The organism is Adlercreutzia shanghongiae (genome assembly GCF_035830635.1).
GTDB lineage: Bacteria > Actinomycetota > Coriobacteriia > Coriobacteriales > Eggerthellaceae > Adlercreutzia > Adlercreutzia shanghongiae.
Genome location: NZ_JAYMFI010000011.1, coordinates 1 through 57,671 on the forward strand (window position 1 = coordinate 1; position 57,671 = coordinate 57,671).

Genomic DNA, 57,671 nt, shown 5'->3' on the forward strand with positions numbered 1-57,671 from the left:
CGGCGGCGGCCTGCACTGCTCCACCGCCGACGTCTACCGCGAGGGCGAGTGCCTCGACTACTTCCCGAACCGCGTCGAGGATCCGACCCTCGTGCGCCCCGAGATGTGGAAGTAAATCCCGCACGCATCCCGCGCATAAGCGTTTGCATGGAACCCGCTTCGGCGGGTTCCTTTTTTTGCGCCTGCATCGGTCGTGGCGCGCGTGAGGAGGGCGGGTGGCCCGGCGTGTCTTTCACTGAGCAAATCGCTCATATTTTTGTGCACCCGACTAATTGCGTATTCTCAGCTGCACAAAAGACCTGATGTGGTAAGGTGTAAAGCTAAGTCAGGGCATTATTGAAAGGAGAAGCCATGACCGCTATCTTTCTGACACCCGTAGGGGCGGGTGGTTTCCATGAGTAGCAGTACCGCTCCCGTGAAGAGCGCTACCTACGCTGAGGCAACCGAAGCAGAGAAGCATGCTGTCCTGCGCAAGGTGACGGGGTCTTCCTTCCTCGGTAACTTCATCGAATGGTTCGACTATGCGAGCTATTCCTATCTGGCCACGGTTATCGCGCTGGTGTTCTTCCCGGACACCGACCACACCGTGGCGGTTATGAGCACCTTCGGTGTGTTCGCGCTCTCGTTCCTCGTGCGCCCCATCGGCGCCATCTTCTGGGGCAACATGGGCGACAAGAAGGGCCGCAAGTGGGCGCTGTCGGTGTCCATTCTCATGATGAGCGGCGCCACCTTCCTTATCGGTTGCTTGCCGGGATACGCGGTTCTCGGCGTGGGTGCTCCGCTGCTGCTTCTGCTGCTGCGCATGGTGCAGTCCTTCTCCGCTGCGGGCGAGTACGCCGGCGCGGCCACGTTCATTGCCGAGTACGCGCCGCACAACCACCGCGGCTTCTACTGCTCCATGGTGCCCGCCTCTACGGCCACGGGCCTGCTCGTGGGCTCGCTGTTGGCCACCTTCATGTTCACCGTGTGGGGCGCCGACTCCTCCTTCGTGGTGGACTGGGGCTGGCGCATTCCGTTCTTGCTGGCGCTGCCCTTAGGCTACATCACCCACTACATCCGTACCCATCTCGAGGACTCGCCGGTGTATGAGCAGATGCAGGAGCGCATGAAGGAAATGGGCGAGAAGGTGGAGCACCCCATTCGCACCCTGTTTACCAAGCACCTGCGCGTGCTTCTCATTTCGTTCGGCGCCTGCGTGCTGAACGCCGTGGGCTTCTACGCGGTGCTCACCTACCTGCCGAACTACCTTGAGACGACGCTGAACTACGATCCGAGCGCAGCCTCCACGATTACCACCATTGTGCTGGTGGTCTACATTGGGTTCATCTTCCTGTCCGGTCGCATTTCCGACAAGGTGGGCCGCAAGAAGATGCTCATCGGCGCCTGCGTGGGCTTCATCGTGCTGACCGTGCCGGCTTTCATGCTACTGAGCACGCTGAACTTCGCGGTCATTCTCTGTGTGGAGCTGGTCATGTGTCTGCTGCTCACCATCAACGACGGCACGCTGGCGAGCTACCTGACCGAGACGTTCCCCACCGATGTGCGCTACTCCGGCTTCGCCCTGTCCTTCAACCTGGCCAACGCCATCTTCGGCGGGTCGGCGTCGTTCATCTCGTTCTGGTTGATCGATATTACCGGCAACGCCATCGCGCCGGCCTGGTACATGGTGGCCATCGCCGTCATCGCCCTTATCGCCATGTGCATGACCCACGACCACTCCGGCAAGAAGCTGGACGACGTGAAGTAGGCGAATCGCCCAAGGCACGCGCAGGCAGGAGATGCGTCGTCTGGTGCGTTCGTTTGCATGAGGCGAAGCGCTCGATTGCCTCGTATGGCACCATCGCAACATATGAGAAAAGCCCCGGTATCGGGGCTTTTCTCGTGGAAGGAGAGGGTTTCCGGACGGAGGAGGAGCCGTCTGGCGAAAGCTGTCCTGGTTCGAAGGGTTACTCGGCGGCCTTCACGCCGGCGAGGTTGTTGGACTCGCCCATGGTGAGCCACCCCTCGGGCACCTCGGCGGTGGCGTGGCACTGGGTGCAGTACATGACCGAGGCACGGTGGGCCTTGTGGCATGTGGTGCATTCCAGCTCCTCGTGGTGGGCCCAGTGCGGGTTGTAGGTGCCCATGTCGGCGGTCTTCTCGTACAGATCGTCGCGGGTGAGGTTGTGGCAGGCCTCGTTCAGGCACAGCTCGTCGGCGTCGCGCCCTGATGCCTCGGTGAGCTCGCTGGCAGTGCGCTCGACCAAGGGGAACTCGTAGTTGCCTGTAAGCCACGCGCCGCCCTCGCTTATCTGCTCGCCCAAGGTGGGGGTATGGCAGTCGAGGCAGGTGCTGCCGAGCTTGCTATGGTAGGCGGCCAGCATGGTGTGGGGGTCTTCCACCTCGTTGCCCCACTTGTCGGTGGCGGGCTCGTTCAGATCGGCCTCGTAGGTGGCCAGGTAGTTGTCCATGGGGGTATGGCAGATAGCCCCGCAGAAGCTCGGCTGCTCGTGCCAGACCCAGAAGCCGGCGCCGGCTACGACGATGATGGCGACTACCACGCCTGCGACGATGGCGGCGCGGGCTCCCTTGCGCTTGGGGGCGGGGGAGTCCGAGCTCGGGGTGCTTTCGATGACCGGGTCGTGCTCGGTCGCCGGGGCGGGATGGTTCTCGGCGCTCATAGGGCGCTCCTTTCTCTATGGTAGCGGGGGTTAGTCCAAATCTCCGGCCAGCAGGCGTGCCACGTGGCGCCCCTCGGTGCAGGTGCGGCCGCAGGCGCAGGCCACGATGTACTCGGGGTAGTTGTCGGAGAAGAAGCAGCCGGAGACGTCTCCTGCGGCGTACAGGCCCTCGATCACCTGGTTGTCGGCGGTGAGCACCTGCATGTCCTCGTTGATGCGCAGGCCGTCGGTGGTCGTGAGCAGCGAGCCGCCGAACCAGCAGCCGTAGAAGGGCGGCTCGACGATCTTCGAGAGGCGGTGCGGCTCCTTGCCGAAGTCGGTGTCGGTGCCCGATTCCACGAGCTCGTTGTAGTGCGCGATGGTATCCATGAGCTGCTGCTTGCTTTCGCCTTCGAAGCCGAGCACGTCGGCCAGCTCGTCGAGGGAGTCGGCCTTCTGCATGAGGCCCGTGCCGCCATCCATGGCGATGAAGTCGTCCAGCGGCATGCCCATCTGCATGAAGGCGGTGGTGTAGGCCGCGCAGCCCGTGGTGCCGAAGCGCAGGATGTCGTCTGCGGCGTTGCCGTCGAAGATCTGGCACCACACGCCGCCGGGCTGGTAGCTGGCGGCGTTGCACAGGGTGTCGTAGGGCAGTGACTCGTTGACGAAGCGCTCTCCCTTGCGGTTCACCTTCAGGAAGGGCTGACTGCCGATGTTCAGCTGGTAGTGCGTGCCGGGGAAGTGCTCGGTGCCGTCGGCATCCACCACATACCCGCAGTCGACGCCCGCCGGCACCGCGCCGCGGTCGAAGATCATCGGCGCGCCGTTCACGTCCTTCACACCGCCGGCCCACAGGCCCGCGCGCAGGCCGTAGCCGTCGCAGCGCAGCGAGTAGCTGGCCGCCGTGCAGCACGCCGGCACGAGCGGCAGGTTCGCGCGAATCATCTCGGGGTTCGCGGCATAACCACCCGTGGCAAGCAGGGTGCCCTTGGCGGCGTTCACGCGTACGAGACCCTCCGGCGTGCTGAACACGGCACCGGTGACGCGATTGCCCTCGTGGTCGAGCTTCACGAGGTCGTAGTTGTAGTCGATCTTATGCCCCGCCTCCTGAATATGCCATTCCAGGATGTCGTTGCGCATGGGGTACTCGTAGGTGGGGTTGAAGAAATGCTCGAGGGTGGCGGTAAAGTATGCGGTTCCACCTGCGGGGTGGTCGGCTTCCATGGGAGTGACGCTGAGCGTCTTGCCGTTGGCCTCCATGATGGGGGCGATCCATTCGATCATCTCGCGGCCCTCGTTGAGCCACATCTTGATGACCCGCTGGTCCACGCGGCCCGACGCGTAGCGCGTCAGCTCGTTCAGCAGCTTCATCGCATCGACCGGATCGGCTACCTCCAGGCTGTACTTCGTGTTGATGGCGCCCAGGTACTCGCGGGTGTCTCCGACGCTTTCGCCCTTCTCGGCCACGATGAAATCGAGGCCCAAGTCGCTGGCCGTGCCGGCGGCCATCATGCCCGCGTTGCCCGCGCCGATGATGAGGAAGTCGGTATCGCGGGTGGCGACGATGTCGGCGTCGGCCACTGCGGGTTCCTCGCCGAGCCAGTAGGTGTGCGCCTCGCGCGACGCGGCCTCGGGATGCGGGGCCTCCTGAGGCCGCGGCGCGCAGCCGGCCAGCGCGCTGGCCGCAAGCGCTCCGGCGCCGGCCAGCATGCCAGCCTGCAGAAAGCCGCGGCGGGAAAGTCCGGATGAGTCGATCATGGTCGGATCCTCCTTCTCGGGGATCGCCCGCATGGGACGAGCGATTCTGGGGTGGTTCTCTCTGCCGCCAACTCTAGAACGGCGTGGCTGAGACCGCCCCACATCGGCAGGGCGGTTTTTCTCAAAGCAGCTAAAAGCCCCAGGAAGAGGGCATCCCACATCCAGAATGTGGGGCGGCGACGCGGCGCGCCGTGGTAGGATTTTCCAGATAGCGAGGACGAGGAAGGGGACCCATGGAGGACGGAGTGCTGCAGCAAGGGTCGCAGCGGCGCGCGGGCACGGCGGGCGCTTCGGTGCGCGCGGGCGTGGCGCTCGCCGGCGCGCTGTTCAGCTTCCTCGCCACCAACGGGAGCGTTTACCCGGCCGTGGCCATGGTTGACCCTTGGGTGCGCGAAGGGGCAACGCTGTTCGGCGTGCTGGTGTTAGTCGCGCTCGTGGGGATAGTGCGCTATCGGCCGCGCTGGCTGCACGTGCGACTCTTCAGCGGGGTTGCCCTAGCATCGGTGGCGGGCTACCTGCTTCTGGCTGGCGCAGGGCTGGCTCTGCGCAGCCCCGGGCTCCTTCTGGCGGGGTCGTTGCTGGACTCTCTGGCCGAGGCCTGGTTGTTCGTGCTGGCCTACCTTGCCTTCGCCCAGCTGGAGGCGGCCCGGCGACCAGTGGTGGCTATGGGCGCGTGCCTGGCCGCGTACTTGCTGCAGCCGTGGGCGAACGTGCTTGCGCCGACGTACGCGGTCGCCGCGAACGCCCTGTGCTTCGTCGTTCTCTTCCTCTGTGTGCGTTCTTTGGTGGCGGCTCCCTTGCAGGAGGCCCAGCGTTCGGAGCCTCCCGCCGAGATGGCCGTGGCGAACCCCCAGTCGTTCCTTCCGTCTGGGCATCTGCTGTTCGTGACCATCTTCGTGTTCAGCATCGCCCAAGGTCTTGTGATTGCGCTGCCGGGCCCCTTCAACGAGGCACCGGCGCTTCCGGTGGCCTTTCTGCCGCTGGCGGTGATTCTCGTGGTGTATCTGGCGCGCCGTCGCATGCCCAACGCCGACGGGCTGTTCGCCCTGTGCGCACTGCTCATCATCGCGGGGATGTTCTTACAGTCAAGCGACCGCGTCGTGTCGGGCGGGGTGGTATCGGCGTCGAACACGCTCATCGAAGCGGGAGCTTCGTGTTTCAACTTGCTTCTGGTGCTGCTGGTGGGAAGCATCGCGGGGCGTAACCGGGCGACGGCGCTGCCCACGGCGGCGCTCGTGCTGGCGCTGTACTGGTCGGGGGTGCTGGTGGGCGCCATGCTCGGTAACGGCGCCATGGCCCTGTTCGGCTGGACCGAGCAGGCGCTGGTGTGGACGAGCTTCGCGAGCGCCATGGTATTCGTGACGTTTTGCTTCATCGTTTTGAAGAACGTGAGCTTCGCCGAGGCCATCGGGGCCATCCGGCCGCCGGAGCCTCTGCGGCCCCCGGCCGAGCTAGCGATGGCGACGCGCGGGGAAGAGCGTGCCGGCACCGACATCCGATGCGGTGAGGAGGGGTCTTTGGGGCGCGTCCCAAAGACGGCAGATCTGGCGGAAGGCATCGCGGTGGAGGGCATCTCGGCGGGAGGCACCGCGCTCGAAGACCGGTGCGCGGCCGTGGGCACCGACTACGGCCTCACCCCGCGCGAGGGGGAGGTGTTCGCGCTTCTGGCCCAGGGGCGCACGGTGGGCGTGATTCGCGAGAAGCTGGTCATTTCCCTGAACACGGCGCGCTTCCACACCAAGAACATCTACGCGAAGCTGGGCGTCCACTCCCAGCAGGAGCTTATCGATCTAGTGGAGAACTTTGAGGCCTGATAGCGGCGAGTGGAAATGCCGCCTGCCTTTCTTGTGGCGGCGATGCGGCGCCTTCAAGGAAGACCGGACCGATGAATGCAAGAAACCCCGCTGCGTTTCAAGGGCTTTCGCAGCGGGGTTCTCACCTCAGATTCCTTGTGGGAATGGCACAAGAGCAAATGTGATGGACGGTTGACGTCCAGATTCCTTAACGGATGATGATCGGCCAGTCCATGTCGGGCCTCCTTACCGGGGATTGCTTCGTTCGATGTCTATACTATACGGGCCTGTCTTGGAATTATCAATATCTAAAAAACTGATAATTAGAAAGACAAATATAGTTAATTAAATTGTCAGAAAGAGAAAATAGAATTCGCAGATAATGAGGTTATTAGTTGCAGATACTGATAATATAGAGCCCGACAGGTGAATCGTTCCAAAGGGGGGTCTTTGTGGACAAAAGACAGCGCAAGGGGTTTGTCGATGCAACGGTGGACTTCATGAGCCATCCGTGTTTTCGACAGCTACGCACAGCGGCTGATGTGGGCATTCTGCTGTTCGAGGACCTCTATCGGTTCGAAATGCCGAAGGGCTACACCAAAGAGGAGGTGTGGCGGGTGCTCACGGCGGTGCGCAAGCAGGCGGCGGTCATGATTCCCGACGACCCGGAGCGTGAGGCGGACATGTGGATGATCACGACGAGCGCCCTGTCCTTCGATTCCGAAACCGTGGAGCTGCGCACGCGGGTGGACTCTACGGTGCAGCGAGCACTGCGGGAGCTGCAGGGCTCACCCTATGTCACGCGCTTCATCGAGCGCACGCTCATTCACGGGCTGGAGGTGGAGGGCATCAGCGTTGACGAGGGGCGTATCCACGAGCTGTACACCGGCGCGGCGCCGACTGATTCCATCGACCGGCTGGTAACCAACTACTTCGAGCTTTCCAGCAATTGTGACCGCCTGGCCGCCCGCGAGGTAACCCACGGTATGATCGAGAACCTGTACTACGAGCTCATCGAGGGCGTGAACCTGGCCGATTTGCCGGCCCGCAAGCTGGTGCCGCTGGACCCGCGCCTGCCCCCGCCGGAGTCTCAGGTGCTCATGGACCTCGTCTGCCAGCGCGCCCGCGAAGCCGACGACGATATGCGCTTCGGGCCTGTGCTGCGTATCATCAATATCACCTGGTTCTTCCGCTACTTCGACGTGCTGCCCCACGTGAACGTGCTCGTGGGTCTGCTTCTGCGCAACATCATTGCCATCAAGTGGGGCTTTCCCGTGCTCTGCTGGTTGCCTGCGGCCTTCGATCCGAAAAGCGAGGACGCCGTGGCCACGCCGGCTCGCCAGCAGGCCATCTTCGAGCACTGGTCGCGCGACTTCGGTTTCGGGTTCGACTTCACGCCCTACTTCGAGCTGAACGTGAAGCTGTATCTGCAGGAGCTGGACAAGCTGTCGGTGTCCATCGATTACCTGGAGAAGCTCAACGAGAAGATCGGGCGCATTTTCGCCTCGCACATCAACCAGCGGCAGAAGTCCATCCTCTCGGCGCTCATCCGCGAGCCAGGCGCCATTCTGCGCATCGGGCCGCATCAGCGCGCCTTCCGCATCGCCTACGGTACGGCTCGGGCCGACTTTCTCAGCTTGGAGCGCGAGGGCTTTCTCGTGCGCGAGCAGGAGGGAAGGGCGTTCGTGTTTCGCGCCGACCCGCTTCTGCAGGAGAAGATCGTGCAGCTGGGCGCCGCTGCCGTAGAATCGGCCGAGGCGAGCCTGACCGGTGCAGGCGTTGTAGTATCCTAGCGGGAAAAGACCGATATGTCGGGCGCTTTGGTTTGGGCTGTAGGCCTTGAGCCGGGCGTCTTGCGAAGGGAAGGCGACAGAGCATGATCAACGAGACGATGTACGGGCTGGGCGACGAGCCGAGCGTTATTCGCGAGCTGTTCGCCTACGGGCTCGCGCGCAAGGCCGAGATTGGCGCGGAGAACGTGTACGACTACTCCATCGGCAATCCCTCGGTGCCGGCGCCGGCTCTGGTGAAAGAGACGCTACTGGAGATGCTGGAGACCGATCCGGTGGCGCTGCACGCCTATTCTCCCTCGGCGGGCCTTCCCGATGTGAGAGAGGCCATTGCCGCTTCCATCCGCGAGCGCTACGGCGTGCCGGCTACGGCGGGGCACGTGTACATGACTGCAGGCGCGGCGGCTGCCATCGCTATCTCTATCGCGGCGGTGAGCCATCGCGACGACGAGGTGGTTGTGGTGTCGCCCTATTTCCCGGAGTACCGCACCTGGATTGAGGCGGCAGGCTGCACCGTGGTGGAAGTGCCGGCGTGTCAGCCGAGCTTCCAGCCCGATGTGGAGGCTTTGGCTGCGGTCATCGGACCGAAGACGAGCGCGGTCATCATCAACTCGCCCAATAACCCGGTGGGCGCGGTGTATACCCGCGAGAGCCTTGAGGCGCTGGCGGCTATGCTGCGCGAGAAAGAGGTCGAGCTCGACCGTCCGCTGTATCTCATCAGCGACGAGCCCTATCGCGAGATCACCTACGGTGCCGAGGTGCCTTACGTGCCGTCCATCTACGGACGCACGATTGTGTGCTACTCCTATTCCAAGGCGCTGTCGCTTCCGGGCGAGCGCATCGGGTATGTGTACGTGTCCGATCTGGCCGATGATGGCGACGCGGTTTCCGTGGCCATTGCCGGTGCGGGCCGAGCGCTCGGCTATGTGTGCGCGCCGGTTATGCTGCAGCGCGTGGCGGCCCGCTGCGTGAACGAGCCGTCGGACGTGGCCGCCTATGCCGAGAACCGCCGCATTCTCACCGAGGGGCTGTCCGCTTTGGGCTATGAGTATGTGGAGCCCGACGGCGCCTTCTACCTGTGGGTGAAGGCTCTGGAAGACGACGCGAACGCGTTTTCCGAGCGTGCCAAACAGTTCGAGCTGCTCATCGTGCCCTCCGACAGCTTCGGCGTTGGCGGCTGGGTGCGTCTATCCTACTGCATCGCCCGCGACACCATCGAACGCTCCATGCCCGCGTTCGCGGCCTTGAAAGCGAGTTATGAGGGGTAGGGTAGCCGTTGAATCCGATTTGGTTCATGAGGCGTTCGGAGGCTTGAGCTCCGAACGCCTTTTTGCGTGGCTGCCCTTGTTGGCGTTAGCGCTTCCTTGGGTGCTTCGAGAGCCAGAGGCAGGCGGCGCTCGCGATGACGAGGGCGACGAGGGTGGCGACGCGGCCGAAGCTGGGGTCTTTGTAGCCGATGATGAAGACGCCCAGGCAGAAGGCGGCCATGACGGCGCAGAGGAGGGCGAGCCAGCGCAGGTAACGTTGTTTCTCTTCCACGGTTTGCCTACCTTCCGTAGCTGGCCAGGTATTCCAGGATCTCCTGGCGGGAGTGCATGCCGCATTTGCCGTAGATGCGCTTGATGTGGCTGTGGGCCGTGGCCGGGGTGATGGAGAGCTCCTTGGCCACCTTCTTTTGGGTGTAGCCGAGGGCGTAGTAGGTGAGCACGTCCACCTCGCGGTCGGAGAGCAGGAACTGCTCGCCCATGGCCCGTACGCGCCCGCGTAGCGAGTCGCTGATGATGCCCTCGGATCCGGTGGGGGCGTCGGGGGAGGCGGCGGGGGCGGACCGCGCCGTGCGGCCCGTCGGTCCCAGGGGCGAGGCCCCGATGGGGCGCGGCTCGGCTGCCGCGTCGGGAACGGTCCTCTGCGCGCCGCCGGTCTCGTTGTCGCCGGCGGGGGCGTCGGCTGCGCCGGCCGCACCGGTGCGGGCCGCGGCGCTGGTGGCGGGACGGGCGACGGGATGGTCGGGCGAGCAGCCCTCGGTGCAGCGCACGCAGCGCTGGGCCTGGGCTGCGGTCACGGCCTCGAAGGCGGCCTTCTGCACCGCGGCCACGGCTTCGGCCACCCGGGCCGCCTCGTGCTCGGCCGCATCGCGCGTGACGGCCTTGAGCGCGCTTTCCGCCTCGGCCAGGGCCTGCTGGGTGCGGGCCGTCTCGGACTCGGCGCGCTGCAGCTCGCCCTCCACCTGGGCTTCGCGCGCCTCGGCTTCCGTGGCCCCCTCCCTATGCTCGGCCAGGAGGAACTGCACGAGCACCACCTGGGCCGAGAGCAGCACCAGACCGCCCAGAAGGGAGGTAATGAGCAGGTCGTTTCCCGTGAGCGGATACACGAAGAGCAGCAGCATGCGCGCCACCGAGCGCGAGCCGAAGCAGATGACCCAGCCGCCCAGCGCGTAGAAGTAAGGGTCGCGCTGACCGAAGCTGGTGAAGGCGATGACGACGTACCAGCAGTAGGCGCAGATGACCACGTTCAACGTGTTCACGAGCACCGCCCCGATCTCCCAGTGGAAGGGGAAGGCACCGAACAGGATGAGGGAGCCGGCGGCCAGGGCCTCCATGGCGATGAAGATGCCCACGGTCATGACGCGCTCGCGTCGGCGCACGACGAGCGCGGCAAACAGGGCACACACGGCGATGGCGGCGAGGGTGTAGGCCGCCCGGGTCGCCGGGGTGAACGGAATGGGCAGGCCGTCGGGGTAGCCGCGCAGAAAGCCGTCCACGAAGCCGAGGAGCCCTATGCCGACGGTGCACGCCACAAGGAAGCGCCAGTCCTGCATGGAGCTGCGGGCGAAGGTGAAAAACGTGCGCGCTCGGCGGTGGAGCCGCTCGGCGGCCAGGCCGTCGCGCAGGGCGGCCGGCCCCAGCAACGCCAGCTGGGCCACGACGAGGACGGCCCCGATGATGTTCTGGGCCCGCGGCGGCAGGAACGACAGCAGGTAGACGATTGCCTCGCTGACGATGAAGACCCCAAAGACGAAGAGCGCGGCGGTCACCTCGTCGGTGCCGCGCAGGCAGCGCAGCCAGTAGAACATGCACAGCGAGAGGGCCAGCGTGCTGACGACGCTGAGGGCAAAGGCGGTACCTCCCAAGGCCGGGTCGGTGTCGTCGAGGACCGACAGCGCCATGGAGGAGGCGGCGGCCACGGTGACGCTGGCGATGAGGATCCACTGCACGGCCGTGTCGCTGAGCACGCGCCGCGATCGGGCGATGACAAGCAGGACCGCGGTGAACAGGGCGCAGGTGACGAGCATGGCGCCGTCGGTGAAGATGCCGTCGTCGGTGGCGGCGTAGCTGCCGTAGCAGGCCGCGATGAGGGCGACGCGGGCGCAGACCATGCCGGCGAGCATGGGCCAGAACGTCTTGAGACGCGCGGCCAGGCCGGCGATTACGGCTCCCATGTTCCCTCCCTCTCGTGGTGCGGCGCGCGCCGGCGCCGATTCCCCGTATCGTAACGCGCTTGGTATCCGCGCGGTGCAAAAGCATGACCTATTGACTCCATGATAACCCTTCCGCCCTTCTCGGGCGGGGCCGCAGCATCTTGTTACGTATCTGCAAAATGACATCGCCTGAAAGAGGGTAATCTGCGCGGGAGGGTCATGGTAGCCTAGGGGAAACTTCCAAAGAGGAGATGCGGGACGCCCCTGCGCAGGGCGACCTGCCGAAAACGAAGAGAGGTTCCCATGAGCGAACGCGATATCTACCACGAGCCGCCCACGCGCGTGCTGCTGCGGACGGCCGATGCATACCAGACCGAGTCGATGGACGAGGTGGAAGGGTATTCCGACAAGCTGCTGTCCATTGTGGCCGACTACCGCAACGGAGGGCGCCCCGAGGGGATGAACGCCCAGGCCATGGTGGGCAAGTCGAAGCGCGGGGAGGTGGCCTTCCGCCTGTTCGCCCGCGTGAACCCCGAGACGCGCGTGATAGAGGCGGCCGGCTTCAAGACGCGCGGCTGCCTGGCCATGACCGGCTGCGCGAGCGTCACCTGCTCGCTTATCGAGGGCCGCACATTGGAGGAGGCCCTGGCGCTCACGGCAGACGAGGTGCGCGCGGCCGTGGACGGCGTGCCCGCGGGCAAGGCGAACACGCTGACGTTTTCCGTGGAGGCCGTGCGCGCCCTGGTGGGCGACTTCCTCGTGCACGAGGGGGCCGACCTGGCCGCGCTCGACGAGGCGGTGCCGTGCAGCCCCTACGGGGTGGACTGCCTGATGTGCGAGCACTGCTCGCTGCGCGACACGCGCAACGACCTTCTGATGAAGTCGCTGGAAGACTAGAGGTTCAAATGCGGGGTGCCGCCCAAGGTGGGGCGCTTCGGCTGGAGGTGAGCGCTATGCGCGAGGAAGATGAGATTCGGGCGGCGGTGATCGCGCTCGCGGAGGCCCAGGAAGCCGGCGAGGACGTGTCGGGCGAGCTTCCCCATGGGGAGGTGGCGGTGGAGGCCGCCGCGCCCCTGTTCGATGCGGAGGCGTCTGAGGACGAGCAGCGCGATGCCGCTATCGCGTTGGTGATGGACGCCGTGCGCCAGGCCACGCGCGAGAGCCGCTTGGCGCGGCCGTGCGAGTGGGAGGATGCGGGCCTGGTGCCCCCGGCGATGACCGCCGAGGACCTGGAGATGGCGGTGTACGATGCCCTCATGGAGCACGGCGAGCCCGTGCCCGAGGGAGCCGCCGAAGCGGGGGAGGGCCCGGCGCAGACGGTCCGTCCTGCGAACAAGCACGTGCGCTCGGCCTTCTCGTCCTCCAACGGCCGCTGCGTCGGCGCCTCTCCCTTCAAGCACCAGGCTGCCCTCGCGAAAGAGGAACCAGCGAATGAGCTCGAATCCCTGGTTGATTTTTCAGCAACGGAAGAGCTCAGAGGGGGCACCGGGTGCCCTGACCGAGCGAGCTCCAGCAGCGAGCTCTCGAAAATGGAAGAGTCTAGCGGAGATGACGGGCGTTCCGACCGAGCGAGTTCCGCAGCGACTGGAACAGCCCAGTGGGCTGTTCCATCAAGCGAGGACTGTCTGAGCGAATCGGAATGCCCGTCACCTCCGCCCGAGGCGAGCGACGAGAGCGATTCCCTTCCCTACGACTGCAAGAACATCCGCCTGCTCATGGGCCGTGAGAGCTACTACCTCTACGACGCCTCCGCCATGACCGACGCCTATGCGCGCTGGTCGTTTCTGGCCGCCGAGGAGGATCCTGTGGCCACCTTCGTGGAGTGCGTGCGCGAGGAGTCGTCGGTGTACCCGCGGCCCATGGCCCGCACGAATTTGGCCAACGACCCCTTCCGCCTGAGCGCCGAGGCGGTGGAGGCCGCCTTCGCCGAGGCGCGCGCCCAGGGCCGCGCCGACGACATCGAGCGCACAGAGGCCTCCAACGGCGACGTGTACTTCTATTCCACCACGTACCTAAGCCCCGTGCGCGCTCGTTCCCTGGCCGAATGGGATGCCGTGGAGCGCCGCCGCAACGTGTAGGTGGAGATCCGTCGACTCGCGTTGCCCGCTCGAGATGGCACGGGCGGCGGAGGCGCTTTCGCTCGCGTGCCGTGATGTCCGAAACGAAGAAGGACCCCGCACCGGTTGGCGCGGGGTCCTTGCACGAAGGGGGAGCTCTTCGGAGCTCTCACGGGGAGGAGGGGCCCCGGGCGCGCGGTCCGGGGCCGGAGGGTGCTTCCTAGGCGTCGGGAAGCAGGCCGCGAGCAGCCAGGTCTTCCTTCACGTCGCCCATCTCGTAGTAGTCGAGGCACTCGGCGGTGGGGCATCCAAGCTCCGGATCCCAGCCGAAGCACTCGTACATCATGGTCAGGCCGGTCTGGAAGTCGTCCTTGTCCATCTTGATGGTTCCCTCGGTGAACACGGGGATGTCGGGGTCCTGGGTGAAGGGCCACTCAGTCACCACGTCGTGGATGCCGCGGAAGTCGTTGGTGCCCATGTTGCCGCTGGCGTCGGTCATGCCGCGGGCGGTGTTGGCACGCTGCAGGGTGGTGATCTTCGCGCCCATCTTGTACAGGTCCTCGGTGGTCACGTCCTCGCCGGTGACGGCCTTCATGAACTTGGCCTCCAAGTCCAGATCGCCGCGGTAGTCGCGGGCGGCCGTGGGGCTCATGGTCATGGGCCACACCCAGTTGCACAGCGTGAGCGAGTCGTGCAGCACGTCGGTGACCACCGACCACCAGGCGAAGTTGGCCTTGTACTCGTTCATGGGGGTGTAGTTCTTGTCCGGGTCGATGGCGCTCGCGTCGCCCCACACCTCGGCGGCGATCTGCTGCTTCAGCTCGAAGGGCAGACCGCACCCCTGGAAGTTCACGGCGGAGTGGATCATGTCGTCGCGGTTGAACACCATGTTGTATAGCAGGCCCACCTGCCCGAAGCACTCGTGGGCGTGGTGCACCGGCCAGCCGCGCGGGTTGATGATGCAGGAGGCCACGGTGTCGTTCCATACCTTGTCGTCCCAGCGGTCGGTCCACACCAAAGGACCGTAGCCCACGTAGGCCAGCTCCGAGTCGTTCTGGGCGATCTTGGTCAGCAGCTCGGCCATGATGGAGGGGTCGTTGTTCTGGAACTTGGTCCAGTCGAAGGCGGCGTACTCCTCGGCGGGCAGCACGCGCTCGAACACGCCGGCGGCGTAGCAGTGGGCGATGTCGCGGTAGATCTGGCCGTAGTTGCACCACAGGCCCAAGTCGTCCATCACCGAGCCGGTCACCTGGTCCCACACGAGGGCGTCCTCGCTAGCGGCCTTAACCGGGGTCTTGTCGCCCAGGATGCCGATCATGTAGTTGGTGAACGGGAAGTTCGGCACGCAGGTGTTGCCGGTGATCTCGTAGCCGCCGTTGGCCGCGCTTGCCGGCACGCGCATGTCGGAGTAGCAGTGGATGGGGCAGCTGTGGCAGCCGTCCATCTTAATGGTGTACTTCTCGGCCTCGGGGCCCTCGTCCTTGAAGGACTTCATGCAGCGGTAGCCCACGGTGTTGATCTCGCCGGGCTTCGGCTCGCCGGTCTCGATGGGACCGCCCTCGGCGAGCGCCCAGGTGAGGCCCTTCTGCGCGGTCCAACGGGAGCCCTTGTCGAAGTACTCGGCCCATTCCTGCTGGGTGGAGGGCACCACGTGGTTGTTGTTGGAGCCCACGATCTCGCGCAGCATGTAGTCGGACAGGTCGGCCACGGCCTGCGGGTCGGCCACGTAGATGGGCTGGGTGCCGCGCACCACGAGCGCCTTCAGCTTCTTGGAGCCGAAGACCGCGGCGGTGCCGGCGCCGGCGGAATGGTTGCGGGAGTTGATGATGCAGGCGTAGGGCAGCAGGTTCTCGCCGGCGGGTCCGATGGTGGCCACGCAAAAGTCGGTGCCCTCGCGGCGCGAGAGCGCCTCGGTGGTGGCGCGGGTGCCCAGGCCCCAGTACTTGTCGGCGGGCTTGATCTGCACGTCGTCATCGTCGATCATAAGATAGACGGGCGTATCGGAGGCGCCCTCGATGATGATGGCGTCCCAGCCGGCCTTCTTGATGGCGGCGCCGATCATGCCGCCGGTGTGCGCGTCCACCACCTGATGGTCTTTGGTGTAAGTGGAAAGCGACGCGATGGTGGTGCGTCCGGCCAGGGGCACGCCGGTGGCCGTCAGCGGGCCCACGGCGAAGACGACCTTGTTCTCGGGCGAGAGCGGATCGGTGCCCGGGGCAACCTCGTCGTACATGATTTTGTTGGCGATGCCCATGCCGCCCAGATACTCTTTATACGGGTCGGTCGGGGTTACCGAGACGGTTCCGTCGGTCAGGTTGACGCGGAGGATCTTGCCGGTCCAGCCGTAGGACTTGCCCCGATCCAGTTTTGAATCAGCCATGATGAAGCTCCAAATCTCTTCGTGTACTCGTGTTGCGCGGCACTTGTCGGCGATCTGGAGTAATCGTCGCTGACCAGTATATATATGAGTGGCAAGGTCCCCTTCCCCTCAATGAGGGGATATTTTTCAACAGGCGGGCAACGCGGCGGCCACAGGCGTTCAAACGGAAATCAAACATTCGGTAATTCCTCCGAAAGAGGGCACACAGACCCTCCATCCATGACTATGATGCCCCTTGTTGCGTGGCGTCGCGATCTTGAGTTCTCTCTGAGACAAGCATCAGTTACAAGGGGGAGTTCAAATGTCAGACACCCAGAAAAACGAAACTGTGGTCACCGAGCAGCCTCCCGCTGCGACCACCCCTGCTGCCGACGGCGCTGCGCCGTCCGATAAGAAGCAGCCCTTTTTCACCCGACGCACCGTGCTGGCCATGACTGGCTGCGGCGTTGCCGGCCTTGTGGTCGGCGGCGTGCTCGCCTCGTGGGGCGTGACGACCCAATCCATCGCCTCCGGCCGCATCGAGCTGCGCACCACTCCCGCGAAAATGATCGTCACCGACCGCGCCCGCTGCTCCGGCTGCCAGCGCTGCGAGATGATGTGCACCCTGAAGAACGACGGCGCGGCCCAGCAGTCCATTGCCCGCGTCCGCGTGTGGGACAACTACAACTTCGGATCCGGCGTGGACACCAACGACGGCATCTTCGGCAACTGCCAGTTCACTGTGCAGTCCTGCAAGCAGTGCGCCGATCCGCAGTGCGCGAAGTACTGCCCGGTGCACGCCATCTCCGCCGACGAGGAGACCGGCGCCCGCGTGGTGGACGAGGAGGTCTGCATCGGCTGCGGCATGTGCACGGCCGCCTGCCCGTGGGGCATGCCCCAGGTGAACGCCCAGACGGGCACCTCCACGAAGTGCATCTCCTGCGGCCGCTGCGCCGAGCAGTGCCCCAACGGCGCCATCAAGTTCATCGATTGGGAAGACATCGCGCAGAAGGCCATCGACGAGGGCGTTGTCTCCACGACCACCATCGTGGAGGCCTAAGGGCCTTGCTGCCCCGCTTTCTCGTTTTCGCCTTCGATTGAGAGGATAGAGCAATGACTCAGCCAATAACCAGGCGGACCTTCGTGGCCGCCAGTGCTGCGGGAGTCGCCTTGGCGGCATCCGGCGCGGCGCTGACGGGCTGCGCGGGAAGCCCTGCGGTTGACACAGCCCATGCGGCCGAAGTGGTCAACACGCAGTGCACCGCCTGTCCCAAACAGTGCAGCTATGCTGCCTACACGGTCGATGGCTCCATCGACAAGGTCGTGGGAAACGCGACCGACCCCCATGCAGCGGGAACGCTGTGCGCCCGCGGCTACGGCATGGCCACCGCGGCCACGTCCGCCGATCGCATCACGAGCCCGCTTCGCCGCACCGACAGCGGCACCTTCGAGGCTATCCCGTGGGATGAGGCCCTGAATGAAATCGGACGGGGGCTCGCCGACATTCGGGCGGACAAGGGCGGTACGGCCCTTGCGGCCATCACCGACGGCACGTCCACGGCCGATTGGTACATGCGCCGGCTTATGAGCGCTCTCGGCAGCCCCAACACCTACGTGAACGCCACCACCGCATCGGCGTCGGTGGCCTCGGGCCTGGCCCAGGCCACGGGTTTCACGGCCTTCGAAGTTGACTATGCCCGCACCAAGATGGTGGTCATTTTGGGCGCGAGCACCGTGGAGGTGCCCGATCCCGGCACCGTGGCCGCCCTGGAGGAGGCCCGCGCTGCCGGAGCCCGCATTGTCATGGTGGACTCCCGCATGCCCGCCGCCGCGAGCCTGGCCACCGAGTGGCTGCCCGTGCGCTCTGGCACCGATTTGGCCCTGGTGCTCGCTCTGGCCCGCGGCATCATCGAGCGCGGTGCGGCTGCAGGTGCCGAGGCCTCCATGGCCGGTCTGGACGAGTGGAAGACGGCCCTTGCCGACTACACCCCCGCCTGGGCGGCGGCGGTGACGGGCCTGGGCGCCGACGTCATAGAGACGCTGGCCGGCGATATGGCCCAGGCGGCGCCTCAAGCCTGCATCGACCTGTCGTGGATGGCGCTGTTCGGCGGCTCCTACGGCAACACCGGCGAGCTGGCCCGCGCCGTGGCGCTGACCAACACGCTGCTCGGCTGCTGGAATATTCCCGGCGGTGCCTACCTGGCCGCGCCTGTAAAGGAGTGGGCCGAGGTGTCCGTGGCCCCGCTGCCCGTGGAGGCGGCGGACGTGACGGCCGAGACCTACCCGCTCGCGCAGGGCGGCTCGCCGGCCTATGCGCTGCGGCTTGCCAGCGAGGGCGGCATCTCCGGCCTCATTCTGGTGGACGCCAACGTGGAGGCCGAGTATCCCGATCCGGACTACGTGCGTAAGGCCGTGGAGAGCTGTCCGCTCACGGTGGCCATCACGCCCGAGATGACGGAGACGGCCCGTAGCTGCCGGTACGTGCTGCCCGAGAAGGTATGGGCGGAAAGCGCCCAGCTTCCCACCGTGACCGGCGCCGTGAGCCCGGTGCTGAACGTGTCCTCGCAGGTGATCGAGCCTGCGGTGGAAGACGCCCGCTCCGTGGCCGAGATCGCCTGCGGGCTCGGCCAGGCGGCCGATGTGGCCGATGCCTTCGACTTCGACGTGGCCACAGCGGCCGCCGAGATGTGCGAGGCCTGCGGATGCTCCTACGAGGGAGCCGCGGCTGTGGGTACCACCTCCCTTGAGCCGATGGCCGCCGAGGCCATCGTGTGGCCCACGGCGTCGGGCCAGGTGGAATGCGCGAGCGCTGCCTGTGCCGCAGCCGGCTACACTCCCACCCCCACCTGGGTGGAGCCCACGGTGACCCCGGACGCCCTAGGATTCGGCTACTACCGCCTGACCACGGGCAACCAGGCTGTGCAGGCCGCGACCAGGACCGTAAACGCGGCGCCTCTGGCCGCTATTGCCGAGCAGTACGGCCTTGACAGCCTGTGGATGAACGCCGAGGCTGCCGAGGAGGCCGGCGTGGCCGAGGGCGACAAGGTGATTATCGAGAACGAGTACGCCTCCGCGCCGGTGCGGGTGCACGTGACCGAGCTCATCGAGCCCGCGACGCTGTACCTGGCCGCCCACTACGGCGTGGAAGACGGCGAGCAAACCCAAGCCGACGGCCTCGGCGTGCGCCAGGCGCGCTTCGTGGCCTTCGGACTTGAGCCGGGCTATGGCGCACCGCTTCTGCAGGAGACCATGGTGAAGGTCGGAAAGGCTGGTGCATGATGACACGCTACGGAATGCTCATCGACACGACCAAGTGCGTTGGCTGCTACGCTTGCCGCACGGCGTGCCAGAGGCAGAACAACCTGGAGCCCGACGAGGACTTCATCCGCTACGAGCGGGCTGAGACGGGAGCCTACCCGAACGTGCGCGTGGAGACCGTGCCGTTGCAGTGCATGCACTGCGAGGACGCCCCCTGCGCGAGCGTGTGCCCCACGGGTGCGGCTCATGTGGGCGCTGACGGCATCGTGGCGGTGGACCAGGGCCGCTGCATCGGCTGCTTGTACTGCATGAGCGCCTGCCCCTATCAGGTGCGCGTGCGCAACTCCAAGACCGGTGCCGTGGACAAGTGCCGCTTCTGCGCGGTGCAGACGGAAAACGGCGGCACCACGTGCACCTGCGTGGACGCCTGTCCCACCCATGCCCGCATCTTCGGTGACCTGGACGACCCCGACTCCGAGGTGTCGCGCGCCATCGTGGAGAAGCATGCCAAGCCCATCGCCGGCGATCTGACCCGCGCCAAAGTCTATTACGTGAGGTGATTGAGATGACCTACGAACCTATTTGGGGAGCCATCATCGCATGGTATCTCTTCCTCGCCGGCTTGGGCGGCGGCGCCTTCGTCACGGCGGTGTTCATCCGCTTCCGCCATCCCGGCTGCACGCGCCTCGTGCGCATCGGACGCATCATCGCGCCGGTCGTGGTGATCATCGGGCTCTGCCTGCTCATGTTCGACGCGGCCGCCGGCTTCGCGCACCCCTTGCGCTTCGCGCTTCTGCTGACCAACTTTGGGTCGGTCATGACCTGGGGCGTGGTGTTCTTGGCGGTGTTCGTGGTGGCGGCTCTCGTGGTGCTCGTGCTCGACCTCCTGAAGAAGGCCGTGCCCGAGTGGCTCGACATCGTCGGCATGGTCATGGGCCTGTGCGTGGCCGTGTACACCGGCTGCCTGCTTGGCGTGTGCCAGGGCTTTCCGCTGTGGAACACAGCACTTCTGCCCATCCTGTTTTTGGTGTCGGCGGTGTCCACCGGCATGGCGGCCGTGCTGCTGGTCGGTGCGTTTGCCGCTCCAGCGGAGTTCAACGAGGTGGTGGTGCTGAAGAAGTTCCACTTCTGGCTGCCCGTGGTGGAGCTGGTGCTGGTGGCGGCGCTGCTGTTCGTCACCTCGGCCAACCCGAGTCCGGCCGGTTGGGAGAGCGTGGCCGCCCTTATCATGGGCAACTGGGCTCCATGCTTCTGGCTGCTGTTCATCGCGATCGGCCTGGTGCTGCCCACGGTGCTGGAATGCTGGATGCTGTGGATTGCCAGCCACGAGCTGGAGTGCTCGCGCACCGGCCAGATGGTGAGCGCCCTGTCGGATGCGGGCGTGCTCATCGGCGGCTTCGTGCTGCGCCTCATGATCGTGAGCGCCGCTGTGCCCATCACCATCGTTCAGCCCTGGATGTTGTAGCGCTCAACGAGCCACTCCTCGAAGCAGAGGCCGCTTTCCGTAATGTCGGAGGCGGCCTCGCGGCCGACGTAGCGGTAGTGCCAGGGTTCGTAGCCGATGCCCGTGACGGCGCTCTTGTCGGTGGGGTAGCGCAGGATGAAGCCGTACTCGGCGCAGTGGGCGATGAGCCACTGCTGGGCGGCCGTGGTCTCTTGGCCCTCGTCGAGCTCGGAATAGTCGGCATCGACGATATCGACGGCAAGGCCGGCTTGATGCTCGCTGGCGCCGGGCGGGGCGACCCAGAACGCGGCGGCCTCTTCGGCGGCGGCGCCTTCTAGCCCCTCCTCCTCTTCGACGCGCTCTACGCGGCTGTCGAAGAGGCTTTGCTGGTAGTCGTTGGTGCGGTAGGACGAGCAGATGACGGGGTGGGCGCCATCTGCCTCGGCGGCGTCGAGCATGGCGGCGAGGTCGTCGACAATACGTGCGTCTACGGCTGCCCCTCGGCCCTCTTCGACCCAGCTGGCCTCGGGCGGCTCCGCGAGGCTTTCGGGGAGAAAGCCCTCCGGCAGGGGGTGCTCGCGGTTGATAAGGCGGAGGTTCCAGGGAAGGTCGTCAAGAGATTGGGGTGGTGTCGTAGGCTCGGCCCCGAGACTGCTCTGGATGTTGGCGGCCGATTCTGCCGGCTTCGACAGGGCATCGGCCCAGGATGCTTGGTTCGCCTGAGCATGGGCCTGGGGTTCAGATGCCGCGAGGGAGAGGCCGTCGCCGACGACGAGAACGGCCGCCGCGCCGCCGAGCAGCGCGATGAATTCGCGCCGAGCGAGCATGGGCGGGATGTTCGCCATCGGGTGCCTCCTTCCTTTTGGGCTGTTGTGCGGCGCCGCCGAGCGGTCGCATGGTTGCGCTCGGGCGGTCCGCGTGGCTTGCGGGGCTCTTATGGTAGCGCGGTTGCGGCGGACGCGTGACGCGGCGCGACAAAAGACGCACACCTTACGCTTTCTTAACCGGCGTCCTTAAGGTTTCGTAAGCCCGATTCGGCCGGACGGTATAATGGCGGCTATGGCGAAGAAAGACAAACAGGCAGAGAAGATCGCGAAGACCGAGAAGCTCGAGGAGCTCGAGGAGACGGCGGCGGCGCACGCCGCGAAAAGCGATGCGCCGGCCATTCGGCTTTCGGGCACTCACCGCTACGACTTCGGCGTGGTGTCGGCGGCTACTCACAAGTCGATGCAGGGAAACAAGCGGCGCGACACGAAGCCGGAGATGCTGGTGCGTCGTATGCTGCGCGAGATGGGCTATACGGGCTATCGATGCGATTGGAAGAAGGCTCCCGGCCGGCCGGACGTGGCCTTTGTGGGTCGCAAGAAGGCGATTTTCGTTATGGGCTGCTTTTGGCACCGGTGCCCTGCGTGCAACCTGTCGGTGCCCAAGAAAAACGTGGAATACTGGGAGAAGAAGTTCGCCCGCAACATCGAACGCGACGAGCGCAACAGGGCAGCTTTGGAAGAAGCCGGCTGGGACGTGCTCATGCTGTGGGAGCATCAGCTCAAGAAAAAAGAGCTTCCCGCCACCCGCCGTCTTCTCTACGATTTCGTTCGCCGTAATGGCGAGGCCGACTACGACGAAGCCTTTCCCGACCAGGGATAACGGAGTAAGCGGGGAGTAGCACGGAGTAAGAACGGAGTAAGAACGGAGTAAGAACGGAGTAAGAACGGAGTAACGACTTCTCCGAAGGGTGATGGGTTCTTGCTTGAGGGGAAGATTAAGCTCCTGCTACGAGGCGGCGTATGCCGGCCATGCTCGAGATTTCGTCGAGGATGGCAATCAGCTCAGGGGCTTGGTAGAAATCGCCGCGTCGCATGTTGCCAAGGGGCTTCAATATGCCGTACTCGCATGCTCTGTTGATGATGGACGTTGCCGCCCTGCGGGTTATCTCAAGCTCGTTTGCCACGTAGTCGGAATTAACGACGGGCTGCTCTACAAGCAGCGCAGGTAGGCCGAAGATGCGAGACCCCGTGCGCTCTTGCATGCGTGCCCTCCAGTCTCCCACAAGCTCTGCGATAGTTTGCGATGTTTTTTGTCCGACGACCATGGCCAAGTCGATTGCGTCGCAAACCTGCTCGACAATGAGCATCGGATCGCCCTGCTGATAGCTTGAGAGCGCGCTCATGTAGTCGTCGATATCGTGCAGCAAACCGGCCGAGATGGGCACGGTCGCATGGAGGAGGACGCCGTCGCTGCGCAGCATGCGGTGAAGAAGCGTTCGGCCCGTGCGTCCGTTCCCATCGAGAAAGGGATGTATAGTTTCGAACTGGGCATGGGCAAGGGCGGCTTTGGCGATGGGGTCTACCTCTTCTGTCTGCGCGAAGGCGCAAAGATCGTTCAGACAGGCATCGACACGGCCAGGCACGGGCGGCACAAACAGTGCGCCGTGGGGACTGTAGGGGGTACCGCCGACCCACACCTGTTCATCGCGCAGTTTTCCCGCGAAATCGAGAGCAGTCTTCTTGAGCAGCTGGCGGTGAATCTGCTGAATGCCGTCGGCTGTGAGGGCATCTTCGAGATTGAGCGCGCATCGCATGGCATCGATGTTCCCCGCAATGACGAGAGCGTTCGACGGTGCGGAGGGCGAGAGCTCCGCCAGCGCTATATTGCGCGCGCTGGAGGTAAGGTTTTCGATTTGGGAGCTTGCCGCCGATTCGCTGCGCAGCAAGAGACTGGGGAGATTGAAGGGCAGCGAATTTTGATGCTCGTCGAATCGGGCGAGGCGCATCCGGGCGTCGGCGAGGCGCTCGGTGAGTTCGGCCGAGAGTTGGGGGCGCGCATGGCGGATCTCGGCCGGGATGGCCGCCTGGTAAGTGGAAGTAATCTTCCTGCGCCGGGATTTCGGAATGAGATAGGCATCCTCGTCGCGTAGGTGCCATGGAACCTCTTCAGTGGTTATGGCCGGCCAGTCGCTCACGAGGCATCCTTTCATACGATTTCGCTTCTCCACTATACAATTAGCGGAAGCGAAATGCAATTCGCTTCCGCTAATTGGAATTCAAGGAAGTGAATTTGCTTTATCGGCGTGATTGAGCGGCTAAGCTGGCGCGTCTGCCGCTCAAGCAAAGGCGTTCTTTTCGGCGCCACCCCTTTCTATCTGCTATACTGCTAGCAAGAGAAAGGAGCAGTTGTGCCGAATGTTCAGATGAACTTTCGAATTGATGCCGAACTTAAGCGCCGCGGCGATGAGCGCTTCGCCCGCTTCGGGTGCACGCCGTCGGTGGCCCTGCGGCGACTTTACGAGTGCGCCGCTCGCTATGATGACGAGTCGGAGGAGCAACTTCGGCACCTCTTGGAAGCGGAAGAGGCCGCGGTTCAAGACGAGGGCGAGAAGCGTGTCCGGGCCGTCGAGGATTTCTTGGCATCACTTCAGGCCCAGCGGGAGGCGCTGGGGGTTCCTCCTGATCCTTCGCGGGTGCTCGCCGATGAGGATTTAGAAGAGCTTCTCTACGACGCGAAGATTGAGAAAATGGTCGAGAGGGGGCTTTGGTGATAACGGGCGAGAACGCTATTGTCGTGGATAAGAACATCTGGCTCGATTTCTATCTTAAAGAACGTCCCCTCCACGAAGAGGCGGCGCGTTTCGTTCGTGCTGCGGAGAAGTACAAAGCCAATCTGGGAACGCCGGCAGATGCCGTCAACGAGGTTTTCTACATAGTGGGGAAGTACCTGAAGCAAAAGGTGCGCGAAACCGGAGGCGCGGTTGACGTGTGCACGGCGCGCGGCATAAACGACTTCGCTTGGAGCTGCGTCGATCACATGACCGATTTGGCGGTTTCAATTCCCCTGGACGATCGCACGGCGTGGTTGGCCCGGCACTATCGCGACATCACCTCCGACTACGAGGATGGCTCGGTGCTCGCCGCCTGCGAGTTGTGCAAAGCGCGTTACTTGGTGACCCACGACAAGGAGCTCGCCAAGCGCGCCAACATCGCCACCAAGACTGCCGCTGAAATGGCCGACCTCATCTCCTGCGCTCACCGAGCTTGATGGTAACGTTGCTCACGCTAGATTGACGGCGGCTAGAGGTGTAAGCTGTCTTGATTGCGACAGGTCTTTAAGCCTCACAGGTAAGTCATAAACAGGCTTAGTGCGCTAGATATGCGACATTAAGGTCAATTGCCCATCGATTAGTTTTGAGCCAAAACAAGACGCAGCTGTCTCTCTGGGGAGGGAAAAGAGAGGCAGCTGCGTTTAAAAAAGAGGGGTGCGAGTCTACTCTGCCATACCGGCAATGCGACCGAAGATCATGACGTCGGCTACGGAGTTACCGCCCATGCGGTTGGTTCCCATGACGCCGCCCGAGCACTCGCCCGCGGCATAGAGTCCGGGGATGACATTGCCGCTCTTGTCCAGGACTTGGGCTTGCGGATTGATTTCGATGCCGCCGTTGGTGTAGTGGATGGCGATGGTAAGTTTGGAAGCGTAGAACGGGGGCTGGTCGATCTTTGAGCGTTCTTTCATATCGACGAGCTGGAAGGCGGTGTCTTCGCCGACTTCGATCATGGCGTTGTACTCTTCTATGGTCGCGGTGAGCCCCGCAGCGTCGCAGCCAACCAACTCTGCTAGCTCCTCAAGGGTGTCGGCCTTGAATCCCTTGCCGCGCTCGATGCACTCGCCGATGGTCACGCCAAAGCCCGTAACGGTGTCCATAGTCGGCCAGTCTTTCGAATCGCTAATCGTGAACATGAGGTGGTCGGTTTGCTGGGAGAGTCCGGCGACCGAGTCATCGCGGGGCATCTCCTCGTTCATAAAGCGCTTGCCCTCCTTGTTTACGAAGATGCTGTTGGGGCTTTCGAGGTCCCAGTCTACCTGGCCCGTCGCCGGATCCGCGAAGTGAACCGCTTGGATTGAATCCATGTTAATCAGATTCGCGCCTGCTGCCTCGGCGATGGCGAAACACTCACCCGTTGCATTCACGGGGTTGGTGGAAAGCGTGATGTCGTCATAGCGAGGGTCGAGCTCTTTAACCATCTCGAGGTTATGACCGAGGCCGCCCGTGGCCATGATGACGCCCTTAGATGCATTGACGGTGAGGATGCCACCGCCCTCTTTCTCAGCGATGATGCCGGCAGCGCGGTCGCCATCCATGATGATTTCAGTGAGGGTCGACTCCATGCAGCAGGGGATGCCGTATTCCTCAACCTTTTTGACAAAGGGATTGATGAATCCGAGGCCGTTGGGGAGTTCAGGCATGTGGCCCCAGCTCCCTTGGAGGTCCTTGTAGAAAATCACTCCAATTTCGTCGACGAGCCACTGGGTGGTAGGCCAGGACTGCTCAGCGAATACCTGGATGACGTCTTTCTTTCCGGCTTCGTTGCCGCCCTCCCAGGTCCAGTCGATGAAGTCCTGGACGGTAGCGTCCTCGTATTTCGTGCCCTTGGTGCGAATGGGGTCGTAGGAGTTCATAAGCGCTCCGCAAACAAGGGTGTTGCCGCCCAAGCGGGGCATCTTCTCCACGATTACGACTTGCTTGCCGCGCTCAGCCAGAGTGACTGCCGCGCTGAGACCGGCACCGCCAGAGCCCACAACTACGAATTCGGTGTCGATGGTCTCGTCTTCGGCGTCGTGCGAGCGGGTGATGGCTTGGCTGTATTCGCTCGTGTCTACTCCGGCCTGCTCCAGCGCGTCTTTGACGGCGTTCTTAAGCGCCATACTGCTCATGGTGGCACCCGATACTGTGTCAACCTCGTAGCTTTGGTTGACAATCATCTCCTGGGGCATGAGTCTGAACGTAAGATCGGTAAGGCCCGGGGTTTCGTTGTTGAACAGCGGACGCACGTCGGCGATCTGTCCGTTGGCCAGCGTCACTTCGACGCGGACTTCGCCGCCCATGCCGTCGGCTTTTCCTACAAAGGTGCCGCTGGCGGTAGATGTCTTTGCCAGTGCAGGCGTATCTTCTGTGCTGCCCTTGGTTGTTGGTGCGCAGCCAGCGAGGGCTCCGCCAGTCATGGCGGCGATGCCTGCCATGGCCGCGCCCTTCAAGAAAGATTTGCGCGATAAGGTGATGTCAATCTCATTGGTCATGGGTGTTCCTTTCGGTCCTCCTCCGCCACTCCTCGGCGGCTTCGAAACGGAGTTTCAAGGTTGCACCCAGTAACAGGTCAACAGTTATTTTCGATTATTTTTCTTTTTCGAGAACGGGCACGCGGACGGCGTGAATGATAGATGGAACCTGATCATAGTACCCAATTTCATCGGCCACAAGATAGGGGGCGCTAACAGGGCGTTGCGTGAGGTAGGCGCTCAGACTATCGGTTGGCTCTTCGGGACAGAATCCGTGATAGAGGAAATTTGCGTACGTACCCCGAGGCAAATGGAGGATTTCGTCAGACTCTTCGAGCATGGTGTCCAGTTCCACGAACTGCTTTCGAATTACGAGGTCTCCATGTTGTGCGGCATCTGTATCAAGAAGGAAGCCGTAATACTCTGTAAGGTAGTCCTGATATTTACGACGGCCTCTCCTCATGCGGATGCTTGTCTCCTCAAAAGGGACGTTGGGGTCATGGTCGACGACGTATATGCATCGGTCGGGCAATGTGTCGTAGTAGGGCCTGCCGTTGATAGCGCCCTTCTGCAGAACCGAGATGTTCTTCCTCATGCGGGCAATTTCGAGAAGTCGTCGATCAAGTTCTTCGCGGGCAATTACGGTGGTGCGTTCGAGGTCATTAAGGGTTTGCTCAAGATCGCTAAAGTCTTTTCGCCCAATTTGGTCATCGGTGAAATAAATTGTTCGATAGTCAGAAAGCGGCAAGCCAAGGCTTTTTGCCAGCTTGAACATCTCAATCTGGTAAAACTGGTTAATCGTGTAATAGCGGTATTGGTTGTCCGGATCGCGGTAAAAGGGCTCGATGAGGCCGACGCGATCGTAATAGCGCAAGCTCTGACTATTTATCCCTAAGATTTGCGCCGTCTCCTTTACCGAGTACTTTCGGCTGTCGTCATAGAGTGGCATCGTCGCTCCTTTCGCGGAACGGTCGCGGGGTGTAGAGGTAACTATACCTCTATTAGGAAGGTCGGTCTTTAGGTGGAAGTGTTGCAAGTATACAGGCGGCGGCAATGACTCCATAGCTCATTAAGGCAACGATGCCTGTTGTTTCTTGCAGAAGAGCTCCGCTGGCGAGTGGGGTGAAGATTACTTCGGTGTTGCTCAGTACTGAAGAGGCGATTGCGCCCGTTTTTCGTGTGCCGTAGACGAAGAGCGACATGGCGGCGGCAGTGCTGAGCAGAGCGGCCAACGAAGCCCAGATGAGGGCCTGGGGGCTCAAGTCGAGGGGAGTGTCGTGGTTAATGGCGCCGACGACGAGGCTCGTGCAGCAGGATGTGGCGCACACGTAGAACGTGAGAACGAGCGCATCGACGGTTCCGAGCTTAGGAGATGCGACGGCTAATGTGTACGCTGCCGAGAGGATGGCGGCTCCTAGAGCGAGCAAAACACCTGAAGTGGGCAGGCCGCCGCTAAATGAAGCCGAAAGAGCCAAACATCCGATAGCCGCAAGCGCTCCGGCGCATGTCGTGCACCTGTCTAGCGACTGCTTGTGTCCTGCCACCGCGCAAGTTAGCACAAAGATAGGCGAGAGATGGAACAGCGCATTAACAGGCCCCGCCTCCATCTCGCTGCAAGCTAAGTTGAAGCACAGCGACATTGCCGAGTACGCTGTGCATGCAAGAGCAACGGGGCCGAGTGCGGCGCGGTGTGGTAAGAGGCTTCTTCCAGTTAGGAGGCAGAGCGCCGCCATAGCGAGGCTCGCCATTGCCGTTCGGGCGGCCATCAAGCAATAGGGGTTGGCGCCGGCCGCATAAGCAAGCCTTAGGAAAACCGGTAAAAGCGCAAACAGGAAAGCTGATCCAAGAACAGCTGATGCCCCTTTTGCCATGCGATATCCTCCCTCTTCTTTCTTTATGCAATCCTAAACCTTGCACTTGCTGCAACGTCAAGAGTTCTGATAGAGCCTCAAGATCGCGCGATACGCTGCTTCTCCTTCACGGGTCTTAAAAGGGCAACGGGTTGGCTTCGGGCTGGTTTCTCTTTTGCGAGTGGTCGGTAGGGCTTGGTCGTTGTTGCGTATGCTGCTGCGTGCATTAAATTGGTTTCATTGACGGAAGAAGGTCGTTATGACGAAGTCCACGGAGTTGCTCGCCGAATTGAAGCGGGCCGCCAATTACAGCAAGCTGGCAATGCACAACGAGGGGCCGCGCTCCTTCAAGAAAGGGCAGGGCGCGCTGCTTAAGGTGGTGTACAAGTTCGGCGATGCGAAGAAGGGCCTTTCGGCTAAGAAGCTCGCCCATGCGCTGGGCTGGCATGGGCGCGAAACCATGATGGTGGCCAAGAAGGCCGCTGACAGCGGCTACGTGACCATTGCGCGCAAGCCGTCTGGCAAGCACGTGGTGAAGATTACCGATGAGGGCGCGCGCATCATGGAAAAGCGCATGGCCGCCGAGGATCGCGCTGCCGATGCTGTGTTCGATTACCTGACCGACGACGAGAAGGACCAGTTGGCCGCTTTGTGCGCCAAGGTTATCGATTGCTGCGAGGATATGGGCATCGATTACGCGGAGATTGAGAAGCGCCCCAAAAGTGGCTGCGGATGCGGTGGGCGCGGACATCATCGCGGACACCGTTTTGGACACCATCATCCGCGCGCTCAGGAGCAGCACATCCACGTGTACCATCACGGGATTTCAGGCGACGCGAGTGCTGTCTTGGAGGGCAAGGCCGATAAAGGAGAAGCCGAAGAGCCCGAGGTGTAGCCTAGTGCTCACTGCGGCGCGCTAGCCGATGACGTCGCCGGTGACGGAGAACGTGACGACTTCGAAGGGAATGTCTTTGCCGGAGCGGGCGTGGGCCTCGGCGGCGGCGCGCTCAAGGCCTCCGCAGCAGGGCACCTCCATGCGGGCTACCGTGACTGAGGTGATGTCGTTGGCCGCGATGATGGTGGCAAGCTTGTCGGCGTAAGAGCCCTCGTCCAGCTTGGGGCAGCCGATGATGGTCACGTTGCCGCGCATGAAGCGCTCGTGGAAGCTGGCGCAGGCGAAGGCGGTGCAGTCGGCGGCGATGAGCAGGCCGTGGCCGTTGTAGTAGGGCGCCTGCGTGGGAACGAGCTTGATTTGCGCCGGCCACTGCATAAGGCGGCTCGGCATGGCGGTGACGGAGGGCACAGCGTCGGTGGGGCCTGCGTCTGTGGCAAGGCTGCGAGCGCACGAGCCGGGACAACCTTGGAGGGCCACATCGGCGATGGTGCGGTCGAGGTCGTCTTCGGCAATCTGTTCCGCCGCTGCGCGTGCGGCCAGGTGCCGGGCGACGGCATGCTCGTCGTAGGGCGCGGCCTCGCGTTCAACGAACGTGATGGCGCCGGTGGGGCAAGCGGGCAGGCAATCGCCCAATCCGTCGCAGTAGTCGTCGCGCAGAAGGCGGGCTTTGCCGCCTACCATGCCGATGGCGCCCTCGTGGCAGGCATCGACGCACAGGCGGCAACCCGTGCACTTCTCCTCGTCAATGTGGATAACCGTACGCTTCATGGAAGCTCCTTCCGGCTCGTGTTCTCGCGATTCATAATAGCCGCAAGGCGTCCCTGTCCTTCCAACGGCCAGAGTTCGGACGAAAAGCTGTTACGCGAGCAGCTCGTCCACCTTCTCGATTTTGCGGTTGATGGTGTCGGTATGACCAGGGCGAATGTCGGCCTTCAAAACCACCTCGGTGCGGATGCCCTGTTTGGCCAGTGCGAACGTGGCCTCCTTCACGACGGCCATCACCTCGTCCCATTCGCCCTCGATTTCCGTGAACATAGAGGTGGTGCGATAGGGAAGGCCCGAGTCGCGAATGACGCGGACCGCCTCGGCCACGTAGGGCGCCAGCTCGTCTCCCACGCCGAAGGGCGCGATAGCGACAGCGATCAAGGTATTCATGGGGCGACCTTTCTAGAGAACGGTGAGCTGCAGAGGGGCTTCGGCGACGTCTTCGGGAGTGAGCTGATAAAGAGCGTCGAGGAAGGCGACTTGGAAGCTGCCGGGACCGGTGCATCGTTCGGCGGCGCGAGCGCCAGCGAGGTTGTAGGCGGCTGTGGCGGTGAGGGCCGTCACAAAGGGGTCGGCCACGCAGGCGTAAACGGACGCGACGCCGCCGAGCGAACAGCCGGAGCCGGTGATGCAGGTCATGAGGGGAGAGCCGCCGGCAAGGCGTGCGACGCTAGTGCCGTCGGTGACAAGGTCGGTGGCGCCCGATACGGCCACGGCGCCGCCCGTGAAGCGGGCGATGGCCACGGCAGCGCGCTCGGCGGCGTCCACAGAATCGGTCGTGTCCACGCCGCGCGGGCCGTCGGCGCCCGACGCGGCGGCGCTATCGAGTCCCCACAGCTCTGCCACGGCGATAATCTCCGAGGCGTTGCCGCGCAGAATGGTCGGCTTGTCGTCGCGGACCGTCTGGATGAGCTGAGTGCGCAGGCTGCCGATGCCGACGCCCACCGGATCGAGCACCCACGGCTTGCCCGCAGCAGAAAGCGCCCGGGCTGTGCGGGGAATGCTCTGCTCGTAGATGGGCAGCAATGTGCCCAGGTTGATGTAGAGGGCGCCTCCCATGGCCGCCACGCACTCGCCCTCGTCGGGCAGGTACACCATGGCGGCCGAGCCGCCCACGGCCAGCTGGGCGTTGGCCACGAAGTTCTGGGTGACGGTGTTGGTGATGGAGGGGGCCAGCGGGTTGGTTTCGCGCACCTCGCGCACGGCGCGGGCCATAAGCGCGCGCAGCTCTGCTGCGGTGCGGGTAGCGGAAGGTTCGGACATGGCGGTTCCTTTCCGGAAGCCGGGGCGCTGGCTGCGGGTCGCGCAAAAAAAGCGCCTCCCGCAGGAAGCGCCCTTTTGCTCGTGAGCATGCTCCCTACGACAGTGTTAGCTGACAGGTTCGAAGGGTTGGGCGCAAGGCCCTCTCAACCGCGTCGCGGCTCCTGGCGGTGCCACAGGGCGGTACCCCTGCATGGGTCTCAGGGTAGCACGGCCGAGCCGTGCTAAGATGCTCGCATGAATCTACGGGAGAAAAAAGACGGCATCGGCACGATTGCCTCGGGCGCTAAAGAGGGCCCAGGCACGGTTATGGCCGCCATGAGCGGCGGCGTCGACAGCTCGGTATGCGCGCTGCTGCTGCAAGAGGCCGGCTATGAGGTCGTTGGCGCCACCATGGTGCTTCGCGATGGCACACCGGCAGAAAGCGTGGCGAAGGACGAGGACGGCGCAAGCTGCGGGTCGAGCGCCGATGTGGAAGATGCGCGGACGGTTTGCCGGCGTCTGGGCGTGGACCACTACGTCTTTGATCTTCGCCATCGTTTCGGCGAGGCGGTTGTCGACCGGTTCTGCGATGACTATCTGTGCGGGCAGACGCCGAATCCGTGCATCGACTGCAACCGCTATCTGAAGTTCGAAGCGCTGCAGAAGGCCCGGCGCGAGATGGGGCTCGATTACGTGGCCACGGGACACTATGCCCGTCGGGCGTGGGATGAGGACGCGGGGCGCTGGAAGCTTTTGCGGGCCTGCGATGCGGCCAAAGACCAGAGCTACGTGCTGTACCATCTCACCCAGGATACGCTGGCTCACATGTTGTTTCCCCTGGGGGAGCTGACCAAAGGCGAGGTGCGCGAGCTGGCTCGCGCCCACGGATTCGTTACGGCAGAAAAGCCCGAGAGCCAGGATATCTGCTTTGTGCCCGACGGCGATTACGCCGGGTTCATCGAGGGGCATCGCGGCGCGGCTGCTGCGTTTGAGCCGGGGGACATCGTGAATCGGGAGGGCCGGGTGCTGGGGGAGCATGGCGGGCTTGTCCATTACACCATAGGCCAGCGCAAGGGCATCGGTGTGGCGGCGCCCGAGCCGCTGTATGTGTTGGAGAAGGATTTGACGGCCAATCGTCTCGTCGTCGGCTTCAAAGACGAGACGCTGAGCCGTGGCGTTGTGGCTTGCGACGTTAATCTCATCGGCGGCGAGTCCTTCGCGGGTTCGCGGGCGGTTCAGGTGAAGACCCATTATCGTCAACGCCCCGTAGCGGCTATCGTCGAGATGTCTGGCGACGACGAGCTGACCATCACCTTCGACGAGCCCCAGCGTTCCGCCGCGCCCGGCCAGTCCGCCGTTCTCTACGACGGCGACGAAGTGCTCGGCGGCGGCGCCATCGTGCGGGCCTTCTAGTTTGAGACGTCAAATTCGATAACGTTCAATAGCCCCCAAAGTCGTTGCTTTGCGAACGGCGCGACGACGTTGAGTTCTGCATCTCAAAAAAGCGACGGGGCGCCTTCAGGCGCCCCGAACACTTGGGAGGGTAGGGAGGTGCGGCGAAAGCTGCACGGTGGCAGGTGCTTACTTGCTCGCCACGGCGCGGCCGACGACGTAGCCCTGGGTGTGGCAGCGACCGAGAGAGAGGCCGGGCACGGTCATGGGGTAGTCGGGGCTGCCGAAGAAGTTGCCGGCGCAGTTGCCGATGGCGTATAGGCCCTCGATGGGCTCGCCCTCGGCGTTCAGCACCTGCATGTCCTTGTTCACGTTCACGCCGTGAATGATGGTGGACAGGCCGATGTGGCGATGGATGCCGTAGAAGGGAGGCTGCTTGATGGCCTTCAGGAACTGGGCCGGCTTGCCCATGTCCTCATCGATGCCCTTCTCGGCCAGCTCGTTGTAGCGCTCGACGGTCTTCACAAAGGCATCGACGTCGGTGAGGCCGAGCTTCTGGCCGAGCTCTTCTAGGGTATCGGCAGAGAAGGTGTTGATGAGGCTCTCGTAGACGCCGGTCTTCTCGCCCTCGACCTCGGGCATGTAGCTCGCCATGGCCTCGGGCGGCAGGGCCACTCCCGGCCAGCCCTCGGTGTCGGCCATGTAGTTGCTGTCGAAGATCTGGCTGTACCAACCCTGGTCGGCCTCGCTGCGCAGGAAGTTGCCCATGACGGCCATCTCGCAGGCGGCCTCGTTGCAGAAGCGCGAGCCATCGTTCTTCACGGCCAAGAACGGCATGTCGGCCATGGAGCCCGGGCCGGCGTCGAAGTCGTGCTGCACCTTGGAGCCGCAGGCGTCCTCCATGCAGGCGCCCGCCCACACCATCATCTTCTGGCCGTCGCCGGTCTTGTTCTGCTCCTTGCGGTAGATGTTGGCCATGGCCGGCTCGTAGTAGGCCATCATCTCGTCGTCGTTCTCGTAGTCGCCCGTGGCCACGATGACGCCCTTGGTGGCATTGAACTGGATGTAGCCGTCGGCGCCCTCGGCGATGACGCCGGTCACGGCGCCGGACTCGTCCTGCACGAGCTGGGCGGCCGGGGTGGAGTAGAAGATCTCGACGCCCTGCTGCTCGGCCCAATCAGCGATGTCGCGCATGCCGTTGCCGGTGTTGTAGGGCTTCGGACCGAAGTCGAAGGCGAAGTAGGTGACGTCGTAGCCGTTGATGTTGCCGATGTTGCCGGTCCACTTGGCGGTGGAGTCGACCATCTGGGCGCCGGCCTGCTCGCCGATGTTCCACAGCCACTTCAAGGCCTCGCCGGAGTTGTAGGCCCAAAGGCGCACCTGCTCACGGTCGGACATATGGCAGCAGTCGGCGTTGATGAGAGACACCACGGCCTCCACGCCGCCGGGAGCCGTCTGGTCGACGATGATGGAGTCGCAGGTGTTGCCCTGGGACACCGCCGTGGCCTCCTTCTGAAGCAGCGCCACCTTCGCGCCGGCCTCATGGGCCGAGATGGCGGCGGGCACGCCCGCAGCGCCGGCGCCGATGACCACGACGTCGTAATCGCGGGTGTCGGCGATGTCGGTGATGGGCTCGGGCTTCACGAAGAACGCCGGGGTGCCGTCTCCGGCTGCCGCGGCGCCCTCACCGGTGGCGGCTACCGGCTGCTGGGGCGCGCAGCCTCCGAGCATGGACGCGCCCATGGCGCCCGCGGCGGCCACGCCGCCGAACTTGAACAAATCCCTGCGAGAAATGCTAGCCATAAATTCCCTCCTTAGTAAGCTAGACGAGCGCCGCGCTTCGGCGCTCCGCAAACGGCATCCGGCCGTCTTGCTGCTGCCACCATAAAATCTCGAGCATCCTCACGCATCGACCGATGGGGCAAAATGGCGGTCTAATTTCGTAACCCAGGACCCTTATCCGCCCTATAACCCCCTTCTATAACCCTTTATTTTGGGATGAGGAGGGCTTTTGGGAGGGACTCGGGAAGCGGCAAGGGGCCTCGATGATTTATAATTCGAACCATCATCTTTTCGAATCCCCGACAACTGAAGAGCGGTTTTGAGTGAGGAGGGAAGGTCATCGTGGCCGATTGCGCTTCGACGACAGAGGGTGCGTCGCAGGAGACGGCGCCAGACAGAGGATCGCTTTTGCGACGAGCGCAAGCTGCGTTTGCCATACCGTTGGTCTTCCTCGGCCTGGGACTCTATCGCGCGTGGATCGAGATTGTGTTTGTGGGGACGTTCGTTTCGTTTCCCTCCGCCACGGTGACGGTGCGCGATTTCTTCGATTGGACCATGGTGGCGACTGCCATCGCGTGTACGCTGCTTGCTCGCCGCATTGGCCCGTTCTTCAATAAGCGTGCGCCGTTTGTGCTCGGCGGGGTGGCTCTGACGGTTTCGACGGTGTTGATGTTCGCGAGCTGCTGGGTGCCGACGTTGGCCTCGTGGTCGGGGTATGTGGCCGCCGTGGTGGGTGGCTTCGGCATTGCCTTGATGATTCTCGTTTGGAGCGAGTTGTACGGCTGTCTTAACCCTTTGCGTGTTGCGCTGTACTATTCGGCTTCCATCGTTGTCGGCGCCTTGGTGCTGTACGTGTATCGCGGCTTCATGCTGCCGTGGCTGTTCGTTATGACGACTCTTCTGCCCGCCGTGTCGCTCGTGGCCGCCCGCCGCGGCTTCTCTCTGCTGCCGCCGCCCGAGCGTCCGGCAACGACGTGGACCCAGTTCTCCGTGCCGTGGAAAGCCGTGTTGTTTATGGCGGCCTACGCTTTCGGTTACGGCCTTATGGAGGGCGGCATGTACGTGGGGTCCTTCGGCCCCCATTCGGCTCCTGGAGCCGTATGCGTGGCGGCCCTTGTCTTTTTGGGAGTCGCCTTCCGCGGCGGCCGCTTCGATTTCTCGCTCATCTATCGCTTTGCGCTGCCCCTTACGGTCATCGCCCTGTTCCTCGTGCCGGTTTTCGGTCATGTGCCGGGGCAGGCGGCGAATTTTTGCATGGCGGCGGCCTATACGGCGCAGTCGATCCTCATCATGCTTATTTGCGCCAATATCTGCTATCGCTATGGCGTTTCGGCGGTCTGGCTCTTTGGCATCGAGCGAGGGGTGCGCCAGGTGTTCATGTGGCTTGGGCGCGTAATGGCCGACGGCGTGGAGAGCTTCGAGGCCTTCGACGCCATGGGGGACGTGGCCGTATCGGTGCTCGCCGTGGTGGCTGTGGTGTTTGCCACGATGCTGCTGCTCTCCGAGCGCGACCTCTCGAGTCGCTGGGGCGCCAATTTCCTTGCCGGCGGTACGGATTCTGCAGACATGATTCGCAAGCAGGAACTCGCCGACCGCTGCACCGAAATCGCGCGCACCTACAAGCTGTCGGCCCGCGAGGAGGAGGTGCTCTTGCTGCTGGCCCAGCATAAGACCGTGGGCATTATCGAGCGTGAGCTTCTCATCGCCAACGGCACGGCCAAAGCCCACGTGCGTCATATCTACCAGAAGCTGGACATCCACACGCGTCAGGAGCTGTTCGATCTTCTGGGCATCGACCAGCGGGAAGCAGCGTCACAGGACTAGACGATGCGCGGGCGTGGGCGCTTTGGGGCTTACAGGCCCGCAAGGCCTATCTGGTAGCCTTCGACGAACAGGTTCAGCTTCTCGATGTAGCTTTGGGCCAAAGGCGACAGCTGGCGCTCGTTGTGAACCAGGTAGCCCACGCGCATGAGCTCTTTGGTCTGCAAGGGAACACTGGCGATGCCCGTGTGCATTTCGCTGGAGAGCACGCCGGTGGAGATGGTGTAGCCGTTGTGGTGGGCGAGCAGGTTCGAAAGCGTGCCGCGGTCGCTGACGGCGATGCACTTGCTGTGGGGCAGCTCGGCCAAGGGCTCTTCCGCGTAGAAGAACGAGTTGTTCGACCCCTGCTCGAAGGCGTAGCGGGGGTAGTCTTCCAAATCTTCCACGGTCACCTCGGCGCGGTCGGCCAAGGGGTGGGTGGCGCTCACGAACACATGGGGCTGAGCGGTGAACAGCAGGTTGAACGAGAGGTTCGCGTCTTCCAGCGCATGCCCGATGACACTCTCGTTGAAGGTGGACAGGTACAGCACGCCTAAATCGCTGCGGAAGTCGCGCACGTCCTCGATGACCTCGGCGGTGCGGGTCTCGCGCAGGCTGAAGTTGTAGCCCTCGCCCTCGTACTGCTCGGCCAGTTCCAGGAACGCCTCAACGACGAAGGCATAGTGCTGGGAGGTGATGGCCAGCCTTTGGGCGGCGCGCTCGCCGCGGCCGGAGTAGCGCTCGTCCATGAGGTCGGCCTGCTCCACCACTTGGCGGGCGTAGCCTAAAAGCTCGATGCCGTCGCTGGTGAGCGTGATGCCGCGATTGCTGCGCTCGAAGATGGTGACGCCGGTCTCGCGCTCGATGTCGCGTACGGCCACCGACAGGCTCGATTGCGACACATACAGCGTGTGGGCCGCCGCGGAAATGGAGCCGTGGTTCGCGATGGCGATGAGGTAGCGCAGCTGCTGCAAGGTCATGGGACGCTCCTAGGCGCGGGTTTAATTAGTCTAGTGATACGCTGGACATTATACGGCTAAAAATCCCCAACGAGGAGAGAACATGATAGAGAGCGCAGGTTTCTTACGGTTTCGCGCCATCGGAAAGTGCTATAGCGGCTTCGGTTGACGGGGGCGCGGCTCCCGTTAGGATAGGGCCAAGCGAATCTCGAGAAAGGATTACCCATGACCGTCCACGCAAGCGTTGCCGAGCTGATCGGCCGCACCCCGCTGGTGGAGCTGACCCACTACGAGCGCAACCACGATTTGCCGGCCACGCTTATCGGCAAGGTGGAGTCGTTCAACCCCGGCGGCTCGGTGAAAGACCGCATTGCCAAGGCCATGATCGATGCCGCTGTGGCCGAGGGCAAGATCGACGACGAGACGGTTATCATCGAGCCCACATCCGGCAACACGGGCATCGGCCTTGCCGCCATTGCCGCGGCTCGGGGCAACCGCATCATCATCGCCATGCCCGAGACCATGTCCGTGGAGCGCCGCAACCTCATGCGCGCCTACGGGGCGGAGCTGGTGCTCACCGAGGGCGCCAAGGGCATGAAGGGCGCCATTGCCCGCGCCGAGGAGCTGGCCCGCGAGATCCCGAACTCGTTTATTCCCTCGCAGTTCACCAATCCGGCGAACCCGGCCACCCATTTCGCCACGACGGGCCCTGAGATTTGGGAAGGCACCGACGGCGCGGTGGACATCTTCGTGGCCGGCGTGGGCACGGGCGGCACTATCTCCGGCACCGGGGCGTATTTGAAGTCGCAGAACCCGGACATTCGGGTAGTGGCCGTGGAGCCGGCGGGCTCTCCGGTGCTTTCAGAGGGTCGCGCAGGCGCCCATAAGATTCAGGGCATTGGCGCGGGCTTCGTGCCCGAGACGCTGGACACCGAGGTGTACGACGAGGTTATCGCCATCACCGACGAGGAGGCCTTTGAGGCCGGCCGCGAGCTGGCCGCCCATGATGGGCTGCTCGTGGGCATCTCCGCGGGCGCAGCCGTGGCCGCCGCCGCGAAACTGGCCGTGCGCCCCGAAAATGCCGGCAAGAACATCGTGGTCATCCTGCCCGACACCGGCGAGCGCTACCTGTCTACCGCCATGTTCGATTTCTCGTAGTTTGAAAAGAGGGGGCAAGGCGCACGACAAAACAGGGGCGACCGAAGTCGCCCCTCCGTGTGCTGCGGATAGTCGGCGCGGGGCCGTTATCGCACGACGGTATCGATGAGCGATTGGAGGCGGTGGATGTCGAGGGGCTTGGGAAGATGGGCGTCCATGCCGCTTTCCAGAGAGCGCTTGCGATCTTCGGAGAAAGCGTTGGCGCTCACGGCGATGATGGGCAGCGTGGCGCGCGTCGGGTCTTCCAGCTCGCGGATGGCGCGGGTGGCGGCATAGCCGTCCATGACCGGCATCTGGATATCCATGAGCACCAAATCGTACGTTCGCGGATCGACGCGCTCGATCATGGCTAGCGCTACCTCGCCGTTTTCCGCAGTGTCCACCTCATAGCCCGCGTCATCAAGCAGGCAGCAGGCAATCTCGCGGTTGAGCTCGTTGTCTTCCACGAGCAAAATGTTGTGCACCGGCCCTCGCCCGCGCCCGGGGCGGGGCGCTTCGGCGGCGATGTCGGCGGGAGCCTGGCGGAACGTGATATCCACGGTGAAGGTAGAGCCCTCGCCCGGGGTGCTCTCCACTGAAAGCTCGCCCTCCATGAGGTCGAGCACATTGCGCACAATGGTGAGGACAAGTCCTGTGCCCTGCACGCCGGAGGCCGTGGTGTTGCTCTCGCGCTCGAAAGGCATGAACATGCGGTCCATGAAGGAACGCTCCATACCAATGCCCTCGTCGGCCACGATGAAGCGGAAGCTGGCAAGGCCCTGAGGCGCATCGAGGCGCTCGGCCAGCGTAAGGCGCACGGTGCTGCCCGCCGGAGAGTACTTGATGCCGTTGTCTACCAGCTGCATGAGCACATGGGACAGACGCACGGCGTCTACCAGCACCCGGTCGTGCTCCAAAGGCTCGATGACGCATTCCAGCGTGACGTCTTCGCGGTCGGCCAAATCGACCAAATCCATGCGCACCTGCATGATGAGCTCGGAAAGCGAGCACTCCGATTCGGCCAGCTGCACATGGCCCGATTCCATGCGGCTGATTTCCAGCGTCTCGTTCACCACATCGAGCAGCTGCTCGGAAGCGGCCAGAACCTTGTCGCTGTAGGCGCGCACGCGGTCGGTTTCGTCCCCGTGGGCCGAGATGAGCGACGCGTAGCCCACCACCGCGTTCAGCGGCGTGCGAATATCGTGGCTCATATTCGAGAGGAAGGTGTTCTTCGCGACATTGGCCGCCTCGGCCTGGGACAGCGCGTTGCGCAGCATGGTGCGGTGCTCGATCTCGCGGGCGTAGGCCTCGCGCAGCTCGGCGTTGACCCGTTCCAGCTCGTCGGTGCGCTCGCGCAGCTTATCGGTGGCATCGTTGATGAACACGTAGAAGAAGCCGCCGGCATCCAGCGACACGTAATGGCCGTAGTCTTCAATCCAGCGCACCGACCCGTCGCGACGGATGATGCGGTATTCCACGTAATCCATGAAGTACTCGTCGGTCTGGATCTGACGGCTGATGGAATGCTCCACCGCATCGATGTCTTCGGGATGCACCATGCCGGGGAAGGTGTTGCCCGTAAGTTCTTCGAACTCTTCGGCGGTGTCGCAGCCGAAGATGCGCAGGCAGGCTTCGTTCGCATAGACCAGCGACTCGTCGCCCTCGGCGTGGTAGACGAAAAAACCTCCGGGCATATGCCCAAGAACGTCCCGTATATCGAGTTGGGCGAGGGCAGGGGGTATGGGGAGCGCCGGCGTTGTCATAAGGTGCTTTCTGTTCGTTGGTGAGAAAACCTTTTCCGTCCATGCTACCACGGACGCCGGCTGCCACCTGCGAAGCTGTCGGCAAGTCTTCGAATTTGTAACGAAGCGGAAACCCCCGCTCTTCGGATGGCTGCAGAAAGCGGCGAGATGACCGCGCGGCTCTAGTAGCTGTCGGCGATTTCTCGCAAGTAGCTGGCGTACTTCTGGGCGAGGGACGTCGGCGCCTCGAGGCGGACGGCGGTGCCGAATTGGGCGAGCCAGCCGAAGAAGATGGGGCTGGCGGCGACCGTGGCGTGCACGCGGGCCCAGGTCGCGTCTAGCGCAGTGCTTTCCACGTCCTTGCCGAAGCGGTCGATGATGGCGCTCATGACCGACTCGTTTACCAGCAGCGTGACGGGGGTCGCCTCGCCGCCGAACATCGAGAAGGTGCGGGCACTGTAGGCATTGGCGTCGAAAGTGGCCACGCGCTTGTTGCGGGCCGCCGGCTCGTCGGTGATGCGCAAGCCCTGCATGCGGTCGACGCGGTAGCTGGGAAACGAGTCGTGCTTCTCGTTGTAGGCGATGAGGTAGTAGCAGCCCTCCGAGTAAATAAGGTGTACCGGCGTCTCGCGATAGGTGCGGCCGTCGTGCTGGGGCGTGGGGCGCTTGTCTACGTTGTGCTTCACGTAGCGGAAGGCCACCTTGCGCCGGCGACGAATGGCCTCGTGCAGCGTGTCCACATGGTGGAACACCGACTCGTTCTGCATCTTGATGCGGCCCTCCACGTGCACGTTCTTCGAAAGTGCGGCGGCTTGGTGCATCGATCCCAGCGACGAGAGGCCCGTCGACAGCCGGTTGGCCATGCGCTGGGTGAGAAAGCGCGAGGACTGCACGGCGTCGATGAGCAGCATCAGCTCGGCAGCGGAAAACGTGCGATTCGCCAGGGCGTAGCTTACCGGGCGCGTGGGCAATTTCACGATGACGAACCCGAAATCGCGCAGGGCGTCCAGGTCGCGGTACACCGATTTGCGCTCGGCCTCGATGCCGAGCTCGGCCAGCCCCTCGATAATCTGCGGGCAGGTGAGACCGTGCTCCTCGTCGGTGCGCTCGTAAAGCATCTTCATCAGGTAGAGCAGCTTCAGCTTCTGGCTTTCGCTGGCCACAGGCGCTCCTTTCCGCAGGTTGCCCTCAAGCGACGGCAGCCCAACCTTACGTTGACAAACCCTAAGGGTCATCGAACCGTGATACGGCCCTCCCTAGAATGGCTTTGTAGCACATTCTAATCCTTTGAGAAACGAGGTGTTCCCGTGACTACTGCAAACAATTCCACTGCCCCTCTGGCGGGTATGAAGGTCATCGACTGGACGGAGGTTCAGTCCGGTCCGTCCTGCACGCAGCTGCTTGCCTGGATGGGCGCCGAGGTCATCAAGATTGAGCGTCCCGGCGGCGACCCGACCCGTACCGAGCTGCTCGATATCGCCGATTCCTGGAGCGTCTACTACCTCCAGCTGAACGCGAACAAGAAATCCCTTACCCTGAATGTGAAGACTCCCGAGGGCAAGGAAGTTCTGACGAAGCTTCTGAAGGAGGCCGACGTCTTCGTTGAGAACATCGGCCCCGGCGATGTGGAGAAAATGGGCTTTGGTTGGGAGCAGGTGCACGCCATCAACCCGCGCTGCGTCATGGCGTCGCTCAAGGGCTTCGGTCAGAAGAGCCGTTTTTCCCACGTGAAGGCCTTCGAGCCGGTAGCCCAGTCGGCCGGCGGCGCTGCCTCCACCACCGGCTGGAACGAGGGCTCCTTCAACGTGCCCACCCAGTCGGCCGCCGCCTTGGGCGATTCCAACACCGGCATGCATCTGACCATCGGCATTCTGTCCGCGCTGCTGCAGCGCGAGCACACAGGCGTCGGCTGCTACGTGTACCAGTCCATGCAGAACGCCGTGCTGAACCTGTGTCGCATCAAGCTGCGCGACCAGATTATGCTGGACAACATGGGAGCGCTGCCGCACTATGAGGTATACCCCGACTGGAACTGGGGCCGCGCCATCCCGCGCGCCGAGAACACCGAGGGCGGCCAGGTCATCGGCTGGTGCTACAAGGCCAAGGGCTGGGAGACCGACCCCAACGCCTACGTGTACATCGTGGTGCAGAACTCCGAGAAGGCCTTCAAGGGCCTGTGCGAGGCCATCGGCAAGCCCGAGCTGGCCGACGACCCGAGGTTCACGCCGTGGAACAATCGCCAGCTGCACAAGGACGAGCTATACCCCCTCATCGAGGAGTACACCAAGCAGTACGACAAGTACGAGCTGACCGACAAGCTGGGCGCGGCCGGCATTCCCGTGGGCCCGGTGCTCGACTGGTACGAGATTGAGAACGACCCCGATCTTCTGGCCGACGGCACCATTCCCGAAATCGACCAGGGCGGCGCCCGCGGCAAGTTCAAGACCATCGGGCTTCCCTTCACCATGTCGAACTTCAAGCCGGATTACAAGCGCGCTCCCGACTTGGGCGAGAACAACGCCGAGATTCTGGAGAGCTTGGGCTATACCGCCGACGAGGTGCAGCAGTTCACCCAAAGCGGCGTTCTGCAGGCGCCCGAGCAGCCGTCGAACCCGGCGGTGAAGGTCATCACCTACGAGGAGTATCAGCAGATGAAGAAGGCCTCCAAGTAACGCCGAGCACGCTGAGCAGACGCTGAGTCGCGCGCGGCCCACAAGCGCAATGTGAGTCAATGGGAAGACGCTGGGATTTTTAAAAAAGTCCCAGCGTCTTCTGTATTTTTGCAACCTTTCAGCTTTGGGTTCATATATAAGAAAACGGGGCCTGGCACGGTCACGGTAGTCTAGCCGCCATGGGGAAGAACATACAGAAAACCGTGGGGCGGAGAATCCGCGATGTAAGGACGAAGCAGGGCATTTCCCAGTCGCAGCTCGCCCTTATGACCCACATGACGAAATCCTATATGAGCGAGATTGAGGCAGGGAAGAAGAACCTGACCCTGCGCACCCTCGCTAAGATCGCCGATTGCCTTGGCGTGGGCATCGAGCATCTCATCTGCGATGAACCTTGCGGAGCTATGCAAAACTCCGGGGGGGGGGGGTTCGAAGCGCTGAACCTGGAAAGTGACGGCTGCTAAGGTGGAGCAGGGGCAGCCCGCCGTTTTGGACGGTTTTAGGAAATGGCCGCCATGCGCTCGTTCACGAGGTTGATAAGCTCTTGCTTGGAATGGACGCCCAGCTTGCGGTAGATTGATTTGGCGTACCACTGCACCGTGCCCAGGGCCAGGTATAGCGTCTCTGAAATGTGCTTTTGGCTGTTGCCCCGGGCGATGAGGGCCATGATTTCGGCCTCGCGCTCCGAAAGCTCCGACTCGTTGGACACCAGGGCGCAGGCCTCTTCGAAGCTGGACTGGGACGCTTTTTCAGGTGCAGCATCGTCGGCGTCGCTATCTTCAATCTGGGAAAGAGCGTGCAGCTCAGCGGCGGTCAGGCGGTGGTTGGCGAAGGCGAGCACGCTGACGAGCACCACCATGGACATGAGGATGACCACGGGCACGATATCGACTTCGGTAAGGCCCTGCGTCACGATAACTTGGGGAAATACGAGACGCTGCAGGGCGATGGGCAGCACTTTGAACACGATCATGCCGATGGATACGACCATGATAGGGGAGACGCGGTCGTTCTTCACGAACTGGAACATGATGAGGTAGGCGAGGACCTCGAAGCAGTTAAGCGCGCCATGGGTCATGCCGAGTCCTGCGTAGAAGGCCTGGCCCCGCATGCCGATGAGAATCATGGCGCCCAAAAGGAACAGGCCCGCAGCGGGCACCCAAGTATTGCGATAGCCCTGCTCCAGCGAGGCGCCGCGCCGGGCCGAAAAGATGCAGTAGCCCATGACGCAGGCGATGGAGGCGCAGCGGACGAGCAGCTCGAGGAAGGGGACATCCCGGCCCAGATTGAAGTAGAGTCCCGTAACGATGCGGCCGCCAATGAGCAGCACGGCCAAAAGCGTCAGCATAATGAAGGGCGCATGACGCAGGACGGCGAAATCGTGGCTGTAGGTTGGCGCCGCCCCCGAAGGGACTTTCACGAAAAACCAGCACAGGCCCGAAAGGGCGGCCGATAGGCCGCAAAGCGCCATGCGGCCTTCCTCGGGCAGGAAGTTGCCCATAGTGAGGGCGGCGTAACCGAGAGCCGACCCGAAAAGCAGCAGCGTGGTCTGGCGCGCATCGATGCGGGCGAGCAGCGTCATCCAGCACAGCATGAGGGCCACGTAGCTGAAAGACAGAATGAAGGTCGCCGCAAGAGCTAGCGGCAGGGAATAGTAATCGGTAGCCAGGGCCGCCAGCAACGTGGCATAGCCCGCAAGCCCTGCCAGCACGCAGGCAAGTGCCCCGGCGCGGTGCTCGGCGAAGAACCGCGCCACGGGGACGCGGGCGATAACGGCTACGACGAAGAGCGCCAGGGTGAAGCCCAGAATGGTCTCGTTGCCATGGGAATAGGCGCGCGCCTCGGGGAAGAACCCCGCCATCATCACAGGCGGAAAGAACACCCAGCTGAAGGTGAGTCCGATGACGGCCACGATAAACGTATTTGTCTGAAGCTTGTGCAACGCCTTCCCCTTGCTTGCGCTGTTGAAAACCCTCCTGCGGACTCGCGATTCCGCGCTGACAATTATATCGGCTTCCCGCCTGAGCTTTTTGAAAACTTGCGGAGCATCCAAATTGCAAAACCCGCAATGAGCGGGCAATCCTTCAATTTCACCCTGTTTTATGGGGAGGCGCGGGCAGGGGTGGTGGGCCAATTCCCCATGAAAGGCGAGGTGCTTTCCCACGGCTCCTTTGCCACAATCGAACCGCTTCGTTGAGCTTTTCCGTGAGCGTTCGCGCTTGGCAGCCTCACTCGCTGGGAGCGGACGGCGCGAAGCGGGAAGGCCGAAAGGATGAAAGGAAGGAAGGGAAGCATGAAAGCGAAAAAGGTAACGCTGATGCTCGCGACGTTCGCTCTAGCGGTGGCCCTGGGCGCGGTGGCGGCATGCAGCCCGAGCGGTGCAAGCGACCTCGCTGAGACCGGCGGCAGCGATTGGGACGCCGTGGTGGCGGCCAACCCGGACGACCCCTATGTGGCGAGCTACGAGGCCGAGGACCCGGCGACGCTCATCACCATGCACAAGAAGCTGGGCAACACCTGCGAGAGCTGTCATGACGAGGAGATTGCCTCCATGGTGGGCACCTTCGACGAGCTGGTCGGTCCGTCCGAGGACACCCTCGCCACCCGTGAGTTCTGCCTGAACGACGGGTGCCACAGCTGGGAGAAGATCGTGGACAGCACCATTCTCGACGGCGACAAGACGGTCTACAACCCTGAGGGCCTCTACAACGTGCACGACAACCATCGCGGCGATGTTGACTGCGGCCAGTGCCATTCCATGCACGGCCAGCCGACGCTGAACTGCGTCCAGTGCCACTACATGGACCTGCCCGAGGGCTGGGACGGCTTCGAATAGGCTTGTAGGAAGAAGGGACTTATCATGACTCAAGAACTCTCGCGCCGCAGCTTCCTGCTCGGCTCCACCACCCTGGGCGCCGCCGCGCTGGCTGCCAGCGCCCTGGGCCTTGCCCCTGAAATTGCCCATGCGGACGAGACCGAGGCTTCTGCGACGGTTTCCGAGACGTATGATTGCGACTTTGTGGTGTGCGGTTCGGGCACGGCGGGTTTGTGCGCCGCTAACCGCGCCGCCGAGTTGGGCGCCAAGGTCATCTTGGTGGACGTGAACACCGAAAACGGCGTGGGCGGCAATTCCCGCTACGTGGAAAACATCGGCAACGTGGCCATGGGTACCGACAATGCTCTGGAGAACGTGGGAGCAGCCGACCATTATTACGACGGCCTGGCCAGCTACCACCGCTATGCCTCCAGCACCATCGTCACGCGTCGCTATGCCAATGACGGCGAGAAGGTGCGTGCCTGGACGACCGACTTCCAGGGTATTACCTACAACGCGAAGGGCAAGTACGATCACGGCGAGGATGGCATGTCCGGTGGCCTGTACGCCATCATGAAGATGTACCAGCTCGCCCAGGACCAGGGTGTGCAGTTCCTCTTCGACGCCCGCGCCTACCAGCTTCTCACCAATGATGAGGGCGCGGTAACCGGCGTTCTGTGCAAGACGCGCACCGGCGAGGTGATTCAGGTGAACGCCAGGGCGGTGGATTTGTGTACGGGCGGCTTCGCGGCCAACAAGGAGATGTTCGAGCATTACACGAACGTCCCTTACGAGTGCGTCATTCCCCGCGGCTCCATGGGTACTCAGCGTGGCGATGGCATCACCATGGGCCTGGAGCACGACGCGCTGCTGCACCACCCCGAGGCCGTGAACTACTGCAGCTGGATTCTGCCCGGCCACTACAACAAGGGCGCGCTGACGGTGTGCGGCGTGAACCAAGCCGACGAGGTGTTCCTCAACCAGGATGGCCGCCGCTTCTGCGACGAGAGCGTCATCAAGGACTGGACGCTTTCCGGCAACATCGGCTCCCAGCAGCAGCACGTGTTCGCCATTATCGACCAGGCCTTCGTTGAGAAGATCATGACCGAGGGCGTGACCACGCGCCGTGCCAACTACTACGAGCCCGGCGAGCCGGTGCCCGGGTTCCAGGAGGAGATCGACAAGGCCCTCACGCGCGAGAACCCCCGTGTGTTCAAGGCCGACACCCTCGAGGAGCTCGCCGAGATGCTCGGTATGGATCCGGCGGCGCTCAAAGCCGAGATGGACAAGTACAACGGCTACTGCGACGAGGGTTACGACCACGACTTCCTTAAGGCCAAGGAGAACCTTCGCAAGATGGATACGCCGCCGTTCTACGGCTTCCGTTGCCTGCTGGCCTTCTACGGTACCGTGGGCGGTCTGAAGGTGGACGAGTACGCTCGCGTCATCCGCAAGGATTTCAAGCCCATTCCCGGTCTGTACGCTGGCGGCTCCGATGCCGGTGGCTTGTTCGGTCCCTACTACGACGTGTCCTGCGCGCCCGGCTCCACGCAGCTATGGGCCCGCGTCTCGGGCTACTGGGCTGCCGAGCATGCCGTGCAGGAGTACTTCCCCACGCTCTAGCCTCGCATATTCCTCTTAACGGCGGTTCCCCTCCCCGCCGCCTGTTACGCACAACGTCCCGCCGGGCCTTCCCCAATGCCGGCGGGACGTTTGCTGTTTGTGGGGAATTCGGAAAGGCGCTACCCCTCGTAGTCCACATCCACGATGACGCTGTAGTCGAAGTCGGGGTACTTCTCTTTCATGGCGTCGACGATCTTGTTGCGGATGGTCTCGGCGTCGGCCTTGAAATCGATGACCAGATCGAAGAAGGCCTCCTTGGTCTCCGCGTCCACGTAGAAGCCGTGGGTCTGCAGGATTTTCGGCTCGCCTTTCACCAGGTGCTGCAAATAGGCGCGCATGGGCGCGAACTCGCCGGTCGTGTTGTCGGCGTAGATGCCCACGGTGGCCAGCACGTTGAACTTCTCGCTCAGACCCTTAGAGATTTTGCGCGTGAGCTCGTGAATCTGGCGGGCTGTCATGTTGTCGGGCACTTCGATGTGCACGCTGCCGATAATCTCGTTGGGTCCGAAGTTGTCGAGCAGCAAATCATAGGTGCCGCGCACGTCGGGATAGGAGTTCACGTAGTCCAAGATCTCCTGGCCGAACTGGTCGTCCTCGCGGGCGCCGATGATGGGGCCGAGCGCGTCGGTGAGCACTTCAAGACCCGCCTTCACCACCACGAGCGAGATGATGAGGCCCACGATGCCGTCGATGTTGACGCCCCAGGCGAGCTGGGCGATGGCCACCACCAGGGTGCCCGCCGAGAGCACCGCATCGTAGTTGGAATCGATGCCCGAGGCGATGAGCGCCTTTGAGTTGGTCTTATCGCCGGCGCGCTTGAAGTAGATGCCGATGAGCACCTTCGCAACGATGGCTACTACGATCACGGTGATGGTAAGGGCGGTGTAGTTCGTGACGGCCGGGTGCGCAATTTTGTCGATGGACTCGCGTAGGGAAAGGGCGCCGGCCACCAAGATGATGATGGCGATAATGACAGAGGTGAGGTACTCGATGCGGCCGTAGCCGAAGGGGTGGCGGCGGTTCGGGCGCATGTCGGCGAGCTTGGTGCCCACGATGGTGACGATAGAGGACAGCGCGTCGGTGGCGTTGTTCACCGCGTCTAAGATAATGGCGATGGAGTTCGACATAAAGCCGACGATGAGCTTGAAGACCACAAGCAGCATGTTGCCCGCGATGCCGACGAAGCTCGCTTTGACAATTGCGCGCTCGCGTTTGTTTCGGGAGGCCATCTTCCTCACTCCTCTTATATTTCATGCGCCTCATTGGCTCATGTCGATTATAGTCCTCGCGCGCATTGCGTGGCTGATGAGGCAGATTGCCTTTCCAATGCAGTTCGGTAACCTGGCGCCAACATGGTCTCGCGACGGGCGAAGAGGGCCAGCTGCGACAACTATATTTCAAAGCGAGGCATTTCCCCCCGCTGGGTTTGCATGCGGTCGTTTCGCCGCAAGGGCCGCTTCGGCAGAGCGGTGAGGCGAGCCGCCGCAGGGCGGGAGGTGCCCCGAAGAAGAGCACGACTCGACCACAGGAGGCACCTATGGCTACCACTACCCAAGCAGCTCCCGCCGCACAGACCGACCTCACCGACGGTTTTCATGTTCTGGCGGACGCGCTGCTGAAAAACCACTTCGAGAGGATGTACGGCGTCATCGGCATTCCGGTGACCGATGTGGCCCGCATCGCCCAGGCCAAGGGCATGCGCTACATCGGCCTTCGCCACGAGTCCGACGCCGGCAACGCCGCTGCGGCCGAGGGCTTCATCACCGGCAAGCCGGGCTTGTATCTGACCGTTTCCGCCCCGGGCTTTCTGAACGGCATCGTGCCGTTGAAGGAAGCGACCGAGAACGGCTGGCCCGTCATCATGATGTCCGGCTCGTCTTCCCGCGAGCTCATCGATATGGGCGAGGGCGACTACGAGGGCACAGATCAGCTGAACTACGCCAAGCCCTTCGCCAAGGCCGCCTATCGCGTCGATAAGGTTGAGGACATCCCGCTGGTGGTGGCCCGCGCCATTCGAGCGGCCTGCTCTGGACGTCCCGGCGGCGTGTACATCGATCTGCCCGGCGACACGCTCGGCCAGACGATTGCCAAGGATGCCGCTGAAGCGTTGCTCTATGAGGTGAACGACCCGGCTCCGGCCCAGATTCCGGCCCAGAGCGTCGTCGATCAGGCCATGGAAGTGCTTGCCTCTGCGAAAAAGCCGCTGATCTACCTTGGCAAGGGCGCCGCCTACGCCCAGTGCGATGAGGCAGTGAAGCAGTTCGTCGAATCTACCGGCGCGCCTTATCTGGCCATGTCCATGGCCAAGGGCCTGCTGCCTGACAACCATCCGCAAAACGCCGCGTCTGCCCGCGGCATGACCATGCGCAACGCCGATGTGGTGGTGCTGCTCGGCGCCCGTTTGAACTGGATGCTGAACTTCGGCAAGGGCAGGGCTTGGAACGAGAACGTGAAGTTCATCCAGGTTGACATCGACCCCACCGAGATCGACAACTCCCGCTATATCGCGGCCCCAGTCGTGGGCGATCTGAAGTCGACCATCGGCATGTTCAACGAGTATCTCGCCAAGAAGCCCTATAAGGCCGACCCGGCGTGGCTTGAGTCCATCCAGGCCGATTCCGCCAAGAACAACGCCCGCTTCGGCGGCGCCGAGACGGCGACGACGGTGCCCATGACCCACTACAACGCGCTGGGCGCCATCAAGAAGGTCACCGACGCGAACCCGGACGTGTACATCGCCAACGAGGGCGCCAACGCCTTGGACGACTGCCGCGACATCATCGACATGTACCTGCCCCGCCACCGCCTGGACTGCGGCACCTGGGGCGTCATGGGCGTGGGCCTGCCCTACGCCATCGGCGCGGCCGTGACCACAGGCAAGCCCGTCATCTCCATCCACGGCGACTCGGCCTTCGGCTTCGACGGCATGGAAGTGGAGACCATCTGCCGCTACCAGCTGCCCGTGACCGTGGTGGTGCTGAACAACGGAGGCATCTACCGCGGCGACTTCAAGAACCTGGGCGATGACGGCGATCCGTCGCCGCTGACGCTGTCGGCCTGCGCGCACTACGAGAAGCTCATGGAGGCCTTCGGCGGCACCGGCTACTACGCCACCACCCCGGCCGAGGTGGAGAAGTACGTGGCCGAGGGCGTGGCCTCGGGCAAGCCGACCATGGTCTGCGTGGAACTTTCCATCCACTCCGGCAAGGAGTCGGGGCACATCACGTACTTGAATCCGCAGCCGGTCACCGGTCCGCTCGTGGGCAACGAGCAGGAGGACCTCGCCGAGCATCGCGAGAACGGCAAGCTCGTCGACTAACTATCTCCGTGCCGTCCTGTAGGGGCAACGGGCCAAAGGGCGCCTGAAACCCAGCGCCCTTTGGCTTGCCCCCGGCTCAGGCGGGACGGTGTTTTGAAAGAAGGCAGAAAATGGGCAATATCGGTCACATACTCATCGCAGACATCCTGCCAATCTTCGTGATCATGATTCTCGGCTACTTGGGAGGCAAGCTCCACAAGTTCGACCATGATCAGATGCAGGGTCTGAACAAGGTTGTGCTGGACATCGCCTTGCCGGCCGCGCTGTTCGTCTCCATCACCGGTGCGACCCGCGAGATGCTGTTCAGCGACCTGAACCTGACCATCGTCAGCCTGGTCGTGGTTATCGGCATGTTCATGGTGAGTTTCTTCCTGTGCTGGAAGGTGTTCAAGCACAACATTCAGGAGGCGGGCGTCTGCGCTCTGATCGCCGGCTCGCCGACTATCGGCTTTTTGGGCTACGCCGTACTTGACCCGGTGTTCGGCACCGGCACGCAGACGGGCCTCGTTGTGGCCATCGTCGCCATCATCGTGAACGCCATCACCATTCCCATCGGCTTTTATCTGGTGAACAAGGGTTTGAACGAGTCCGCTGCGGGCAACCAGGGCAAGACCAAGCTCGCCGCCACCGGTGCGACCGCGGCCGTCAAGGGTGCTGCGCCCGCGCCGGCGCCGGCCACGGGCAAGCAGGCCAAGAAGTCGAACCTCGATGCCGTTATCAGCTCGCTGAAGCAGCCTGTTGTGTGGGTGCCGCTTCTGGCGGTGGCCATCGTGCTGGTGGGCATCAAGTTCCCGCCTGAGCTGTATCCCTGTTTCGACCTGATCGCTAAGGCCAACTCCGGCCTGGCCGTCTTCGCCGCGGGCATCGCGCTTTCCACAGTGAAGTTCTCCATCGGCAAGGAGATCGTCTGGAACACCATCTACCGCAACCTCCTGACCCCGGCTGTGGGTCTGGCGCTTGGCCTGGTGGCCGGTCTGCACGGCGAGGTGCTTTCGATGTTCGTGCTGGCCGTGGCTCTGCCGCCGGCGTTCTCGGGCATCATCATTTCCAGCCGCTACGGCATCTACGTGCGCGACGGCGCCTCTACGGTGGCCGTGTCCACCCTGGCCTTTGCCGCTACCATGCCGTTCTGGATCGTCGTCACCCCGATGATCGAGCATTTGCTCGGCGTGTAATCGAGTACTGAAAGCCAGGAATGCGAAGGCGGGCTTTAAGTCCGCCTTCGCTGTAACAAGGAGGGATTTTTATGGCTGCGAAACGCAAGGCGCTGACGGGCATGGAGGCAGCGGCGCAGGCGGCCTATGCGCTGTCAGACGCGGCGATGATCTTTCCCATCACGCCGGCTTCGCATATGGCTGAGACGGTGGAGAAGTGGGCGAGCGAGAATCGCAAGAACTTCTTCGGGCACACGCTCGTGGTGAAGGAGATGCAGTCCGAAAAGGGCGTGGCTGGCGCCTTGCACGGGTGCCTTGCCGGCGGCGCGCTGGCCACCACCATGACGGCCAGCCAGGGCCTCATGCTCATGATTCCGAACCTGTACAAGATTTCCGGCGAGATGCTGCCGGGGGTGTTTCATGTGACCTGCCGGTCGCTGGCGGCTCACGCGCTGTCTATTTTCGGCGACCACCAGGATCTTATGGCCGTGCGCGCCACGGGCGTGGCCATGCTGGGGTCGTGCTCGGTGCAGGAGTGCCAGGACCTCTCTTGGGTGGCGCATCTCGCAGCCATCGAGGGCAGCCTGCCCTTCGTGCACTTCTTCGACGGCTTCCGCACCTCCGACGAGGTGCAGACCATCGAGACGATTGACCCCGAGGCCATGATGCCGCTGGTGAACGGAAAGGCCATAAGCGCGTTTCGCCATCGCGCTATGGATCCGGAGCACCCCACCATTCGCGGCACGGCGCAAAACCCCGACATCTATTTCCAGAACCGCGAGGCGCCCAACGCCGCCTACGACGCGTTGCCGGGCATAGTGCTGGGGTGCATGGACAAGCTTGCGAAGGTGTGCGGACGGCAGTACCACCTGTTTGACTATGTGGGCGCGCCAGATGCCGAGCGCGTGGTGGTGACCATGGCCTCCAGTTGCGAGACCGTGGAGGCGGTGGTGCGCGACCGTGTGGAGGCTGGCGAGAAGGTGGGCTTGGTGAAGGTGCGGCTGTACCGTCCGTTTTCCGCCGAGCACCTGCTGGCGGCGTTGCCCGCCTCGGCGCGCGTGGTGTGCGCGCTCGATCGCACCAAGGAGCCCGGCAGCTTGGGCGAGCCTTTGTTCTTGGACGTGGCGGCAGCAGTGTCCGCGGCCCGTCCGGGGGTGCGGGTGATTGGCGGGCGCTATGGTCTCTCCTCGAAAGAGTTCGACCCGGCCCAGGCGTTGGCCGTGTTTAAGAACATGGCGGCCTCGTCGCCGAAATGCCCGTTCACCGTGGGCATCAACGACGATGTGACCCATCTGTCGCTGGAGGTGGCGCCCTACGAGCCGGCGACGGACCAACGTCTCACCCAGGCGGTGTTCTACGGCTTCGGGTCCGATGGCACGGTGAGCGCCAACAAAGTGGCGGCGCGTATCGTGAGCGATGCCGCGGGCAAGTTCGTGCAGGAGTACTCCTGGTTCGATTCGAAGAAATCCGGCGGCCTCACCATCTCCTATATGCGCTTCGGAGATGCGCCTGTGCACGAGCCGTGGCTCATCACGAAGGCGGACTATGTGGCCTGCCACAAGGATATCTACGTGAAGCGCGGCTACGATTTGCTCGGTCGGTTGCGCGAGGGCGGCACCTTTGTGCTGAATGCGCCTTGGACGAGCGTGCGCGCGCTGGACGAGAACCTGCCCGCGCCGCTGCGCCGGGCCATTGCGTGCAAAAAGGCGGCGTTCTACGTGATAGACGCCTCGGCTTTGGCGGCACGGGAGAGCTTGGGTCCGCGCATCAACATGATTATGCAGACGGTGTTCTTCAAACTGGCCGATGTGATGGACTTCGATGAGGCCGCGCGGCTTTTGAAGGAGAACGTGGCCACGGTGTACGCTGCCAAAGGCGCCGATGTGGTGGCCTGCGACCAGGCGGCCATCGATGGCGCGGCGGCCGCGCTTGTGAAGATCGATTACCCTGCCAGCTGGGAGCGCGCCCGCGCGGCGGGCGAGGGTGCCGAGGACTATGCCGCCGGCAAGGGTGCGGCGCCGGCCCAGCGCTTGGGCTCGGTGCCCGGGGAGGATTCCTTCATCGAAAACGTCTTCCGCCCCATGGACGAGCTGCGCGGCGACGAGCTGCCCGTGTCGGCACTGGATCCGGCGGGCATCGTGCCGCCGGGCTCGGCCGAGTACGAGAAGCGCTGCGTGGCCCTGGAGATTCCCGAGTGGGATGCGACGAAGTGCATCGAGTGCTGCGAGTGCTCGCTCGTGTGCTCCCATGCCGCCATCCGACCCTACGTGGCCACCGATGCGGAGTTGGAAGGCGCGCCTGACGCCTTCGCCGCCAAGCCGGCGCACCTGCCGGAGCTTGCCGGCATGCGCTTCCGCATTCAGGTGTATCCGGAGGATTGCGTCGGCTGCGGCAGCTGCGCGGACAACTGTCCCGCGCCGGGCAAGGCGCTGCACATGCAGCCCATCGCCACCCAACTTGAGACCCAAAAGGCCAACCTCGCCTTCGCCCAAAAGAATATCGCGTTGAAGGACACCCAGGTGCCCACGACGAGCATCGCCGGCACCCAGTTGCAAAAGCCCCTGCTGGAGTTTTCCGGCTGCTGCGGCGGCTGCGGCGAGACGCCCTACGTGAAGCTGCTCACCCAGCTGTTCGGCGACCGCCTCATTATTGCGAACGCCACGGGCTGCTCGTCAATCTGGGGCGCATACATGCCCTCCATTCCCTATACCGTGAACCCGGCCGGACATGGGCCCGCTTGGGGCAACTCGCTGTTCGAGGACAACGGGGAATTCGGCTACGGCATCGCCAAGGCCGTGAAGGTGCGCCGGGCGCACTTGGTCGACCTGGTAAAGCGCGCCGTGGGGGAGCCGGTCGATGATGCTCCCATCGCCAATCCCGTCGGTGCCGACGCCCAGGCCCAGATCGATGGCCGCAGAGCAACGCCCACGGTACCGGACGATTCTGCGGTGGAAAAGGATGCTGGCGCAGGGATGGCCCCTGTCTTCTCGGCAGAGACGACGGCGCTTTTGAATGATTGGCTGACTTCCCGCGACGATGCGGATGCGGCCTACGAGGTGGGGCAGGCTGCTCAGCGGGCGCTCGAGAAGGAGCGCGCGGGCCTTCCCGCCGACAGCGAGGCGCGCCGGCTTGCCGATGAGATGCTCGACTATGGCGAGATGTTCGGGAAGAAGAGCGTGTGGGCCGTGGGCGGTGACGGCTGGGCTTACGATATCGGCTATGGCGGTCTTGACGAGGTGCTCGCCTCGGGCGAGAACATTAACGTGCTCGTGCTGGATACGGAGGGCTATTCCAACACCGGCGGCGAGATGTCGAAGGCCACTGAGCTGGGGAGCGTGTCCGGCTTCACTTTGGACGGCAAGCCCACGCCGCGCAAGGACCTCGGGCGCATGATGATGCAGTACGACTACGTCTATGTGGCCCAGGTGTGCCTCGGTGCCGACATGATGCAGACCATCCGCGCCCTGCGCGAGGCGGAGCGCTACGACGGGCCCTCCATCGTCATTGCGCTGTGCCCCTGCATCAGCTGGGGCATCAAGGGCGGCATGGGAACGAGCTTGCGCGTGGCCCGGGCAGGCGTGCAAGCCGGCTACTGGCCGCTGTTCCGCTTCAACCCGCTTCTGGCCATCCAGGGCAAAAACCCGCTTACGGTGGACTACCGCCAGCCCGACGGCAAGCTGGAGGCGTTCTTGGACGACCAGGACCGCTTCACTTCTTTGGAGCAGCGCGAGCCGGCGGCGGCTCGCGTGCTGCACAGCGAGCTTTCCAAGGATCTTGCCCGCGAGTACACCGAGATGGAGCGTGAGGTGAAGGTCTACGAGCCGACCGCCGAAAGCGTCGCCAAGGCGTAGCGCGAGTGGATATGCCAAAACGCGCAAGGGCCCGCTTCCGAACGAGGGAAGCGGGCCCTTGTTTGCGAGGGGTGAAGCCGAATGCTAGGCGGTCGGCTTGTCGGCGTCGTCAGCCGGCTCGGCGGCGGGCTCTTCGGGCGCCTCGATGACGGTCACGCCCTCCATGACGTGGTCGACGTTGCTGTCGGGCAGGATGATGGCCGGCTCGGCAGCAACGACGGCCTCGGCGGCGATGGGCTGCTGGGGAGCGACGGCGGCGGACTGGACCGGCTGCTGGGGAGTGACCGGGGCGGTCTGGGCGGGCTGCTGGGAAGCCGCCGGCGCAGCGGTCGGGACGGGCGCGTAGCCGTAGGCGGGGGCGCCATAGGGGGCAGCGGCGACGGGGGCGGCGTAGAGCTTGCGGTCCTTGCTGGCGAACACGGCCACGATGATGCAAAGCACGAGCGAGACCCAGCAGCCGCTGAGAAGGCTCACGACGGCGGCGACGATGTTCCAAATCATGACGCCCTTGAGCTTCTCGGGCTTGTTGGCCCCGCGCACGCCGAGAATGCCGGCGATGAGGATGAGCACAGCGCAGATGAGCACGAGGAACACGAGCACGCCCGCCACGCCGAGAATCATGTTCATATCGTCGACGGTGATGTAGTAGCCGTCGTCGGTGTAGAAGTAATCGTAGCCGGAACCGGAGATGGCGGCTCCGCCGGCGCCGAGGCCGGCCCAAACGACGAGCATGGCCAGCACGCCCAGGGCGGCGAGCACGATATTCGCGATGCTCATGCCCTTGATGGCCTTTGCATGGTTGGTGTTCATGGTGACTCTCCTTGAATCGAGGGGTATTGCAACGCTGCTCAGTATAGCGGTGGATTGTTGAGCTTAATAGTCGACTTTGAATTGTGAAGCGTTTGTTGACAACCGTCAGCAGGCTGTTTCGCGGTAGCGACGGGTGCAGGTGCGCACGATTTTGCGCAGCGAGGGCCAAAAGGGGGCTTCTTTTGCATTGCGCTGCGGGGAAATGTCGAGAAATTCCCTCATCAATGGGCAGTTCGTCCCTTAGAACGTGGACAATTTATGGGTATCTGGCGGGCAGCGGTCGCGTGGGGGCGCTGAGGGGCGCGTGGGAGGCGTTCTTGTGTGAAAATGAACGCCTGAGAGATAGGGTGTTACGAGGCTCGCGGAATGCGGACGCGGGCCCGCGCGAAGGAGATAAACGTCCATGGAGTTGACGCGGAGAGGCTTTCTGGCTCGCGCCGGCGCGGCTGCCGCCGGGGGAACGGTGCTGGGGCTGGGGCCCACTTGGGCCTGGGCCGACGAGGAAGCGCCCGAAGATGCGGCGGAGGCTACCCCCTCCGAAGAGGCTGCTGCGCCGGTAGGCCCCGTGGCGGTGTGCGAGGAATGTCCCGGCGGCTGCACGATGGTGCTCGAGGTGGACGATGAGCGCCTCGCGGCCGTTAAGGGCGATGCGGCCAACCCGCTGTCCGAGGGACGTCTGTGCCTGCGGGCCCAGGTGCTGCCCGAAGTGCGCGAGGGCGCGGCCGGCCCATCCGGCGAGACGGCGGGCATCCCGGTCCGTCTGCAGACGCCGCGCGTGCGCCGTGCCGGGTCGGATGCGTGGGAGGATATCTCCTGGGATCGCGCCCTGGACGAGATCGCCAATCTGGTGAAGGACACCCGCGATGCCACGTTCGAGGAGCGCATCGAGGCGGCCGAGAGCGCCGATGAGACCGAGGACGCGCGTGCGAACTCCTTCGACGATTGGGATTGGAGCGATGCGGGGCAAGAGCGCCGTCCGAGCGGCGTGCCGGTCATGCGCACCCAGGCCATCGGCAGCTTCGGCGGCGGACGTCTTCTTGTGGAGGAGCAGTATCTGCTCATGAAGGCCCTGCGTTCTTGGGGCGTTGTCAACCTCGATTCCGAGGCGGCTTTTGGGCGGCGGGCCTTTGCGGCCGGCGCGGAGGCGACGCTCGGCATTGCCGAGCCCGACGGGCTGTGGTCCGATATCGCCAACGCCGGCGCGGTGCTTACGCTGGGTGCCGACATCGCCCAAAGCCAGCCTGTTGCCCTGCGCTGGGTGGAGCGCGCCCGAGATGCCGGCGCCGTGTGGATCGT

General features: G+C 63.5%; 44 protein-coding genes, 1 pseudogene and 1 riboswitch (1 of these 46 running past the window's edge). Of the genes and pseudogenes, 25 read left to right on the forward strand and 20 right to left on the reverse strand.

Annotated elements, in window-relative coordinates; all coding sequences use genetic code 11:
• Nucleotides 1-394: 394 nt before the first annotated feature.
• Nucleotides 395-1,747 (forward strand): MFS transporter, encoded by a 1,353-nt coding sequence (locus VJ923_RS06280; protein ID WP_326439673.1) that lies wholly within the window; start codon nucleotides 395-397, stop codon nucleotides 1,745-1,747.
• A 199-nt stretch (nucleotides 1,748-1,946) separates the two neighbouring features.
• Here VJ923_RS06280 and cgr1 read toward each other — a convergent pair whose 3' ends face one another.
• Together cgr1 and VJ923_RS06290 are read right to left on the reverse strand one after the other, a co-directional pair.
• Nucleotides 1,947-2,660 (reverse strand): cytochrome c-type protein Cgr1, encoded by a 714-nt coding sequence (cgr1, locus tag VJ923_RS06285; RefSeq protein ID WP_326439675.1) that lies wholly within the window; start codon nucleotides 2,658-2,660, stop codon nucleotides 1,947-1,949.
• A 30-nt stretch (nucleotides 2,661-2,690) separates the two neighbouring features.
• On the reverse strand, nucleotides 2,691-4,397 hold the full coding sequence (locus tag VJ923_RS06290; protein ID WP_326439677.1) for an FAD-binding protein: 1,707 nt from the start codon (nucleotides 4,395-4,397) through the stop codon (nucleotides 2,691-2,693).
• 233 nt (nucleotides 4,398-4,630) lie between these two features.
• Between VJ923_RS06290 and VJ923_RS06295 the strand changes: the two genes are divergently transcribed.
• The 3 genes from VJ923_RS06295 to VJ923_RS06305 all read left to right on the forward strand — a co-directional run bounded on the left by VJ923_RS06295 (nucleotide 4,631) and on the right by VJ923_RS06305 (nucleotide 9,248).
• The gene (locus VJ923_RS06295; RefSeq protein ID WP_326439679.1) at nucleotides 4,631-6,211 is read left to right on the forward strand and encodes a helix-turn-helix transcriptional regulator; all 1,581 of its coding nucleotides are present in this window, start codon (nucleotides 4,631-4,633) and stop codon (nucleotides 6,209-6,211) included.
• 431 nt (nucleotides 6,212-6,642) lie between these two features.
• Nucleotides 6,643-7,983, forward strand: coding sequence for a Fic family protein (locus tag VJ923_RS06300; protein ID WP_326439681.1), 1,341 nt, complete (start codon nucleotides 6,643-6,645; stop codon nucleotides 7,981-7,983).
• 83 nt (nucleotides 7,984-8,066) lie between these two features.
• Nucleotides 8,067-9,248 (forward strand): pyridoxal phosphate-dependent aminotransferase, encoded by a 1,182-nt coding sequence (locus tag VJ923_RS06305; protein ID WP_326439683.1) that lies wholly within the window; start codon nucleotides 8,067-8,069, stop codon nucleotides 9,246-9,248.
• An 85-nt stretch (nucleotides 9,249-9,333) separates the two neighbouring features.
• Here the strand turns inward: VJ923_RS06305 and VJ923_RS06310 are convergent, their stop codons facing one another.
• Nucleotides 9,334-9,519 carry a hypothetical protein gene (locus tag VJ923_RS06310; protein WP_326439685.1) on the reverse strand — a complete coding sequence of 62 codons (186 nt, stop codon included), beginning with the start codon at nucleotides 9,517-9,519 and terminating at the stop codon, nucleotides 9,334-9,336.
• Between the two features lie 7 nt (nucleotides 9,520-9,526).
• The gene (locus tag VJ923_RS06315) at nucleotides 9,527-11,419 is read right to left on the reverse strand and encodes a helix-turn-helix transcriptional regulator (protein ID WP_326439687.1); all 1,893 of its coding nucleotides are present in this window, start codon (nucleotides 11,417-11,419) and stop codon (nucleotides 9,527-9,529) included.
• Nucleotides 11,420-11,701: 282 nt separating this feature from the next.
• On the opposite strand from VJ923_RS06315, the gene VJ923_RS06320 reads away from it, so the two are divergent.
• The gene (locus tag VJ923_RS06320) at nucleotides 11,702-12,295 is read left to right on the forward strand and encodes an iron-sulfur cluster assembly scaffold protein (RefSeq protein ID WP_326439689.1); all 594 of its coding nucleotides are present in this window, start codon (nucleotides 11,702-11,704) and stop codon (nucleotides 12,293-12,295) included.
• A 56-nt stretch (nucleotides 12,296-12,351) separates the two neighbouring features.
• Nucleotides 12,352-13,476: a hypothetical protein gene (locus VJ923_RS06325; protein ID WP_326439691.1), complete on the forward strand. Its 1,125-nt coding sequence runs from the start codon at nucleotides 12,352-12,354 to the stop codon at nucleotides 13,474-13,476.
• 199 nt (nucleotides 13,477-13,675) lie between these two features.
• Here the strand turns inward: VJ923_RS06325 and VJ923_RS06330 are convergent, their stop codons facing one another.
• Entirely contained in the window at nucleotides 13,676-15,835 is a 2,160-nt protein-coding gene (locus tag VJ923_RS06330) for an aldehyde ferredoxin oxidoreductase (RefSeq protein ID WP_326439693.1), read from the reverse strand.
• A gap of 301 nt (nucleotides 15,836-16,136) precedes the next feature.
• Between VJ923_RS06330 and VJ923_RS06335 the strand changes: the two genes are divergently transcribed.
• From VJ923_RS06335 to nrfD, 4 genes are read left to right on the forward strand one after another with little or no spacing between them, the layout of a single operon-like run.
• Entirely contained in the window at nucleotides 16,137-16,874 is a 738-nt protein-coding gene (locus tag VJ923_RS06335; protein WP_326439695.1) for a ferredoxin-like protein, read from the forward strand.
• Between the two features lie 53 nt (nucleotides 16,875-16,927).
• On the forward strand, nucleotides 16,928-19,093 hold the full coding sequence (locus tag VJ923_RS06340; RefSeq protein WP_326439697.1) for a molybdopterin-containing oxidoreductase family protein: 2,166 nt from the start codon (nucleotides 16,928-16,930) through the stop codon (nucleotides 19,091-19,093).
• Nucleotides 19,093-19,632 (forward strand): 4Fe-4S dicluster domain-containing protein, encoded by a 540-nt coding sequence (locus tag VJ923_RS06345; protein ID WP_326440053.1) that lies wholly within the window; start codon nucleotides 19,093-19,095, stop codon nucleotides 19,630-19,632. Before VJ923_RS06340 ends, VJ923_RS06345 begins: the two co-directional genes overlap by 1 nt.
• Before the next feature lie 5 nt (nucleotides 19,633-19,637).
• Entirely contained in the window at nucleotides 19,638-20,537 is a 900-nt protein-coding gene (gene nrfD, locus VJ923_RS06350) for an NrfD/PsrC family molybdoenzyme membrane anchor subunit (RefSeq protein WP_326439699.1), read from the forward strand.
• Nucleotides 20,538-20,595: 58 nt separating this feature from the next.
• On the opposite strand, the pseudogene VJ923_RS06355 reads toward nrfD, so the two are convergent.
• Nucleotides 20,596-21,361: pseudogene (locus VJ923_RS06355) on the reverse strand (M15 family metallopeptidase); the annotation flags it as partial.
• A 214-nt stretch (nucleotides 21,362-21,575) separates the two neighbouring features.
• Here VJ923_RS06355 and VJ923_RS06360 point away from each other — a divergent pair.
• The gene (locus VJ923_RS06360; RefSeq protein WP_326439703.1) at nucleotides 21,576-22,163 is read left to right on the forward strand and encodes a very short patch repair endonuclease; all 588 of its coding nucleotides are present in this window, start codon (nucleotides 21,576-21,578) and stop codon (nucleotides 22,161-22,163) included.
• Nucleotides 22,164-22,278: 115 nt separating this feature from the next.
• Here VJ923_RS06360 and VJ923_RS06365 read toward each other — a convergent pair whose 3' ends face one another.
• A complete protein-coding gene (locus VJ923_RS06365) occupies nucleotides 22,279-23,478 on the reverse strand; it encodes a Fic family protein (protein WP_326439705.1) in 1,200 nt (399 codons plus the stop codon).
• A 213-nt stretch (nucleotides 23,479-23,691) separates the two neighbouring features.
• Between VJ923_RS06365 and VJ923_RS06370 the strand changes: the two genes are divergently transcribed.
• Entirely contained in the window at nucleotides 23,692-24,054 is a 363-nt protein-coding gene (locus VJ923_RS06370) for a hypothetical protein (protein ID WP_326439707.1), read from the forward strand.
• Nucleotides 24,051-24,551 (forward strand): type II toxin-antitoxin system VapC family toxin, encoded by a 501-nt coding sequence (locus tag VJ923_RS06375; RefSeq protein ID WP_326439709.1) that lies wholly within the window; start codon nucleotides 24,051-24,053, stop codon nucleotides 24,549-24,551. Before VJ923_RS06370 ends, VJ923_RS06375 begins: the two co-directional genes overlap by 4 nt.
• Nucleotides 24,552-24,776: 225 nt before the next feature.
• On the opposite strand, the gene VJ923_RS06380 is transcribed toward VJ923_RS06375, so the two are convergent.
• The 3 genes from VJ923_RS06380 to VJ923_RS06390 all read right to left on the reverse strand — a co-directional run bounded on the left by VJ923_RS06380 (nucleotide 24,777) and on the right by VJ923_RS06390 (nucleotide 28,438).
• Complete coding sequence (locus VJ923_RS06380; RefSeq protein ID WP_326439711.1) at nucleotides 24,777-26,588, reverse strand: flavocytochrome c; 1,812 nt, start codon at nucleotides 26,586-26,588, stop codon at nucleotides 24,777-24,779.
• A gap of 94 nt (nucleotides 26,589-26,682) precedes the next feature.
• Entirely contained in the window at nucleotides 26,683-27,516 is an 834-nt protein-coding gene (locus VJ923_RS06385; RefSeq protein WP_326439713.1) for a MerR family transcriptional regulator, read from the reverse strand.
• Nucleotides 27,517-27,568: 52 nt separating this feature from the next.
• Entirely contained in the window at nucleotides 27,569-28,438 is an 870-nt protein-coding gene (locus VJ923_RS06390; protein WP_326439715.1) for a DMT family transporter, read from the reverse strand.
• 238 nt (nucleotides 28,439-28,676) lie between these two features.
• Between VJ923_RS06390 and VJ923_RS06395 the strand changes: the two genes are divergently transcribed.
• Nucleotides 28,677-29,312: a MarR family winged helix-turn-helix transcriptional regulator gene (locus VJ923_RS06395; protein WP_326439717.1), complete on the forward strand. Its 636-nt coding sequence runs from the start codon at nucleotides 28,677-28,679 to the stop codon at nucleotides 29,310-29,312.
• A 21-nt stretch (nucleotides 29,313-29,333) separates the two neighbouring features.
• Here VJ923_RS06395 and VJ923_RS06400 read toward each other — a convergent pair whose 3' ends face one another.
• The 3 genes from VJ923_RS06400 to thiM all read right to left on the reverse strand — a co-directional run bounded on the left by VJ923_RS06400 (nucleotide 29,334) and on the right by thiM (nucleotide 31,340).
• Entirely contained in the window at nucleotides 29,334-30,080 is a 747-nt protein-coding gene (locus VJ923_RS06400) for an ATP-binding protein (protein WP_326439719.1), read from the reverse strand.
• A 90-nt stretch (nucleotides 30,081-30,170) separates the two neighbouring features.
• Nucleotides 30,171-30,467, reverse strand: coding sequence for an MTH1187 family thiamine-binding protein (locus tag VJ923_RS06405; RefSeq protein ID WP_326439721.1), 297 nt, complete (start codon nucleotides 30,465-30,467; stop codon nucleotides 30,171-30,173).
• 12 nt (nucleotides 30,468-30,479) lie between these two features.
• Complete coding sequence (thiM, locus tag VJ923_RS06410; RefSeq protein ID WP_326439723.1) at nucleotides 30,480-31,340, reverse strand: hydroxyethylthiazole kinase; 861 nt, start codon at nucleotides 31,338-31,340, stop codon at nucleotides 30,480-30,482.
• A gap of 74 nt (nucleotides 31,341-31,414) precedes the next feature.
• A riboswitch (TPP riboswitch) is annotated at nucleotides 31,415-31,538 on the reverse strand.
• A gap of 36 nt (nucleotides 31,539-31,574) precedes the next feature.
• Here thiM and mnmA point away from each other — a divergent pair.
• Nucleotides 31,575-32,732 (forward strand): tRNA 2-thiouridine(34) synthase MnmA, encoded by a 1,158-nt coding sequence (gene mnmA / locus VJ923_RS06415; RefSeq protein ID WP_326439725.1) that lies wholly within the window; start codon nucleotides 31,575-31,577, stop codon nucleotides 32,730-32,732.
• 168 nt (nucleotides 32,733-32,900) lie between these two features.
• On the opposite strand, the gene VJ923_RS06420 is transcribed toward mnmA, so the two are convergent.
• Complete coding sequence (locus VJ923_RS06420; RefSeq protein WP_326439727.1) at nucleotides 32,901-34,514, reverse strand: FAD-binding protein; 1,614 nt, start codon at nucleotides 34,512-34,514, stop codon at nucleotides 32,901-32,903.
• 321 nt (nucleotides 34,515-34,835) lie between these two features.
• Between VJ923_RS06420 and VJ923_RS06425 the strand changes: the two genes are divergently transcribed.
• Nucleotides 34,836-36,317, forward strand: a complete 1,482-nt coding sequence (locus VJ923_RS06425; protein WP_326439729.1) for a helix-turn-helix transcriptional regulator — start codon at nucleotides 34,836-34,838, stop codon at nucleotides 36,315-36,317.
• A gap of 29 nt (nucleotides 36,318-36,346) precedes the next feature.
• Here VJ923_RS06425 and VJ923_RS06430 read toward each other — a convergent pair whose 3' ends face one another.
• Nucleotides 36,347-37,273 carry a LysR family transcriptional regulator gene (locus tag VJ923_RS06430; RefSeq protein WP_326439732.1) on the reverse strand — a complete coding sequence of 309 codons (927 nt, stop codon included), beginning with the start codon at nucleotides 37,271-37,273 and terminating at the stop codon, nucleotides 36,347-36,349.
• A 204-nt stretch (nucleotides 37,274-37,477) separates the two neighbouring features.
• On the opposite strand from VJ923_RS06430, the gene cysK reads away from it, so the two are divergent.
• Nucleotides 37,478-38,410: a cysteine synthase A gene (gene cysK / locus VJ923_RS06435; protein WP_326439734.1), complete on the forward strand. Its 933-nt coding sequence runs from the start codon at nucleotides 37,478-37,480 to the stop codon at nucleotides 38,408-38,410.
• 86 nt (nucleotides 38,411-38,496) lie between these two features.
• Here cysK and VJ923_RS06440 read toward each other — a convergent pair whose 3' ends face one another.
• Nucleotides 38,497-40,152: a PAS domain-containing hybrid sensor histidine kinase/response regulator gene (locus VJ923_RS06440; RefSeq protein WP_326439736.1), complete on the reverse strand. Its 1,656-nt coding sequence runs from the start codon at nucleotides 40,150-40,152 to the stop codon at nucleotides 38,497-38,499.
• A gap of 161 nt (nucleotides 40,153-40,313) precedes the next feature.
• Entirely contained in the window at nucleotides 40,314-41,294 is a 981-nt protein-coding gene (locus tag VJ923_RS06445; protein WP_326439738.1) for a helix-turn-helix transcriptional regulator, read from the reverse strand.
• A 144-nt stretch (nucleotides 41,295-41,438) separates the two neighbouring features.
• Here VJ923_RS06445 and frc point away from each other — a divergent pair, with 144 nt between their 5' ends.
• Both frc and VJ923_RS06455 read left to right on the forward strand, forming a co-directional pair.
• The gene (frc, locus tag VJ923_RS06450) at nucleotides 41,439-42,803 is read left to right on the forward strand and encodes a formyl-CoA transferase (RefSeq protein ID WP_326439740.1); all 1,365 of its coding nucleotides are present in this window, start codon (nucleotides 41,439-41,441) and stop codon (nucleotides 42,801-42,803) included.
• 179 nt (nucleotides 42,804-42,982) lie between these two features.
• Entirely contained in the window at nucleotides 42,983-43,267 is a 285-nt protein-coding gene (locus tag VJ923_RS06455; protein ID WP_326439742.1) for a helix-turn-helix domain-containing protein, read from the forward strand.
• A gap of 35 nt (nucleotides 43,268-43,302) precedes the next feature.
• Here the strand turns inward: VJ923_RS06455 and VJ923_RS06460 are convergent, their stop codons facing one another.
• Nucleotides 43,303-44,745, reverse strand: coding sequence for a helix-turn-helix transcriptional regulator (locus VJ923_RS06460; RefSeq protein WP_326439744.1), 1,443 nt, complete (start codon nucleotides 44,743-44,745; stop codon nucleotides 43,303-43,305).
• A 351-nt stretch (nucleotides 44,746-45,096) separates the two neighbouring features.
• On the opposite strand from VJ923_RS06460, the gene VJ923_RS06465 reads away from it, so the two are divergent.
• Both VJ923_RS06465 and VJ923_RS06470 read left to right on the forward strand, forming a co-directional pair.
• Nucleotides 45,097-45,639, forward strand: coding sequence for a cytochrome c3 family protein (locus VJ923_RS06465; protein WP_326439746.1), 543 nt, complete (start codon nucleotides 45,097-45,099; stop codon nucleotides 45,637-45,639).
• A gap of 24 nt (nucleotides 45,640-45,663) precedes the next feature.
• Complete coding sequence (locus VJ923_RS06470; RefSeq protein ID WP_326439747.1) at nucleotides 45,664-47,241, forward strand: FAD-dependent oxidoreductase; 1,578 nt, start codon at nucleotides 45,664-45,666, stop codon at nucleotides 47,239-47,241.
• Nucleotides 47,242-47,360: 119 nt separating this feature from the next.
• On the opposite strand, the gene VJ923_RS06475 is transcribed toward VJ923_RS06470, so the two are convergent.
• Nucleotides 47,361-48,470, reverse strand: coding sequence for a cation diffusion facilitator family transporter (locus VJ923_RS06475; RefSeq protein ID WP_326439749.1), 1,110 nt, complete (start codon nucleotides 48,468-48,470; stop codon nucleotides 47,361-47,363).
• Between the two features lie 308 nt (nucleotides 48,471-48,778).
• Between VJ923_RS06475 and oxc the strand changes: the two genes are divergently transcribed.
• The 3 genes from oxc to nifJ all read left to right on the forward strand — a co-directional run bounded on the left by oxc (nucleotide 48,779) and on the right by nifJ (nucleotide 55,565).
• Nucleotides 48,779-50,560: an oxalyl-CoA decarboxylase gene (gene oxc, locus VJ923_RS06480; RefSeq protein WP_326439751.1), complete on the forward strand. Its 1,782-nt coding sequence runs from the start codon at nucleotides 48,779-48,781 to the stop codon at nucleotides 50,558-50,560.
• Nucleotides 50,561-50,670: 110 nt separating this feature from the next.
• Entirely contained in the window at nucleotides 50,671-51,735 is a 1,065-nt protein-coding gene (locus VJ923_RS06485; RefSeq protein WP_326439753.1) for an AEC family transporter, read from the forward strand.
• A 71-nt stretch (nucleotides 51,736-51,806) separates the two neighbouring features.
• Nucleotides 51,807-55,565: a pyruvate:ferredoxin (flavodoxin) oxidoreductase gene (nifJ, locus tag VJ923_RS06490; protein WP_326439755.1), complete on the forward strand. Its 3,759-nt coding sequence runs from the start codon at nucleotides 51,807-51,809 to the stop codon at nucleotides 55,563-55,565.
• Nucleotides 55,566-55,649: 84 nt separating this feature from the next.
• On the opposite strand, the gene VJ923_RS06495 is transcribed toward nifJ, so the two are convergent.
• Entirely contained in the window at nucleotides 55,650-56,375 is a 726-nt protein-coding gene (locus VJ923_RS06495) for a hypothetical protein (protein ID WP_326439757.1), read from the reverse strand.
• Between the two features lie 403 nt (nucleotides 56,376-56,778).
• On the opposite strand from VJ923_RS06495, the gene VJ923_RS06500 reads away from it, so the two are divergent.
• Nucleotides 56,779-57,671: the start of a molybdopterin-dependent oxidoreductase gene (locus VJ923_RS06500; RefSeq protein ID WP_326439759.1), read on the forward strand. 2,398 nt of this gene lie beyond the right edge of the window; only the first 893 of its 3,291 coding nucleotides appear in the window; its start codon is at nucleotides 56,779-56,781; the stop codon falls past the right edge of the window.

What these genes read in the sequence shown, in the direction of transcription:
- VJ923_RS06280 (WP_326439673.1), top strand. Translation starts at nt 395, where the DNA reads ATGAGTAGCAGTACCGCTCCCGTGAAGAGCGCTACCTACGCTGAGGCA.
- cgr1 (WP_326439675.1), bottom strand. Translation starts at nt 2,660, where the DNA reads ATGAGCGCCGAGAACCATCCCGCCCCGGCGACCGAGCACGACCCGGTC.
- VJ923_RS06290 (WP_326439677.1), bottom strand. Translation starts at nt 4,397, where the DNA reads ATGATCGACTCATCCGGACTTTCCCGCCGCGGCTTTCTGCAGGCTGGC.
- VJ923_RS06295 (WP_326439679.1), top strand. Translation starts at nt 4,631, where the DNA reads ATGGAGGACGGAGTGCTGCAGCAAGGGTCGCAGCGGCGCGCGGGCACG.
- VJ923_RS06305 (WP_326439683.1), top strand. Translation starts at nt 8,067, where the DNA reads ATGATCAACGAGACGATGTACGGGCTGGGCGACGAGCCGAGCGTTATT.
- VJ923_RS06315 (WP_326439687.1), bottom strand. Translation starts at nt 11,419, where the DNA reads ATGGGAGCCGTAATCGCCGGCCTGGCCGCGCGTCTCAAGACGTTCTGG.
- VJ923_RS06320 (WP_326439689.1), top strand. Translation starts at nt 11,702, where the DNA reads ATGAGCGAACGCGATATCTACCACGAGCCGCCCACGCGCGTGCTGCTG.
- VJ923_RS06325 (WP_326439691.1), top strand. Translation starts at nt 12,352, where the DNA reads ATGCGCGAGGAAGATGAGATTCGGGCGGCGGTGATCGCGCTCGCGGAG.
- VJ923_RS06330 (WP_326439693.1), bottom strand. Translation starts at nt 15,835, where the DNA reads ATGGCTGATTCAAAACTGGATCGGGGCAAGTCCTACGGCTGGACCGGC.
- VJ923_RS06335 (WP_326439695.1), top strand. Translation starts at nt 16,137, where the DNA reads ATGTCAGACACCCAGAAAAACGAAACTGTGGTCACCGAGCAGCCTCCC.
- VJ923_RS06340 (WP_326439697.1), top strand. Translation starts at nt 16,928, where the DNA reads ATGACTCAGCCAATAACCAGGCGGACCTTCGTGGCCGCCAGTGCTGCG.
- VJ923_RS06345 (WP_326440053.1), top strand. Translation starts at nt 19,093, where the DNA reads ATGACACGCTACGGAATGCTCATCGACACGACCAAGTGCGTTGGCTGC.
- nrfD (WP_326439699.1), top strand. Translation starts at nt 19,638, where the DNA reads ATGACCTACGAACCTATTTGGGGAGCCATCATCGCATGGTATCTCTTC.
- VJ923_RS06360 (WP_326439703.1), top strand. Translation starts at nt 21,576, where the DNA reads ATGGCGAAGAAAGACAAACAGGCAGAGAAGATCGCGAAGACCGAGAAG.
- VJ923_RS06380 (WP_326439711.1), bottom strand. Translation starts at nt 26,588, where the DNA reads ATGACCAATGAGATTGACATCACCTTATCGCGCAAATCTTTCTTGAAG.
- VJ923_RS06385 (WP_326439713.1), bottom strand. Translation starts at nt 27,516, where the DNA reads ATGCCACTCTATGACGACAGCCGAAAGTACTCGGTAAAGGAGACGGCG.
- VJ923_RS06390 (WP_326439715.1), bottom strand. Translation starts at nt 28,438, where the DNA reads ATGGCAAAAGGGGCATCAGCTGTTCTTGGATCAGCTTTCCTGTTTGCG.
- VJ923_RS06395 (WP_326439717.1), top strand. Translation starts at nt 28,677, where the DNA reads ATGACGAAGTCCACGGAGTTGCTCGCCGAATTGAAGCGGGCCGCCAAT.
- VJ923_RS06400 (WP_326439719.1), bottom strand. Translation starts at nt 30,080, where the DNA reads ATGAAGCGTACGGTTATCCACATTGACGAGGAGAAGTGCACGGGTTGC.
- VJ923_RS06405 (WP_326439721.1), bottom strand. Translation starts at nt 30,467, where the DNA reads ATGAATACCTTGATCGCTGTCGCTATCGCGCCCTTCGGCGTGGGAGAC.
- thiM (WP_326439723.1), bottom strand. Translation starts at nt 31,340, where the DNA reads ATGTCCGAACCTTCCGCTACCCGCACCGCAGCAGAGCTGCGCGCGCTT.
- mnmA (WP_326439725.1), top strand. Translation starts at nt 31,575, where the DNA reads ATGAATCTACGGGAGAAAAAAGACGGCATCGGCACGATTGCCTCGGGC.
- VJ923_RS06420 (WP_326439727.1), bottom strand. Translation starts at nt 34,514, where the DNA reads ATGGCTAGCATTTCTCGCAGGGATTTGTTCAAGTTCGGCGGCGTGGCC.
- VJ923_RS06430 (WP_326439732.1), bottom strand. Translation starts at nt 37,273, where the DNA reads ATGACCTTGCAGCAGCTGCGCTACCTCATCGCCATCGCGAACCACGGC.
- cysK (WP_326439734.1), top strand. Translation starts at nt 37,478, where the DNA reads ATGACCGTCCACGCAAGCGTTGCCGAGCTGATCGGCCGCACCCCGCTG.
- VJ923_RS06440 (WP_326439736.1), bottom strand. Translation starts at nt 40,152, where the DNA reads ATGACAACGCCGGCGCTCCCCATACCCCCTGCCCTCGCCCAACTCGAT.
- VJ923_RS06455 (WP_326439742.1), top strand. Translation starts at nt 42,983, where the DNA reads ATGGGGAAGAACATACAGAAAACCGTGGGGCGGAGAATCCGCGATGTA.
- VJ923_RS06465 (WP_326439746.1), top strand. Translation starts at nt 45,097, where the DNA reads ATGAAAGCGAAAAAGGTAACGCTGATGCTCGCGACGTTCGCTCTAGCG.
- VJ923_RS06470 (WP_326439747.1), top strand. Translation starts at nt 45,664, where the DNA reads ATGACTCAAGAACTCTCGCGCCGCAGCTTCCTGCTCGGCTCCACCACC.
- VJ923_RS06475 (WP_326439749.1), bottom strand. Translation starts at nt 48,470, where the DNA reads ATGGCCTCCCGAAACAAACGCGAGCGCGCAATTGTCAAAGCGAGCTTC.
- oxc (WP_326439751.1), top strand. Translation starts at nt 48,779, where the DNA reads ATGGCTACCACTACCCAAGCAGCTCCCGCCGCACAGACCGACCTCACC.
- VJ923_RS06485 (WP_326439753.1), top strand. Translation starts at nt 50,671, where the DNA reads ATGGGCAATATCGGTCACATACTCATCGCAGACATCCTGCCAATCTTC.
- nifJ (WP_326439755.1), top strand. Translation starts at nt 51,807, where the DNA reads ATGGCTGCGAAACGCAAGGCGCTGACGGGCATGGAGGCAGCGGCGCAG.
- VJ923_RS06495 (WP_326439757.1), bottom strand. Translation starts at nt 56,375, where the DNA reads ATGAACACCAACCATGCAAAGGCCATCAAGGGCATGAGCATCGCGAAT.